A 57,671-nucleotide genomic window follows, 5' to 3' on the forward strand; every position below is an offset into this window, starting at 1 on the left:
CAGTGAGCTATGGAGTCACATCCAGAGGCGGAACGGCCAATACCCATCCTGCCAGCCAGTCCCAGACCAGCTACAAACAAGTCTCACAGTGAGCTGTGGTCGTTTAGAACCGTCTAAGCGACCACAGCTCACGGGTCAATTCTGTTTTACGCCTCAGTTTTACGCCGCGGCCGGGGCGAAATGGGCCTCGATCAGTGATTTCAGCTCTCCGTGGCAGCCGCCGCAGCCGGTTCCGGCACGCGTGGTGGCGGAAATCTCCGGAACAGTTGAACATCCGGCCGTCACCGCGGCCATGATCCTCTCTTCTGTGACACCGGCACAGCGGCACACCGTCCTGGCCGGGTCGGGCGCCGCGCTGACGTTGCTGTCTCGGTCCGAGCCATCCAAACGCAGCAGCGCCGAGCGGTCCGCCGGAAGTTCGGAACCGCGTTCAAACAACAGCGTCAGTTCCGCGCCAGCCCGTGGCATACCGACGCTCACGAATCCTGCCAGCACACCGCCACGGGTACTCATTTTCACGTATTTCCCGTGCTCGGGATCAGCCCACTGACTCACCGCCAAGCCGGGAACATCCTCGAATGGCCCAGCTGTAACATCTCCAGCCGCCGCCACATCAACACCGCGAGCCTTGAGCATGATGACCGGCGCCCGCTCCGCAGGCAGAGGAACACCAGGAACAGGAACAGCGGGTAGAGCAGCCGGCAGCTGAACGGCAGTTGCTGCGGAGCCGATCAAGAACGCGGCCAACCATTCTGCCTGCCGCCACCCTGGCCCTATCAATCCCAGCGGCCCTGAACTGTCAGCGCATTCAGCACATTGTGTATCCAAACAACGAACCTGGGCACAATCGCCCATCGCGAAAACATTATGATCGTGATGCGCCATCAGCTGGTGGTCCACCAAGATACCCCGGTCCGTGGCCAGTCCGGCGCCGACTGCTACCTCAATGCGAGGCCGCACACCACAGGAGAGCACCAGTAGTTCTCCCTCCACGGTGGCCCCCGCCTCCTGAAGTAAACCGGAAAAGGTGGGAACGCCGTCGGCCGATGGGCTCAATTCAACCCCGACGGCACGCGCATGCGAGACCACAGTGATGCCCCGCGCACGCAGTGCGGCGGCCACGGTATGACCCGCGCCGGCGTCGATGCTGCGGCCCATGGTGTGCGCACCGTGGTGGACCACCGTCACGTGCGCGCCCTCGTCGCGCGCGGCCAGGGCGGCTTCCAAACCGAGGATTCCGCCGCCCAGCACCACCACGCGCGCTTGACGTTCGACGGCGTTGCGCAGCACCGCGGCATCGGCCAGATCGCGCAGGGTGCTCACGCCACGGGGGAGCGGGACTTGCGCGGTGGGATCGGGATTGAGCCCATGCAAGGTGGGAATCACAGGGCGAGCACCCGTGGCGAAGATCAACTTGTCATAGTTGATCCGCCTGCCATCGGAGAGCAAAACTCCGCGGCGGGCACGGTCCACCCGCCGGACCAGTACAGCCATGTGAACGGACACCCCAGCAGCTATGAGTTCCGCTGGATCGGAGACGGAAATGGCGTCCTCGGTGGTCCTGCCCACGCCCAGATCGGCTACGAGCACGCGGTTGTAGGCGGGGGTGCTTTCCGCACCAATAATGCTCAGGGCCAGCTCGCCACGACGGACGCTGGGCAACAATTCCTCTGCCAGTCGGGCCGCCACGGGCCCGTAACCAACCACCACGATGTGCTGGGGCTGGTGCTGCTGCCGGGGTGTCAACGTCATGCGACTGCCTCCAATGCTGCTGCACCACTTGGTAGTTCTTCATCCACCGCGCACGCCGCCACCGTGACCGAGGTGGCTTTGAATTCCGGCATGCCGGAGATGGGATCCACGGCCGCACTGGTGAGCAAGTTCGCGTTCTCCGCCTCCGGAAAGTGGAAGGGGAGGAAGACCGTATCGCTTCGAATCGCCGTGCTGAACTTGGCCCTACACCGCACCGTTCCACGCCCGCTCGCGATGGTGAGCCGTGCGCCGTCGAGAATTCCTCGGGACTGCGCTGCTAGCGGATGGATGAGCAGCTCGGCCTGAGGGGCGGCATCAGCCAAGGCCTGCACACGCCGCGTCTGGGCGCCGGATTGGTAATGCTCCAACAACCGGCCGGTGACTAAGGCCAGCGTGGCGCCGGTGAATAGCGTGTCCCGAGTATTGGCGCTGTCCCTAGTATTGGCGCGGGCGCTGGCGCCTGGCCGAGAAGGCGACGGCGCTACCGGGGTCAGCACCGCCTTGCCATCGGGATGAGCGAAGCCTTCCAGGAAGAGCCTTGGCGTACCCTGGCTGCCAGCAGGAAAGGGCCAGTAAGCTTCGGCGCCGGCATCTAACATGGCGTAATCGATGCCGGAGTAATCGGCCAAGCCACCAGCGGAGGCGGCGCGCAATTCGGTGAACACGGTTTCCGGATCCGGGCTGAAAGTGGAGGGCGCATTCAGTCTGCGCGCCAGCTCTGAGATGATCCACAGTTCCGAACGTGCGCCCGCGGGAGGCGTAACGGCGGCCCGGCGACGCAGCACCCGACCCTCCAGATTTGTCATGGTGCCCTCCTCCTCGGCCCATTGCAGAACAGGCAACACCAGATGGGCCTCCCGCGCCGTCTCCGACATGAAGAAATCGGACACCACTAGGAAATCCAGCTGGCGTAGACCCGCAAGTACCTCACCGGCGTTGGGCGCGGACACCACCACGTTGGCGCCGTGAATGAAGAACGTGCGCACGCCGTCGGGCTTGCCCAGTGAGGCGAGAAGTTCGACGGCGGGTACCCCCGGACCGGGGATGTCCGCCGGTTCCACACCCCACACCTTGGCAACGTGGACGCGGGCGGCGGGGTCGGTGATCTTGCGGTAGCCGGGGAGCTGATCGGCCTTTTGCCCGTGTTCGCGCCCACCCTGCCCGTTGCCCTGGCCGGTGAGCGTCCCATAACCGCTGCTCGCAGAGCCGGGGAGTCCTAGCAAGAGCGCCAGGTTGATGGCGGCGGTGGCCGTGTCTGTGCCGTCCACATGCTGTTCCACACCGCGCCCAGTGAGGATATAACTGCCGCCGCGCTGGGCACCAACGGCCAGAAGCCGGGCGGTTTCGCGCAGTTGCGCAACGGGTACGCCCGTTACCGACTGCACGCGTTCGGGCCACCAGGAAGCCACGCTGCGGGCCAACTGCTCATAGCCCCTGGTGCGGTTGTTGAGGAAGTCCTTGTTGGCTAAGCCGTCGTGAATGACGATGTGGCACAGGCCCAGCAATAGCACCAGATCGGTGGCGGGCACGGGTGCCAGATGCAGGCCAGCACCGTCGGCGGTGAAGTCCGCCGTGGCAGTGCGCCGGGGATCCACCACGATGAACCCGCCGGCTGCCCGGGCACCTGCCAAATGCTGGACGAACGGCGGCATGGTCTCGGCAACGTTGGAGCCGAGCAGCAAAACTGTGTGAGCGGTATCAAGATCTGCGAGCGGGAAGGGCAAACCCCGGTCCAGGCCGAAGGCCCGGTTGCCGGCGGCTGCGGCCGAGGACATGCAAAAGCGGCCGTTGTAATCGATGCGGGAGGTGCCCAAGGCCAGGCGGGCGAACTTGCCCAACTGGTAGGCCTTTTCATTCGTCAGGCCTCCGCCGCCAAAAACGCCCACAGCATCGGCACCATACTGCTCGCGGGTGCGCACGACGTTTTCGGTGATCAGATCAAGAGCTTGCTCCCATTCGATGGGGCGGTGCTGACCGTCGGCTCCGCGGAGCAGGGGAGTGGTGACGCGGCTGGCGTGGCCCAATAGTGCTGCGGACGTCCAGCCCTTGCGGCACAGCCCGCCACGGTTGGTGGGGAAATCGCGGCCAGCAATGGTGGGTTCCGGCTGTGCTGCTGGCGCCGGCGCTGGGGGCGCTGGGGGCGCTGCTGGTGCTGCGGACGCTGGAGACGCTGCGGGGGCCGGAGCTGCTGCTGGAGCTGGCGCCGGAGCTGGGGACGCGGGTGCCGCAGCCGTCACGGTCATGGCGCATTGCAGAGCACAGTAGGGACAGTGCGTGTCCGTCCCGGACTCAGCCCCCGCGGTGGCTGCCGCGGGGGAGGGAAGGTGCGCGTCCGGCGTCGTACTGGTCATTTTGGCGGCGGGGATCATTACACGTTTCCCAGCGATGCGGCCGATGAGCGGCGCAGGTACACGGCCCAAGTCAGCGCCATGAGGGCCAGGTAGGCGGCGACGAATCCGATGAACGCGCCTTCGTAGCCGCCGGTGGACTGGCGGGAGGCGTTCAACACCTGCGGGACCACGAATCCGCCGTAGGCACCGATCGCGGAAATGATGCCCAGGGCCGCCGAACCCTTGCGAGTGGCGCTCATGTGGCCTGCACCGGTTGTCTCCTCGGAGTTCTTGGCGCGGAGGGCGAAGACCATGGGAATCATGCGGTACGTGGAGCCATTTCCGGCACCGGCTGCGGCGAAGAGCACCAGGAACAAGACAAGGAAGAGTGGGAAGCTGCCCAGTGGCAGGGTCAACAGCTGGACCATGGCGGTCAACGCCAGCACGCCGAAGCAGGCGACGGTGACGCGGGCGCCACCCCAGCGGTCGGCCAATTTGCCGCCGTAGGGCCGGGCGAGCGAACCGATCAGCGCGCCCAAGAATGCCAGCGAGATGATGGCCGGGCCCAGCTTCAATCCCACGCCGGGGCCGAAAGAATCCATGATCAGTTTGGGGAACACGGCGGAGAATCCGATGAATGAACCGAAGGTGCCGATGTACAGCAGTGCCAGAATCCACAGGTGCGGTTCGCGGAGGGAGGCGAGGGAGCCGGCGATGTCGGACTTGGCACTGGAGAGGTTGTCCATGTATTTCCAGGCGCCCCACGCAGCGATGAGGATCAGGGGTACCCACATGAGTCCGGCTAGGGGGAGCCCGAGAGTTCCGGCGGCCAGGACTGTCACCGCGACAGGCACCATGAACTGTGCGACGGCGGCACCTAGGTTTCCGCCGGCTGCGTTCAGTCCCAGCGCCCAACCCTTTTCACGGGCGGGGTAGAAGTAGGTGATGTTCGCCATCGAGGAGGCGAAGTTGCCGCCACCCAAACCGGCCAGAGCGGCCATCGCGAGCATGGTGGTGAACGGCGTTTCCGGGTTACCCAAGCACCACGCCATACCGAGGGTGGGGATCAGCAGCAGTAGGGCAGAGACGATGGTCCAGTTGCGCCCGCCGAATTTGGCCACCATGAAGGTATAGGGAATGCGCAGCGTGGCGCCCACAAGGGAGGGGATGGAAATGAGCCAAAACAGTTCGCCGGAGCTGAAGGTGAAGCCGGCCGCTGGCATGAAGACCACCACGATGGACCATAGCTGCCACACCACGAAGCCGAGGAATTCACAGGCGATGGACCAGGCGAGGTTTCGTTTGGCAATGGCACGCCCTGCGCTGTTCCATTGCTTTTCATCTTCGGCATTCCAGTGGTGCAGCCAACGGCCGCGAGTGCTGGTGATTGTTGCCCCGGCGCCTGTAGCTGTGCTTTTGCTGGTGGAGATGCTCATTTGTTCAGCAGTCATGACAAACCTCCCGGTCGCTGTGGTGACTGTGCATTCTTGTTGCGAATGCGGCGTCTGTGTTGTTCTCGTTTGTTCTGACAGCAACGATAGGGAAGCGGGGTTTCGGGGCAGGTCCCGGGGTGTGACATTGTTGTGACGTTTAGCTAACCGCCACCGGCAAGACACGGTGAGGTCATCACAGCAGTGGTCACGGCACCCCAAAAAATGCGATCTAGCTCTCACGTAGGTTAACGTGTCTTCATGACTACATCACCCGCAGGCCGGGGCGGAACAGCCGCCCCGGCCCGTCGAGAGACATTCTCCTCGCGAAAACTCTTCATCCTCTCAGCCATCGGTTCCGCCGTTGGTCTGGGCAATATTTGGCGCTTTCCGTACGTCGCCTATGAAAATGGTGGGGGCGCCTTTCTCATTCCGTATCTAGTTGCACTGCTGTGCGCTGGTATTCCTCTTTTGTTCCTCGATTATGCGATTGGCCACCGCTTCCGTGGCTCCGCACCCTTGGCTTACCGCCGCTTACACCGCGCGGCCGAGCCGATCGGCTGGTGGCAGGTGCTGATCTGCTTCGTCATCGCCGTCTACTACGCAGCGATCATCGCCTGGGCTGCCATGTACGCGTGGTTCTCGATCACGAAGGCCTGGGGCGATGACGCCGAAGGCTTCTTCTTCAACAACTACCTGCACAGCGCAGACCAGGCCGGGCTGTCGTTCGACTTCGTTTCCAGCGTCTTCTTCCCGATGCTCGCCGTATGGGTCGTAGCGATTGTGATCATGGTGGCTGGCGTGAACAAGGGTATTTCCCGGGCCAACGCCGTGTTCTTGCCGCTGTTGGTCATCATGTTCGTGATTCTCGTGGTGCAGGCGGTGTTCCTTGATGGTGCCATGGTTGGCCTGAACGCGTTCTTCACCCCGGACTGGGCATCACTGCAGAACCCGGGCGTGTGGGCCGCAGCGTTCGGCCACATCTTCTTCTCACTGTCCGTGGCCTTCGGCATCATGGTCACCTACTCCTCCTACCTCAAGCGCAAGACCGACCTGACCGGCTCCGGCATGGTGGTGGCCTTCGCCAACTCCGGCTTTGAGATCCTCGCCGGCATCGGCGTCTTCGCAGCCCTCGGCTTCATGTCAGTGGCATCCGGGCAGGCCGTGGACGAGGTTGCCTCCGGCGGCATCGGGCTGGCGTTCGTGGCCTTCCCGACCATCGTCTCCGAGGCGCCGTTTGGTGCGGTGCTCGGCGTGCTGTTCTTCGGCTCGCTGGTCTTTGCCGGCCTGACCTCGCTGATCTCCATCCTGGAAGTCATTGTGGCGGCCTTCCAGGACAAGCTGGGCTGGAACCGCAAGGCCGCCACCTTGGTGGTCACCATCCCGATTGCCTTGATCTCGCTGATCCTATTCCCCACCACCACAGGCATCCACCTGCTGGACACCTCGGATGCCTTCGTGAACCAATTCGGCATCCTGGCCTGTGCACTGGTCGCTGTCATTGTGGTCTCGGCCGGGCTCAGCTCCCTGCCGCGCCTGCAGAAGCACCTGAACCGGACCTCCACCGTCAAGATGGGCGCCGGCTGGCGCATCCTTGTGGGCGGCATTGTGCCGGTGGCCCTGGGCTACATGCTCATCAATGAGATCCAGACCAAGAGCACCGAGCAGTATTCGGGCTATCCGGCCTGGTTCAACGGGGTCTTTGGCTGGGGCATGGCCGGTGCGCTCATTGTGGGCGCCCTGCTGCTGACGCTGATCCCTTGGAGCGAGAAATCTAGACTCAAGGATCCCGAGTACGAAGAGTTCAACGCGGCCGCAGAACTCGAAGGTGACGTAGATAACAATCGTGAAGAGGTGAAGTCATGACCCCGGTGGCAATCATAATGATGATCATCGCCATGGTGACGGTTTGGGGCGGCCTGGGCCTGGCCCTGTGGAACCTCGCCCGCCACCCGGAAGACGAGGGGGAGCTTCCTACGCCGGAAGAAATGCCGCACGAGCTATAGCCGCACTGTTCATAGCAGTTCATAGCAGTTCATAACAATGGCGACTTGGACATGTTCCGGGTCGCCATTGCTATGCCCTCAAGCCAGGGGGAGCCATGCCCACGCTGCCCATACTGTGGATGGATTGTCCAACAGGTGGACACTAGGGGTACTCTTGGTAGTCGCAGAGTGAAATAAAAAGGTTTTGCCACCAAATTCGTTGACTTGTTTATTCGTGTGTGCATTGCACGAGATGAGCTACTCATTCGGTCGATGGCAAAGCCCCGAGAGAAAGCCGAGCCATGAGCTCTTCTAAGAAAACGGCGACGCTGGAGGGCCAGCCAGTCAACAGCCGGGGCAGGGTCATTGTGGCCAGCCTTATCGGAACCACTATCGAGTTCTACGACTTCTATGTCTATGCCACAGCAGCCGTTCTGGTCTTCCCGGCACTCTTCTTCCCAAATGCCGACGCTGCCACAGCGCTGCTGAGCTCCTTCGCGATCTTCGGTGTGGCCTTCATCGCCCGCCCGCTGGGCTCCATTGTGTTCGGCCACTTCGGTGACAAGGTGGGGCGCAAGGGAACGCTGGTGGCGTCGCTGCTCACCATGGGTATTGCCACCTTCCTGATCGGCTGCCTGCCGACGGCGCTCGTGCCCGGTTGGACGTTCTGGGCGCCGGCACTGCTGGTGGTCATGCGGTTCATGCAGGGCCTGGCTCTGGGAGGCGAGTGGAGCGGTGCTGCACTGCTGGCTACTGAAAACGCTCCGGAGGGCAAGCGCGCCATCTGGGGAACCTTCCCGCAGCTGGGTGCGCCCATCGGCTTTATCCTCGCCAACGGCATCTTCCTGTGGCTCAGCCTCGGCATGAGCACGGAGCAGTTCCAGGCGTGGGGCTGGCGCATTCCGTTCCTGCTCAGTGCCGTCATGGTCATCGTTGGCCTGTACGTCCGGCTGAAGCTGGTAGAAACACCCGCATTCCAGAAGGTTATCGACCAGGGTGAAGTCTCCAAGCTCCCCGTTGGCCGCGTGTTCAAGACCAGCTGGCGCCCGTTGATCCTGGGTACGTTCGTCATGCTGGCCACCTATGTGCTCTTCTACCTGATGACAACCTTCACACTGTCCTACGGCACTACCCCGGCCACGATCGAAGCAGCAAAGGCCGCGGCGGAGGCCAAGGGTAAGCCGATGAGTGCTGACGCCGTTGCCAACTGGGTCGCAGGTCTTGGCTACACGCGCAACGAATTCCTAGTCATGCTGATCATTGGTGTGGTCTTCTTCGGTATCTTCACGCTGGTCTCAGGACCTTTGGCGGAGAAGTACGGCCGTCGCAAGTCCTTGCTGTGGATCACCGGCGGCATCTTGGTCTTTGGATTCACTTTTGTACCGCTGTTCGGTGCGGGCACCGCAGGTGTCATGACGCTGCTCATTGTGGGCTTCTCGCTGATGGGTCTGACCTTCGGTCCTATGGGTGCGCTCTTGCCGGAATTGTTCCCCACTAACGTGCGGTACACCGGCTCCGCCATCAGCTACAACATGTCCAGCATCCTCGGTGCTGCCGTGGCTCCGTTCATTGCCGTGGCTCTCTGGCAGGCAGCCGACGGAAGCCCCGTCCTGGTGGGTGTCTACCTGTCCTCAATGGCTGTGCTGACACTGATCGCCCTGTTCATCATGAAGGAAACTCGCGACCTGGAATACACCTCCAACGTCAGCTGATCCTCACCCGCTCCACATCTAAGGGCCTCGACGAGCTTGACCACTGCTGTGGAAGAGCCCATCGAGGCCCTTTTGGATTCCCAACTCCATCGAGACAGAGTTTCCTCGGGAAAACTCATTATCCGCTCACCTACGACGACGGGAGGTGCCCTTGCGCTGGAAGGACACCTCCCGTCGTCGTACTTTTTTTTGGGTTATTCCACGGAGAGATACAGGGTTTGCAATTGCCCTGCAGTTTGATTTCCGCACGACTTGAGTGAGGCCATTTTTATGGTCGCTTCCGAATGGTCACGGCATTCTAGAAGGTGAATGAGATCGTTGGTCACAGTGCCAAGCCGCGCAGCGCCCACCATAAGTGCGGAGCTTCGCAGGCTCAGGGCTGAATCTAGCGCGTCTGCCTTGTTGCCGGAGGTGACAGCTGTATAAATGCGTTCAAAACGCCCGGGCCACATTTCTATATACCGGCGAACAAAGTTTCGGGTTAGATCCTTCTCGCCGCCCAAGGAGTCTTCCAATTCCAGAAGCGTCGTGATGCAGACGAGCGGCGGCTTAGTCATCACCATCTGCTCCCTTCTCCTCCGAAACTGATCAATTGTGCGGCAGTTTGTCCGCGGTTTACCCTCGGCTAGTCCTAACCCTAACGCGCGAGGGGCTTGCTGTGGTCAGTATTTTGCCGCAAGAGCGAGGACTTGCGTGAAGCTTAAGTTACCGGAGAGTTTGCGCCATTTAACGCTGTCCCTTTGGCTAGGAAATAGACGTTGTCAGCGCTGATCTTGAGGATTCCTTGAGCTTCAGGGTTCGTCGTTGGTTCTTGAGTTGTTCTTGCCGGAATCTTCCGGATTTTTGAGGCTATTTCTTGAGTTGGTGACGGCATTGTTGTTCTCATCGGCAGGATCACTTGCTGAGAAGAATATGAACAAGGGGTCTGGCAATGAACAAGATGACTAAAGGCGTAATCGCAACCGGTGTTGGCATCATCCTGCTGGTAGGCGGCGGCGGAACACTGGCTACCTGGAACCAGGCACAGAGTGCTTCCATGGGCAAGGTTGTTGCCGGTGATTTGAACTTGGTTCCCGCCAGCGCAGGTGTGTGGACCAACGCCTCAGGCACCGTGGTCAACGTTGCAAATTACAAAGTAGTTCCCGGTGATACCTTGACCTATTCACAGCCGCTGAACGTCACCCTTGTCGGTGATTTGATGGTTGCTCGTCTGGCCGTCACAGGCGCCTCCGCGGCAGACGGTTTTGGTAGCAACGCAACAGTGTCCGCAACCACGCTGACCAAGAGTGACAGCAAGGTTGTTGCTGCGACGGCCGATCTGCGCCCAGCAGATAGCGGAGTAGTGACTGCCTCCACCACTTTTACGTTCAACAAATCAACCACGGCCCGCGATGCTGTTGCAGCGTCTGTTGACCTCAGCGGCATTGGCTACTCGCTGGTACAGCAAGCGCCTGTAGATACCAACAACAAGTAACCTCAGTCCGAGGACCCCGGTGGTGTGCCGGTTACCAACGGCACACCGCTACCCCTGCCACTCCCGACGGAAGCAACCATGAAGAGCATGCACGCATTGAAAGCAGCCGGTCTGGTGCTGGTTGCAATACTGCTGGCCATGCTCACCGTCCAAGGAAGCTATGCGCTCTGGAACAAGGCAGTCAGTTCCAACGCCGGAACCGTCAAAGCCGCGGACTTCCGGATTAGCCTGACTGACACCGACACCAACCGGGTCACCGATATGACGTTGGCCAATGGGACTGCAGCGACGCTTTCACTGAGCACCGCTCCGGCGGGCCTCATCATCCCCGGACAAAGTACGTACTCCGGGGTACGCGTTGGCAATGTCACGGACGCCGGCGGCGTCTTCACTGTTAGGGCCAGTACCGGTGTCCCGATAGTCGAGAACAACACGGGAGCTTCTCTGGCCCCCTATTTGTTCATCAAGACTGTGGCTGCGACGTCACTGTCCCAGTGCAGTCAATCAGCGATCTATGCTGGCGCACCAACGTCAGGAACTGCAACGTCAGACATCGCCAAGAATGGGACCGGTGTGTTCTGTTTCCAGTTCACACTTGCCGCAACTATGCCGGCCAGCCTCAGCGGGCAGAGCGCCAAAATTGCCGTCCCGATCCTCGTCAACCAGCTCTAAGAGGGAACACCATGTCTGTCATCAACCAAGCAGATCTCTATATTGGGACTCGCCGCGATGAAGCTGCCGAAGCTGCTGTTGGCACCGAGGTTGCCGTGGCTGCCGTGGGGCATAGCGCTGGGGGAGCTCTGCGCTTCATTGCTCGAGCGTTGAACTATCTGCTGTTGCTCATTGTGACTCTGGGTGCCTTGGTTATGGTGGTTGTTCCTATGGTCACCGGCTCGCAAACGTTCACAGTGCTGACAAGTTCCATGGCACCGAAATACGCTCCAGGCTCTTTTTTGGTGGTTAAGCCAACACCTTTTGAAGAGCTGCGCGTTGGCGATATCATCACCTACCAGATCGAGTCCGGGAAACCGGCGGTCATCTCACACCGAATCACCTCCATTGGAGCCACCCAGTCAGGTGCGCGAGTCTTGACTACCAAGGGCGATAATAATTCCCTCGCGGATTCAACCCCGGTGCAAGAAGTGCAGGTCAAGGGGAAACTGTTCTACGCGGTCCCATATGTAGGGGTCATCGCCAATGCCGTAGGCCAAGACCGTGACGTTCTTCTCCCCGTCCTCGCCGTGGGATTCATCGGCTTTGGTGCACTGAGTATCATCAGGGGAGCGCTCGAAAAGAAGCGGTCAGGCCATAACGCGAGGCACAGTCTTTGACGGGCAAGAAAATAGCTCCCTCCGCCCTGCGTCCGCTAAGGATGGGCGCCGCAGCAGCTACCGGCGTGGCGATACTGACTTTGATTCTGTCCCCGCCCGCCGTGGCCGCAGATGGTTCCGAGCAAATATTGGAGCTCAGCAGTGACGGGATCCACTATGCTCCCGAAGGTCTGTCAACCGTGCTCTCCCAGGGCGGTGGACTTGTCCCGGGCGAATCGAGATCCGACACTGTTTGGGTGCGCAATGCCAGCACGCAGGTAGCCGATTTTTCTTTCGCTGTGGTGAACACGGCTGCTGTTTCTGGATCTGGTTTAGCAGACCACTTGCAGCTAGGGGCTTCCGCTCCGTTTTGGAGCGTCAGTGCCAGCGTTCCGCCCAGCTTTGGAGTCTGCACCACAATGATTGAAAACCGGACACTCTCTGCGGGAGAATCAGTGCCGATTGATCTAGCACTCAAGTTCAGCAGCGTGGCTCCTAATTCAACACGCAATCAGAAGTCCAGCTTTGACATGGTCTTCCTGCTGCAGGACAGCGACGGCGGGGTGCCGGTTTCCCCATGCGCGCCCCTAAGCGCTGCCCAGTCCCGTGATACATCCACGGGCCGGATCACCGTCAACAGCGGCACAGCCTCACACGTTACTACGGCAGCACTTCCCGCTGGACCAGTGGAACAAGTGGACCCGGCGGCTCCGTGGCCGGCAGATGCCCTGCCACAAAGTAATGTTGTTGCCACGGGCCGCAGTCCTTGGTCGTGGCTGGTACTGCTCAGCGCTGGCACGTTTGTGGGGATTTTGCTAAGACGCCGAAAAAGTCAACGAAGGACACCATGACCACCCATGAATCCCACGATCCCGGCCATAATGCGGGCCCTGAGGTGCCACGGCGCGGCTTACGCACGTGGCCGGGTTTTACAACAGCCGCTGTTGCCTTCGTGGTGACAGTCCTTCTCGGATCCGGGGGCATTGCCATTGCCAACTGGAACCAAAGCGCCACGGCAACCATTGATATCACGGCCGGGGCCGCACCAGCCCCCACTCCAACCGTGGTGCCAACTCCAACCCCCACCGTGCCCGCAGCTGGCACCGCGAACATCGTGGCAAATCCCGCTATAAAGCCATTACCTGCAAAGGTGGACGCGGCCACTATCACCTGCAGCAGTCCTGGAAGTTCTGGAAATTTCACCATCGCATGGGGTGGGAGCCAATCCTCAAGCATCAGCTACGTGGCCTCACTGAAGTCGCTGACCGCTACGACTGACTTCCAGAAGACACAGACCGTCAGCCAAAAAACCGTCGGCTTTTCTCTCGACAACAAGAGCACCGCCTACGGAAATTATCTTTTGCGGATCCAACCCGTGAATACCAGCACTGGCGTTGCTGGGGACCCGAGCTACCGCACACTGCGTCACTTCGGTAAGGACAACTCCGGCTGCGACTACGGGGCCACAGATGGTCAACCACCTTTGGGCGCTTTGGCGGTGACCACTGAACCCATGCCTGCACGCCCCAATGACAATTTGCTCAAGGTCAGCTGGGCCCAAGGCGCAGCCACCAGCTATGTGGTGACCATTGTGCTTGCTACTGCGGATCCAAAGTACGGAGCCGAGTTCTCTACCTCGACGCTGGGGACTACGTTGATCTTCCCACCACGGCCATGGAATCAGGCCGGGACCAACGTTGGTGATGCCGCCTTCTTTGGGCAGTACTCGCTACGGATTCTACCGATGAATGGAACGCAAGCAGGGGATCCGATCTATAAAACCGTCCAGTACGGGCCTTACGATCTCACTGTTTGGTAGCTTCGGAGGCTCAGAGTTCTGCGTTCAGCGTTCGGAGTTCCGAGTCCAGGACACAGGCCGGGATGACAATGCTCATGGTGGTGCCTAGGCCCAATTGACTTTCTACGGACAGGACACCGCCGTGAGTGTCAATGATGGCTTTGGAGATCATCAGACCCAGACCTATGCCAGGGATGCCGCGGCCAACAGCGGTGCCGGCCCGGAAGAACTTTTGGAACATACCAGCTTGCTCTGACTCACTCATGCCCAGCCCAGTGTCAGCGACCTGAGCGTGAAGGTCGGTGCCGTCAGCCCAAGCACGCACGCTCAACGGCCCACCATCAGGTGAGTACTTAATCGCGTTGGAGATGAGGTTGTCCAGCACCTGGCTGATCCGAACGCCGTCGACCATTGCTATAAGCGGTTCCTGGCACTGATAGTCCACCTTGACGTCATTGGCTGTGGCTGCCGGAGTCGCAGAGGCAATACTGTCCGAGATCAACTGGAAAACATCGCTGGGGGAGCGCTCTACCGTAATGGAGGAGGTGGTGAGCAGATCAGCCACGAGACCGCCAAGTCGATCCGCATTTCGCTCTGCGATGCTAAGGAAGCGCACAACGTCACTGGGGTCCAAATCTGGTTCTTCAAGAACCATGGATATATACCCTTGGATGGCTGTCAGAGGTGTGCGGAATTCGTGGGAAACATTCGCCACAAAGTCATCCTTGGCGCTGAGGGCATTGACCATGTCGGTGACGTCGTGGAAGGCGATGACAGCGCCATCATTGGCGTTCTTGCTATCGCGGATCATTCGGGCCGTCGTGGATAGGGCGCGGGCTTGCTCTCCTGTGCCGATCCAGATCTGGAAATTCGTGAACGTTTCACCGTTGATAGCCCTGCGAACGGGACGCGACTGGGCCGGGAGTGCAACATGGTCCGGGCTGAACAGCAGCAGTTCGCTCTCATTGGGATCAGCAATATTGTTCGGCCTGCCCAAATCATGAATGGCCCTTTGAGTGGTGTTCATGAGGCGGTCATTGCCTTGGGCGTCAACGACCACCACGCCAACGCCTACGGTGTCCACAACAGCATCCAAAAGCCGTTCTCGATGCTGGCTTTCGGCAAGAGCTGCGCGAAGCTGCTTGTCCTTGGCCTGCAGACTGGTGCGCTGCCCCTCCATGCTGGTGGTAATCACCACCACCGTGATGGCGAAGAACAACATCATGAACGGGAAAAGCAACGGTTTGGCTAGAGCTTCACCGCTCACCTGTCCGGAGCGGAACACTGAAATCCAAACAATCACTAAGCTTGCCAAGGTACTGGAGACAATGGCTGTTTTGGGGGCAATGCCGGATGCGCACAGCCAAAACACCGGAAACAATCCCAACAGTCCTACAGAAGAAAGCAGAGTCTGGCTACCTTCACGGAAGAACGCCACCACAATGAAATCTAGGTAGGGGATCACCAGAATCGAGGCAGGATGTAGTTTGTCCCAGGGGACTACCACGCAAGCCACAGCCAACACGGCGTTGATCACCAAGCCGGTCACTAGATGCTGGTTACCCATGAGTTTTGGATACAAAAGGGAGATCAGAACTGCCGCCAAAACCACCGTCATAAAGAAGGGGAGTTGCGCTAGGATCACGCGTACGCGCCGTGACCGCTGATAGAACAAGCGGCCTATGAGCTGATTTGTGGGTGTTTCAGACACAATCACTTCCACTAAAAACTTTTCTCTTCCCATGCCGTGGGGCTGGTAACCACGGTCATTGTCGCGGCTGAGACAAAGAAGTGATGACTGGAACCGGAAGAACCAAGGGCCGCAGCTTAAGATGATGCCATACTGGAGTTACAAATGGGCCTGGGGGCTCGCCAAGCGCCTTATATGGTGTGCTGTTTAGTGGTCTAGTGAATTTGGTGGGGAAAATGGACAATCCTCGTGTGGCTGTCATTGTTGAAGATGATCAGGATATTCGGGAACTGATCGGCGTAATTCTTAATCAGTCAGGTTTTGAGGTTTACGCCGCTAGTAACGGTTCTGACGGTGTGGCCCTGGTTCGAGAGAAGAAACCTGCAATCGTGACCTTGGATTTGGGGCTGCCGGACATTGATGGCTTCGAAGTAACCCGGCGAATCCGGCTCTTTAGCGATGCCTACATCATCATGCTGACGGGCCGCGCTGATGAAATGGACACCCTGATAGGTCTTGAAACCGGTGCTGATGATTACCTCACCAAACCTTTCCGGCCCCGCGAGCTGAGGGCCAGGATCGGTGCCATGCTGCGCCGCCCACGGTTTGCCGGCGAGGAATCGCTGCTTGCGCCCGTAGAAACTACTCCGGTGCTGGCAGCGGAACCCGAATACGGAAACGATCCTCAGCCGGTGATGGCAATGGCTCAAGGTGCAGCATCCGCGGAACCGGTCTCGGTCAACGGACTCTTGCTGAACAGTGGTGACCGGACAGCGGCAGTGGATGGAAACGAACTTGAGCTGACCCGAACCGAGTTCGATATTCTGCACGCCCTCGTGCACAGCGGCAAACAGGTTCGTACCAAGTCAGATTTGGTGCGTCGACTCCGCGGGGATGAATACGATGTGGGAACCTACATCAGCGACGCTGATGAGCGCACCATTGAGGTTCACGTAGCGAATCTGCGACGCAAACTGGGGGACAATCCGCGGGAGCCTCGCTGGATCAAAACTGTTCGAGGCGTGGGCTACCGACTGGTCCACTGACGCCCGCGCGCCGGACCGCACCAGAAAAGCTGGCGCTTTCTTAGCGCGGGTCTAGCAAGAGAATAGGGAGCGCCCCAAGTGGGACACTCCCTATTCTCTGTTCGGGCTTATCTTTTCAAACTCAACCGTCAGCCCGGTGCTTCAAGCGCTCTAGGACCCGCTCACTCAGGACCACCTCGTGGGGGATTGCCTGGAGTTCGGTTGAACGGGACTCGATGCCATACTCGGCTAAGATCCTGCGAATGTAGTCCCAGTACGCCGTGACGGCATCCGCCATGGTCTGCTCGCCATAGGGCTCATCCGGGCCCACGACGGTGCGCGCCGTCTCCCGGATTTGCTCCGGCCGGGCCTGATCCCACGGCTGATTCGAATTCCAACCACGGTCATCCAGCACCACGAGCGAGCGCCCATTAGCAAGCTCCGCTTCAAGGAGCACCGACACGGAAACACCTTGAGAGTTGGCGCCTTCAGTAAGCTCGACAACGCTGACAAAGCGGGTGACTACGGCCATGGTGGGCTCCAACTATCGAGGAAAACGGACCTGGGTGGTCCTAGAGTAAATGCGCTTAGTCTTCGATGGTTGCCAGTACGGCACCGGCGGAAACCGTGTCCCCGGCAGCTGCGCTCAGACCCGTGACGGTACCTGCGCGGTGTGCCGTGAGCGGTTGTTCCATCTTCATGGCCTCCAGAACCACGATCAGATCCCCTTCAGCGACCACATCACCATCAGCAACGGCGACCTTTACAATGGTGCCCTGCATTGGCGAAGTCAGCGCGTTACCATTGGCGGCAGCGGGGCCCGAGCTACGGTTGCGGCCAGCCTTCTTGGCCTTCTTCGTTCCGTTGCTGGCACCGTTACTGACAGCGAACGACGACGGCAGCGTCACCTCAAGCCGTTTGCCACCCACCTCGACGGTCACACTTTGACGCGCGCCGGCGTCGTCCGCGGCACCTGCAGCTGTTGCGAGGTCGAAGGCGGGGATGGTGTTGTTGAACTCGGTCTCGATCCAGCGGGTGTGGATGGTGAAGGGCAAGCCGCCGGTGGGTGCGAAGGCGGGGTCGGCAACCACTGCGCGGTGGAAGGGGAGCACGGTGGGCATGCCGCCGATTTCCATTTCGGCCAGGGCACGGTTGGCGCGCTGGATGGCCTGCTCGCGGGTGGCGCCGGTGACGATCAGCTTGGCCAGCATGGAATCGAAGTTGCCGCCGATGACCTCACCTGCCGTGATGCCGGAATCGACGCGGACGCCGGGGCCGGTGGGGAGGTTCATGGTGGTGACGGTGCCCGGTGCCGGCATGAAACCGCGGCCGGCGTCCTCACCGTTGATGCGGAATTCTAGTGAGTGGCCGCGGACTTCGGGATCGCCGTACCCGAGTTCTTCGCCGCGGGCGATCCGGAACTGTTCGCGGACCAAGTCAATGCCGGTGACTTCTTCGGAGACCGGGTGCTCAACCTGCAGACGGGTGTTGACCTCGAGGAAGGAAATGGTGCCATCGGTACCGACGAGGAATTCGCAGGTGCCGGCGCCTTGGTACTTCGCTTCGGTCAAGATGGCCTTGGAAGCTGCGTAGAGCTGCGCGTTTTGTGCGTCCGTCAGGAACGGTGCAGGTGCCTCTTCAACCAGCTTCTGGTTGCGGCGCTGGAGTGAGCAGTCCCTGGTTGAGACGACCACGACATTGCCGGCGGCATCGGCCAGGCACTGAGTTTCCACGTGGCGCGGGGCGTCGAGGAAGCGCTCCACGAAGCACTCGCCGCGACCAAAGGCGGCGACGGCTTCACGGACTGCGGACTCGTAGAGCTCCGGGATTTCTTCACGGGTGCGGACCACCTTGATGCCGCGTCCACCACCACCGTAAGCAGCCTTGATGGCCAGGGGCAGGCCGAATTCATCGGCGAAGTCGAGCACTTCTTGGGTGTTCTGCACTGGGTTCTTGGTGCCGGGCACCAGGGGTGCGCCTACCTTTTCGGCGATGTGGCGCGCCTGCACCTTGTCGCCCAAGGATGCGATCGCGGCGGGGGAAGGACCAATCCAGACCAGACCGGCGTCGATCACTTTCTGAGCGAACTCAGCGTTCTCGGACAGGAAGCCATAGCCGGGGTGAATGGCGTCGGCCCCGGATGCCTTGGCGGCGTCCAAGATCTTCTCCATGACCAGGTAGGAGTCCGCAGCCGTAGAGCCGCCCAGTGCGAACGCTTCATCAGCCATCCGCACATGCAGTGCCTCGCGGTCCGGCTCGGCATAGACAGCCACGGAGGCAATGCCTTCGTCGCGGGCTGCCCGGATGATCCTGACGGCAATTTCGCCGCGGTTGGCGATCAGTACTTTGCTCAGCTTTTGCGCCGGGGCAGATGGTGAAATACTCACAGACGGACTCCTTCTATTCTCAAGAGAGCCTAGCGTGAATATGTGGATTTTCCTCACACCTGATGCGCTTTATGCGTGTGTACTGCCGATCTTTTGTGGGGTTCCTACAAGAATGTGCTTGCTCAGCCTCCGGCGATGAGGCGCAGCGTGGCGATGTGGTGTTCCCAAGCCTGTTTGCCGTCTGGGCTCAGACTTAGCGAGGTGCGGGGGAACTTGCCCACGAAGCTCTTCTTAATGCTCACGAAGCCTGCCTTCTCCAAGTGCGACAGCTGCTTGCTGAGCACCGAATCACTCACCTGAATAGTGTTGCGCAGGTCCTTGAAATCCATGGTCTCGGTTTTTGATAGGGCTGCAGCGATGGAGAACCTGACGGGCTGATGCAGTACTTCGCTGAGTTCATGGCGAGGGTGTGCGGGTTCCGGGGTTGACTGGGGTTCCTGCGGGGCTGGATTCCCTTCCTGGGCTGGCTGTTTGCTCATGCGCGGAGCTCCCTGAATGCTGCGCCGACACCGGCGGCGGCAATGACGACTGCTGCACTGATGTAGTAGGCCAGGTTGCCTGCGGGGAACCCCAGAGCACCGATGGTGATGGCTGCACCGTAGAGCACAAAGTACGCGATGAGCGAGGTGGTGAATCTCCTAGAGAAGCCGGCCTTGCTGGTGCGCATCATAAACGTCCAGGTGAAGGCCGTGATCATGGCCCAGGCACCCACGCTCATGGCCATCAGCTGTGCGCCGTAGCCGGTGTGGGCAACAATGTGAAAGCCGATCATCATCATGGAGCCGATGATGGCCAGCGAGTTGAATACCATGGCGGTGGGCCAGCCGGCGGCGCTGGTGGCTGAGGTGCCGATGCCTTCGGCCCGAGCGAGGAGCTGGCGGGCTTCTTCTGCAGACGGGGAGGTGTTGTGCTGGCTCATGGAGGGCCTTTCGGTTGAGTCACGCTTCCTAATGGCTCAACTATACGAAACTACTTTCCATTACGTCAAGTACTTTCGTTGAATCCATAACGGTGGCGTAAAAGTGGACGCAAGTGGAGCGTATGTGTTCACGAATGGCGTGCAAATGCCCCGAACTGTGAACTCATACGCACGACTCGCCGCGAGTGGTGCGTATAGGTGTCCATACGCAAAAGTGGGCGCAAGTGGTGCGTATGTGTTCACGAATGGCTGGCAGTGTCAGGCCCAGAAGTCCGTGATTGCGACCCCGTGTTTGGCCAAAAGGCGGCGCAGCGTGGAGATGGACAGTCCCACCACCGTGTGCGGGTCGCCCTCGACGCCGGCGATGAAGGCCCCCGCGAGCCCGTCGATCGTAAACGCGCCAGCCACCTGCAGGGGTTCGCCCGTGGCAATATAGGCGTCAATTTCGGCATCCGAGACGCCCTCAAAGGTGACCACCGCACTGGTGACCTCCCCGTGCCCGACGGGAGCTCCGCCGTCGTGCGTGGAATGGGTGGTGGAAATGAGCCAATGGCCGGTGTGCAGCACGCCGGAGCGTCCGCGCATCAGCCGCCAGCGCTCGCGCGCAACGGCCGGCTCCCAGGGTTTGCCGTAGGGGACACCGTCCAGCTCGAATACGGAATCGCAGCCGATCACCAGGGCGCCGGATTCGCTGGCGGCCACGGATTCGGCTTTGGCCCGGGCCAGCAGCAGCGCGGTCTCGGCTGGGGTGAGCGGGCCGGCAGCGGCGGTGAGTGCGTCCTCGTCGGCGTCGGAGACCAGGACGCGGTGGGCGATGCCGGCGTCGGTGAGGAGCTTGGTACGGGCGGGGGAGGCTGAGGCGAGGATGAGCTGAGGAGTCATGAATCCAGCCTAGACGCCTGGCGCCAGGGCCGACGCCGGACCGTCTCGCCTATGCTTATGGCTGGCCTTCGGGCGTATTCAGAGAGAGGGAGCGAAATGGAAATCGCCATGGCAGGAGCAATTGTCGTCGCCGTAGTGGCCGTCATTGTGCAGAAGAGTAGGCAGGCGCGGAACCGGCGGAAATAGCTGCGCCCGGCTTGGGCATGGGCTCAAAGCGATACCGCTAAAACGTACATTTTAGCGGTATGATGATTGTTATGAACAAGGTATCTGCAACCATGGCCCGCCAGCGCTGGGCCGAAACGCTGGACGCCTCACGCCATGAGCCGGTGAGCATCACGAGCCATGGCCGAACCATCGCGGTTGTCATGGATCCGGACCTTGCCCAACGAGCGCTCGATGCCCTCGAGGAGCTGGAGGACATGGCCGACGCAGATGCTGCCCTGACAGACGTGGCAAATGGCGGCCGAACATATACGTTGGCGGAAGTCGCTGCAGAGCTCGGCATTTCACTAAATGTCTGAGAAATATCTGGTCGAGTTGACGTCTGCCGCGCGAAAACAACTGCAGAAGTTGGACGGGCGAACACAGGAACTGATTCTCGGTTCCCTTGAAATGCTGGCGGAAGTGCCACGGCCTCCTGGAGCAAAAAACCTCTCAGCCAGACCGGGGCAGTTCAGGGTGCGGGTCAGGGACTTCCGCATCATTTATTCTGTTGACGACGGCAGGCTGCTTGTCCTGGTGATCAAGATCGGACACCGGCGGCACGTGTACAAATAATCTGGCCGCCGGAGTGGCTAGTCGCGTCCAAAGCCCTCCACCAGGCGTGATCGGATCAAGAATCGTTTTCCTTCGGGTGCTTCCACGGAGAAGCCGCTGCCGCGCCCGTCTACTACGTCCACCGTCAAATGGGTGTGCGACCAGTAGTTGAACTGCTCCTTCGACATCCAAAACTCCAGCGGCCCGCAGTCAGGTAGTTCAAACAGTCCCAACAAGATGTCCGCCTCAGCCGTAATGAACTCGCCCGCGGGATAGCACATGGGGGAGGAGCCGTCGCAGCAGCCGCCCGACTGGTGGAACATCAGCGGCCCGTGCCGCTCCCACATTTTCTGGAGCAGTTCAACGGCCGTGCCGGATAGGGCAACACGTGATGCGGTCTCACCCTCGATGGTGATGGCGGCATCCAGAACCTTGGGAATGGCGTCCATGAAACTGCTCCTTGTATAGGGGGTGGATCCCGGATCCGGGCCGAAAGGGAGGACGGCCCGGATCCGGGGAGTATTTAGTACTTGATGACGACGCGGCCGTCGATCTTGCCGGCGCGCATTTCGTCGAGGACCTCATTGATTTCGCCCAGGCTGCGGGTGGCGACCGTGGGGTGGATCAGGCCGCGGGCGTAGAAGTCGATTGCCTCCTCCATGTCCTGGCGGGTGCCCACAATGGATCCGCGGATGGTCAGGCCCTTGAGCACTACCTCGAAGATCGGTGCGGGGAAGTCGCCCGGGGGCAGGCCGTTGAACACGATGGTGCCGCCGCGGCGGGTCATGCCGATGGCCTGGCCGAATGCTGCCGGGTGCACGGCGGTGACGAGCACCCCGTGGACGCCGCCGGTTTCGCGCTGAATGGCCTCCACCGGATCCTCGTCGCGAGCGTTGACGGTAATTTCCGCGCCATGCTTGCGGGCCAAGGCCAGCTTGTCGTCCGCAATGTCGACGGCGGCCACGCGCAGTCCCATGGCCACGGCGTACTGGACCGCGATGTGGCCCAGACCGCCGATACCGGAAATGACGACCCACTGGCCGGGGCGCGCCTCGGTCATCTTCAGGCCCTTGTAGACGGTGACACCGGCGCAAAGCACGGGTGCGATCTCCACCGGGTCGAGGCCGTCGGGGATGCGTGGGGCAAACTCGGCATCCACGAGCATGTACTCGCCAAAGGAGCCGTCCACACTGTAACCGCCGTTTTTCTGGGACTCGCACAACGTCTCCCAGCCGGTGCGGCAATATTCGCAATCACCGCACGCGGTCCACAGCCAGGCGTTACCCACCCGGTCTCCCACGGCGAGGGAGGTGACGCCTTCGCCGATGGCCACCACGTCGCCCACGCCTTCGTGGCCAGGCACGAACGGCGGGGAAGGCTGGACGGGCCAGTCGCCCTCGGCTGCGTGGAGGTCGGTGTGGCAGACGCCGCTGGAAATCAACTTGACCAGGGCCTGTCCCGGGCCGGGTGTGGGAATCGGGTATTCCTCAACGGTGAGGGCGGTGCCGAATTCCTTTACTACTGCTGCTTGCATCGTTGTCATGAAGTTCTCCTTTGAACTGATTGACTGCGTAGAGTGTGCCGGGCACCAAGTGAGGTGCCCGGCGTCGACCATTGAAGCTAGGGGGATAGCGATCCCCCGAATCACGCCATTGCTGCGCTAGCGTCGAGAGGTGGGGAGGGCTTAGAAGAAGCCGAGCTTGTCCTCGCTGTAGCTGACCAGCAGGTTCTTGGTCTGCTGGTAGTGATCGAGCATCATGGCGTGGTTTTCACGGCCGATGCCCGAGGACTTGTAGCCGCCAAACGCAGCACCGGCAGGGTAGGCGTGGTAGTTGTTGACCCACACGCGACCGGCCTGGATTTCGCGGCCGGCACGGTAGGCGACGTTGCCGTTGCGGGACCAGACGCCAGCGCCCAGACCGTAGAGGGTGTCGTTGGCAATGTGGAGGGCGTCGGCGTAGTCGTCGAACTTCGTCACCGCGAGGACGGGGCCGAAGATTTCCTCCTGGAAGATGCGCATGTCATTGGTGCCCTCGAAGATGGTTGGCTTGACGTAGTAACCGCCGGCCAGATCCCCGGGGAGGATGTTGCGCTCGCCGCCGGTGAGCAGCTTTGCGCCTTCCTGCTTGCCAATGTCCATGTAGGACAGGATTTTTTCCATCTGGTCATTTGAAGCCTGCGCCCCAATCTGGGTGTCGGTGTCGAGCGGATTGCCTTGGATGATGGCTTCGGTGCGGGCAATGGCGTCCGCCATGAAGGAGTCGTAAATCCCAGCTTGCACCACGGCGCGCGACGGGCACGTGCACACCTCGCCCTGGTTGAAGGCGTAGAGCGTGAAGCCCTCCAGTGCCTTGTCGTAGAAGGCATCGTCCTGATCGGCGACGTCATTGAAGAAGATATTCGGGCTCTTGCCGCCCAGCTCCAGCGTGACCGGAATCAGGTTCTGGCTGGCGTATTGGCTGATCAAACGGCCCGTGGTGGTCTCACCGGTGAATGCGATCTTGCGGATGCGCTTGGATGAGGCGAGTGGCTTGCCCGCCTCGATGCCGAAGCCGTTCACCACGTTGATGACACCGGCCGGCAGGATGTCGGCGAGCAGTTCCATGAGGACCAGAATGGAGGCCGGCGTCTGTTCCGCTGGTTTAAGCACGACGGCGTTTCCCGCAGCGAGTGCCGGTGCCAGTTTCCAGACGGCCATCAAAATGGGGAAGTTCCACGGAATGATCTGCCCCACCACGCCGAGCGGCTCGTGGTAGTGGTAGGCGGTGGTGTTCTCGTCGATCTGGGTCAGGCTGCCTTCCTGGGCGCGGACCACGGAGGCGAAGTAGCGGAAGTGATCTGCTGCGAGCGGGATATCAGCGTTGAGAGTTTCGCGGATGGCCTTGCCGTTGTCCCAGGTTTCGGCGACGGCGAGCAGCTCCACATTCTCATCGATGCGGTCTGCAATCTTGTTCAGCACGGCTGCGCGTTCCGTGGCCGAGGTTGCGCCCCAGCTCGGCGCTACCTTGTGTGCGGCATCTAGCGCTAGTTCAATATCCTCGGCCGTACCGCGGGCCACTTCGCAGAAAACCTTGCCGGTGACGGGAGTGATGTTCTCAAAATATTCGCCCTTGACGGGGGCAACCCATTCGCCGCCGATCCAGTTTTCGTAACGGTCCTTGAAGGTGACCTTGGATCCATCGGTACCGGGTTGTGCGTAAACAGCCATTGTTCAAACTCCATTGCGGTCGGGGCCAGTGGTGCGGGACATCTGCGTCCTTGTTCGCAACAGTACGGTTAGCAACGTTGCAAGCACGTTGCATGATGCAGATCACACTATTGGTGCTGCGTAGGGTCTTAGGATGCTGCGCCGTAGGGTTGAACCATGGGGGATGATATGTGGTTCTTTGGACTGTTCGTTCTGGTGGCGATTCTGACCGCCGGGATCCTGGTGATCGGCGTCCTGCTGCTGCGGGCTATGCCGGGTGTGCGCGGCTGGAATCTTTACCTGGCTGCGGTGGCGGTGACAGTCCTTGGACTGCTGTGGGCCGGCGTAGAGATGAACCTGCGCTGGGAGCTTGCTGGCATGCAATCAACGGACGGTATCCCGCTCAGCGATGAGGCAGAACTCCGAATCAGCCCCTACCTCATGGCCCCCTTCGTCTGCGCGTTGGGTGTGTTTGTCGGGGGCTTGCTGCTGTTTTTCCTAGGCCGGACCGCTGCAACGGACCGAGCCGCGCAAAGCGCCGCTGCACAAGACCGAGGCGCATAGGGGGGCGCATAGGCTGGTGGCGTGGAACTCATTGCTATAGCACTTCTGATCGTGGCCGCCATTTTGCTCATCTGGGGGCAGTTGCTCAAGTCCCGACGCCTTAATCGCCAGCGCCAATTCAACGGCTACCAGCCCGTGAAATCAACCTACGAGCCAACCTTCGAGGATCCCGCTGCAACTGCGGGACCGTCACAAGGCGCGACCGCAGCGCCTGGCTCCGCAGCGACTGAAACTGCAACGCCTGAAACCGCAACACCTGGCTCCGTGGAAGAGGAAGCCCGGGGAGCCGCCGAACGGATGGCGCGCGACTTGGCCGCACTCCTGCAGTCCAAGACTGCTGGCAGCGTCAGCTATGAAACCACCGTCACCACCACAACAAGCACCCCAGCCCAGTGGGCAACGACCACGAGCCACCCAGACTTCACGGCTCCGCCCCCGAGTGGCACCACCTACACGGAGCGGTCCATCTCCCTGACGGAGGAAACGGCCAGCCGCGTCAAAGCCCTGGCCCTAGCGGGAAAGCGGGGCGAGGCTCTGGAACTGCTCGGCGCCGAAACCGGTATGGACGGCAAGGGTGCGTTCATGATGCTGGAGATGATTGTGGAGCAGTATTAGTCGCCGTGCCCACTGTTTCCTGCCCACCGTTTCCTGCCCACCGCCGCTGACGCTAACCTTCCAGCGCCTCCAGGTGAGCCACAATCGCGGCGCGCTTTGGGGAGCGAGGCGGCAGCAGGCGCAGGGCTGTGAGCCAAGCTTCGACGTCGTCCGCGGCTTGGGGCAGCTGCAGGTAACCCAACAACGCCTCGGGACTGGCATCGGCAAGAATGGCCTCCCGCAATTGCACCGACACACGGTTGCGGATGGTCTCGATGGCCGGGGCCACCGAGCGGGGCATGACCTCGCCGCGGTAGATGTTCAGGGCCAGCCGGTGTGCGCCGCGGTCCAGATAATTGCGGACCTGTTCGGCGTCCACCACCAGCGGGCTGGGGAGCCGGTAGGGCCGTGATTCCGGGACCAGAGTAGGGGCAGCCCTCTGCAGCAGCTTGCGCAGGCGCACCATCTCGGCCCGAATACTGGTCAGCGAGGTGCCCTCAGGGTAAACCTTGTCGGTGAGCTCCTCAGCGCTGAGACCCTCGGGATGCAGTGCCAGCATGGCCAGGATTTCGGTGTGTCGTTCGCTCAGCGTCACAGCTTGCCCCGCCACGTGCAGCAGGCCCTGATCGCGACCCAGGATTTGCAGACTGTCGCGGTACAGTGGCTTTTTCGACGTGGGCTGGCTGTTGGTGGCGGTGTTGGTTGCCGGGGCTTTGGTGGTGGTTCTCGGCGTCATCCACCTGCGGCGCTCCTGCTCCGCTCGGCGCTCCAAGCGTTCGATCCGCAGCTGAGCCTCCGCCGCAGCCACCGATGCCATCACCAACGAGAGCGTGTTGGCGCCCACAGCTTCCGCACCACCGGTGATGTCCACGACCCCCAGGACGGCTCCGGAATCCGGATCGTGTAGCGGCACAGCTGTGCAACTCCACGAGTGGACAGCCGGATTGAAATGTTCATCGCCGGTAATTTGCACACTCTTGCCCAACACCAATGCGGTTCCGGGAGCGCTGGTGCCCGCCACCGGTTCAGACCAGTCGGCTCCCGTGGCGAAATTAATGTTCTCACCGTTGCGGCGGGCTGCCGATTCGCCCTCCACCCACAGCAGACGACCGTGCTCGTCGCCAACGGCAATCAACAATCCGGTGTCGTGGCTGGGCTCCACCAGCAGTTTCGTGATGACAGGCATAATGGCGGCCAAGGGATGCTCGCGGCGGAAATCTTGCAGTTCTCGGCTCTCCCAGACCACGGGCGGGGTAAGTCCGGCGGGCGTGGCCAAGGCGTCCAAAGACCGCTGCCACGATTCACGTACCAACGGTCGCATGGCCGGCAGGCTCTCAAGGAGTGGATGCTCAGGGGGCATGTTTTCTCCAAGAATCTACGGTTTTGATTGAGGCTGGGCGGGGTGGTCGCTAACAAGAGCTACATGTGCTGTGACTCACAAGCATAATGCACCCTCGGTGACGCAAGAACGGGCAGCCGCGGACGCAGAGTCTTGGTTGATTCTGCGTCCGTGACTGCCCGTTCTGCCCGTTCGGGATGTCCTTCCGGGAGGCCCATCCGGGATGCCGGTTCTTAGCGGGCCGACTCCGGCTGGTCTTCAAGTTCAGACTCGCCCTCAAGTTCAGACTCGCCGTCAAGTGAGGACGCATCGTCCGGGACCGTCATTTGGCTCAGCTTGGCGCCTTCCACGTCAACATCGGGCAGGAACTTATCCAGCCACGCCGGGAGCCACCAGGCCGACTTGCCCATCAGATGCATGGCCGCCGGAACAATGGTCATGCGCACCACAAAGGCATCGACCAGAACACCAAACGCCAGTGCGAAACCAAGGGGGCGCACCATGGTCAGGTGGCTGAAGATGAAGCCGGAGAACACGCTGATCATGATGATCGCGGCCGCCGTGACCACGGGAGCGGCATGCTTGAACCCGGTGCGCACAGCCTGCTTGGCATTCTGACCGTGGGCGTAGGCCTCACGCATCCCCGAGGCAATGAATACCTGGTAATCCATGGCGAGCCCGAACAGCACACCAATCAAAAGGATCGGCAGGAAGCTGAGCACCGCAGCAGGATTCTCCACACCAAAGATGCCGCCGAGCCAACCCCACTGGTACACGGCCACCACGCCACCAAACGCGGCAACCAGCGAGAGCAGGAATCCTGCAGTTGCCAGCAGCGGCACCAGAATAGAGCGGAACACCAGGATCAACAGGATCAAGGAAAGTCCGACGACGATGGCCAGGTAGGGCGGCAGCGCCGCTCCCAGCTTCTCTGAGACATCGACGTTGGCAGCCGTCTGGCCCGTCAATCCGATGGTGACATCGAGATCCGAGGCGATGACTGAGCCTTCGCTTCGTAGATCATGAATGACCTGGACCGTGCTTTCGCTGGCTGGTCCCTCGGTTGGAATGACCTGGTACACGGAGGTGCGCAAATCTTCGCTCAGCATGACCGGAACGGCCGCTTTCACATTGGTGACCTCGCGCAGCTGATCGGCCACATCCAGATTCAGTTCTGTGGCGCTGGCCTTATCCAGACCGGCAGGCAGCGAACCAACCACAATGATGGGTCCGTTCATGCCTTCACCGAAGTTCTTTCCAGTGAGGGAATACGCTTGGAAGGCGCTGGAATCGACAGGTTCGGAACCGCCGTCGGGCAATGCCAGACGCAGCCCGGTAGCCGGGATGGCGATGATAACCAGCGCAATGACCGCAGCAGCGAGTGCAACAACCGGGTGCTTGGTGACGAGCGCGCCCCAACCGCGGGCACTGCGAGCAACGTCAGCGGCGTCGTCGGCAGCGGCCTTTTCGGCATTGTTCAGGCCGGCAAGGGTGGCGTCATGAGCCGTGGTGGCTGCCGTGTTCTTGGCCCACGCACGCTTGGAGATGATCTTGGTGCCAATGAGAGACAGCAAGGCCGGGGTTAGCGTCAGGGCAACAAGGACTGCGAAAGCAACTGTTGCCGCAGCGGACAGACCCATGATGGCCAGGAAGGGAATCCCGCTCACGGTGAGTGCTGCCAGCGCAATAACAACCGTCAACCCTGCGAAGGTCACGGCATTACCGGAGGTGCCGATGGCCTTGGCGATGGATTCACGCAGCGACATACCGGCAAGCAATTGCTGGCGGTGCCGGTTGACGATGAACAGCGAGTAGTCAATACCGACTGCCAGGCCCAGCATCAAGGCGAGCATGGGGGAGACGGAGGACATTTCAATCACGCTGGTCAGCGCCATGGTTCCGCCCACGCCCACACCAACACCAACAAGAGCCATGAGCAGTGGCAGGCCTGCGGCCACAAAGGTGCCCAACATGATCAACAAGACAGCGGCGGCAACGGCGACGCCAATCACCTCAGCAGCGCCAAATACTTCAGAGATGTCTTCGACGATGTCCTTGCTGTAGGAAACCGTGACACCGCTGGACTCCAGGGTGTTCAGCTTGTCCTGAACCAACTGACGGTTGGCCGGAGTCACGGCGTTCATCGACTCGCTGAACTGAATCTGGCCAATGGCTGCCTTGTTGTTCTCCGAGACAAAGAGCAAACCAGCGGCTGCATCAGAGGTGCGCTGACCGGCTTCGAGTTCTGCCTTCTTGGCAGCCAAGGTGGCCTGACCGGCGTCGAACTTGGCCTTGCCGGCATCAAACTGGTCCTGGCCCGCTTGCCATGCGGCCTTTTGGGCATCAAGTTGCGCCTGCGCAGCCTCAAGGGGAGCCAGTGCGGCCTCGGGCGCGCCTGCCAACTGCGCCTTCTGGGCGTCAAGTTGGGCCTGGCCCGCATCCAACTGGGCCTTGGCGGCTGCCAGCTCCTTGGCGGAAGCCTCCAGTGCAGTCTTGCCGGCAGCGGCTTCAGCTTCTCCGGCCACCAGCGCCTTGGCGCCTTCGGCCAGCTGGGTGGCGCCGTCCTTTTGGGTCGCGGTGGTCACGAACGGATCAATGACGCCCCTGACGGTGGGAACGGTGGTCACTGTGGCAAGTGCAGCCGAGATGTCCTTAGTCTGGGCGGCCGTGAACGGTTCGCCATTGGTGCTGGTGAACACCACAGAGCCGGTCCCACCGGAAGCTTCGGGCAACTCGGCCGCAAGCTTGTCCGCCATCTGCTGAGTCTCAGTGCCCGGGATCTGGAAGCTGTTGGACATGGGGCCCATGAACAGTGCCGCGGCGCCACCCACCAAACCAATGAGGACAGCCCAGGATACGATCACCAGCCAGGCGCGGCGGGCGGCAAAGCGTCCCAGTTTATAGAGCCAAAGGGCCATGGTGAATCCATTCTGTGTATGAATCTGTGTGTGAATCTGTGTATAAGTCTGTGTGTGAATGCGCGGGCAGGGCGCAATCGGGTATGAAAACTAAAAACCGTTTCGGAGCAAGGAAATGGTGGCGTCCAGATGTTTGCGCAATTTCGCCAGAGACGGCTCCGAGGTATCGGCGCCGAATTCCTGGCACCAGATTTGCACAGCGGCCCGGCAACTGCCCATAATCGCACCCACTAACGCCAAGATGTAGAGCTCGGAGGTATCTGGGGGGAGCCGGTCGCGGGCGACGTCAGCAATTTTTGTGGTGCATTCATCCCACGCCTGTAATTGAAAACGCTCCAGGTGCGGATCCTGGGTGAGGGAGACCGTTTCGGCGAGTATCGCCAAGTCAGCTGTATTGCCGACGGCGGACAGCGCGGCTTGCGCTGCTTCTAGAATCGACTCCTGCGCAGGACGGGCCTTAAATTCTGTGATCACCGTGTCCAGATAGCGCTGCGTGTAGCTGGTGACGGCAGCTTCAACGGAGGAGAAGTAGTTGAAAAAGGTGCGCCGGGAAACGCCGGCGGCGGCAGCGACGTCGTCGACCGTGAATGAATTCATCTCCTGATTTCGCAGGAAATTCAGGGCTGCGGAGGCGATGGCCTCGTGGGTGGCAGCCTTGTTCAGCTCGCGTCGGGACAGCGGGTCTTGAGGTGCGTTGGGCTCTGGCGAAGGCAAGGAAATACTCACATGACTACACTAAGTGCAAGTTTGCACGATGTGCAAATTCTACTTCTGGGGTGCGGGGCGGACCGGGTGCCCGCTATGGGCAGGCGTAGGCCCGGTCCGCCAGGATGGGTCCTGGCCCGGCAGGATCCTCAGCTGGATTCCTAGCGCTGGGGGTTCTGCGCGAGGTAGATCGACTGGCCAGTGGCTCCGGGCTGGCCTTCGCCGAGGGGGATCGCGTAGACAGCGGTGCCGTACACGCACACCTCGGTCCAGGTCCCGCCCATTTCCGAGGTATCGAAGCGGGTGGCGATGATGGCGTTGGCGCCCTTTTGCTGAGCCTCGGTGACCATGCGGGCCACCACTTCCTGGCGGCTCTCATACAGGGCTTGGGTCATCTCCGGGAGCTCGCCACCGCCCAATGAGCGGAAACTAGCGGTGAACTGGGCGCCGACGTGGCGGGAGCGAACGGTGAGGCCCATGACCTCGCCGAATACCGCATCAATCTTGTAGCCGGGCAGATCGTTGGTGGTGACGATGATCATTTCTAGTCCTTAGTTCACTTCGGGAAACTCGTATCGTAAGGAATCTTACTGTGTCGGCTCCGCGGTTTTCGGGTAGATTCCTCGGCGGGTTCCGTGCTGGAGTCTGTGCTGGATTCCGGAAGAGAAGCCGGCACGCAACGCAAAAACCCGTCAGGGCAGTGGTCCGGTGACCATGCCCTGACGGGAATTTTGTGATTGCGCACCCAGCAGTGTTGGTGCGGTGGAGACTTAAGCGTTGGCCGGTTCCCGCTTCGGGTCAATTGCGCCGTCGCCTTCGCCGTCGGACGCATTCAGTTCTGCCAACAGATCAGCGGAGTCGTCAGCGAATGGGTTGCCGTTGCGGGGCGCGTTGTAGAGGTCCTCGTCCAGGATGCCCTGACGCTTGGAAACAATGGTGGGAACCAGTGCCTGACCGGCTACGTTCAAGGCGGTGCGGCCCATGTCCACGATCGGATCGACGGCCAGCAAGAGTCCCACGCCGGCAAGCGGCAGGCCAATGGTTGACAGTGTCAGGGTGAGCATCACGACGCCACCGGTTGTGCCGGCCGTGGCTGCAGAACCAAGAACTGAAACGAGGACGATGAGCAGGTACTGGCTCAGGTTTAATTCCATGCCGAAGAACTGAGCCACGAAAACGGCTGCAATGGCCGGGTAGATCGCGGCGCAACCGTCCATCTTGGTGGTGGCGCCCAGCGGCACAGCGAAGGAAGCGTAGGCGCGGGGAACTCCCAAGTTGCGCTCGGTCACGCGCTGCGTCAGCGGCAAGGTGCCGATCGAGGAGCGGGATACGAACGCCAACTGAACGGCAGGCCACACACCGGAGAAGTACTGCTTGATGGACAGCCCATGGCTCTTGATGAGGACGGGGTAGACCACAAACATGATGAGGGCCAAGCCAACGTAAATGGCCACGGTGAACTTACCCAGGGAACCAATGGTGGTCCAGCCGTAAGTTGCTACAGCGTTACCGATCAGGCCAACGGTACCGATCGGAGCCAAGCGGATGATCCACCACAGCACCTTCTGGATGACGGCAAGTGCTGAGCCGTTGAGCTTCAGGAACGGATCGGCCGCCTTGCCAACCTTCAGAGCAGCAATACCGATCACGATCGCAATAACCAGGATCTGCAGGACATTGAAGCTGACGCTGGTAGAGAGGGCGCCGGAATCAGAGGCCTTGGTGGAGGCGCTCAGGCCTAGGAAGTTGGAGGGGAACAAGCCGATCAAAAACGCCCACCAGTCGCCGGTCTTGCCGGTGTACTCCTCAGCTGAATCAACGGAGCCTGCTCCGGACTGGAACTGGAATAGGACGCCCAGAACAATGCCCACGGTTACCGCGATCAACGAGGTGATAGCGAACCAGAGCAACGTGTTCCATGCTAGACGCGCAGCGTTGGTCACTTCGCGCAGGTTGGCGATCGAGGACACCACAGCCGTGAAGATCAATGGCACCACCGCGGCCTTCAGAACCGAGATGTAGCTGGAGCCGATGGTGCCCAATGTGGTGACCAGACCGTTGGGGTCTGTTTTGGGGTCCCCGCCGAGCTGACGGGCAATCAGCCCCAGAACGAGGCCAATAATAAGGGCAGCTATGATCTGGACGCCGAAGGAGCTGGCCCATTTGGGCAACTGCGACACCTTTGGGGTGCTTACTGTGGAAGTCATGAACCAACGGTAAAGGCGGCACAATAGCATCAGGAAATTAGTGTTTCCCTTTATTACGCCAAGAAATTGCCATTGTTACGTGTGTCTCAGTCGTGGAATCGAATCGTGGCACCAAGAATGAGAGCCCAACGGTTAGCGGTTGGAGCGCCGCCATGATCCGGCGCCCGGCTTGGGCGGCAGATGCAGTTGCGCTCGCCTAGCCCACGGCCGTGCGGGGGTTGCGGCGCCTTCGTTCTCGTCCTGACCAGTTTGCAAGGCAAGCACGACGGCGGTCACCGCGGCTAGTTCTTCGGCGCTGGGGTTGCCCCGGGTTACCGTGAGCAACGGGGCGTTCTCGGGGCTGCCTGGGTCTTTGCTTGTCACAGCGGAATATTCCCATGCTTCTTGGCAGGCAAGCTGGCACGCTTATCGCGCAGGGCACGCAGACCCTTGATGAGCTGGATACGGGTATCGGACGGCGCAATCACGGCGTCCACATAGCCCAATTCAGCAGCCTGGTACGGGTTGAGAAGTTCATCTTCGTAGTCCCGGACAATCTCGGCACGGCGGGCCTCAACGTCGCCACCCTCGGCATCCACTGCCGCAAGATCGCGGCGGTACAGGATATTGACCGCGCCCTGGGCGCCCATGACGCCGATCTGGGCGGTGGGCCAGGCGAGGTTCAAATCCGCGCCGAGCTTCTTGGAGCCCATTACGATGTACGCTCCGCCGTAAGCCTTTCGGGTGATGACCGTCAGCTTCGGCACAGTTGCTTCAGCGTAGGCGTAGAGCAACTTGGCGCCGCGGCGGATGATGCCCTGGAATTCCTGATCCTTGCCCGGCAGGAAGCCGGGGACATCGACCAAAGTGATGATGGGGATGTTGAAGGCGTCGCAGTTGCGGACAAAACGGGCAGCCTTTTCGGATGCGTTGATGTCCAAGGTGCCAGCAAATTGCATGGGCTGATTGGCGACGATGCCCACCGTGTGGCCCTCAATGCGGCCGTAGCCGATCATGACGTTGGGGGCGTACAGGGCCTGCATCTCCAAGAAATGCTCGTCGTCGAGGATTTGCTCGATGACGGCACGCATGTTGTACGGGTGGTTGGCCGAGTCAGGGATCAGAGTGTCCAAGGCGAGGTCGGCGTCGTCGAGTTCCAACTCTTGCTCATGCTCGGTGACGGGCGCCTCGGCCAAGTTGTTGGAGGGCAGGAAGTCGAGCAGTTCGCGGACAAACTCAATGGCGTCTGCTTCATCTGTGGCCAAGTACGTGGAAGTTCCGGTGGTGGTGTTGTGTTGGCGGGCGCCACCCAGGGTTTCCATGTCCACGTCTTCACCCGTGACCGTCTTGATGACGTCCGGACCGGTGATGAACATGTGGCTGGTCTTGTCCACCATGACCACATAATCGGTCAGCGCGGGGGAGTAGGCGGCGCCGCCGGCGCACGGGCCCATGATGAGCGAGATCTGCGGAACTACCCCTGATGCGTGAACGTTGTTGCGGAAGATATCGGCAAACATGGCCAGGGAGGCCACGCCTTCCTGGATGCGGGCGCCGCCGCCGTCGTTGATTCCGACAACCGGGCAACCGTTGCGTAGTGCGAATTCCTGGACTTTGACAATCTTTTCGCCGTTTACCTGGCTCAGTGAGCCACCGTAAACGCTGAAATCTTGGCTGTAGACGGCGACCAAGCGGCCATCTACCGTGCCGTAACCGGAGACCACGCCGTCTCCCAGAGGCTTCTTCTTCTCCATACCAAATGCTGTGGAGCGGTGCACGGCCAGTGCATCAAACTCCACGAAAGAATCCGGATCCACCAGCAGGTCGATGCGTTCGCGGGCCGTATTGCGTCCCTTCGCATGCTGCTTCTCAACGGCAGCCTCGCCAGAAGGAATCGCAGCCTGAGCCATCCGGTCACGGAAATCGGCAATTTTGCCTGCTGTTGTCGATAGATCGTGGCTCATTGACACTCCGGATCAATAGTGTGGATACTTGCAGCTCTTCATAGGAACCGCACAAAAGGGAAAACTCTACTGACAGTCTAATAACGATATGGACCCCTGCATGTGTAGGAACCCTACAAAGTCGTCCGAAAAGTATCTGGCGTTTGGCCCAGTTCTTACCATTTGGCCTAGTTTGTCGTCACCGTGGTTTTTGGAGACCGTGATGGAAGTTGTTGCGGAGTTTTGTTTGATTCGGGTCGACAGCCCACGGCGGTGCAGCAGGGAAAGGGGAGCTGGTTCAACCGGCTTCCCCGCCGTTGTGTTCATATAAATATTCTAGTGGGGACCACTGACATCGAAGTTTCCTAGGACGGACTCTGGGTACAACAAACCACCTGCACCCCCTGTGGAGGAAACAACACAATTGGACTACGCAATTTCGGCGGCTCAAATCTCTGTTCAAACGCCGGCTCCTATCCCGCCCCCACTCCGTTTCAAACCATTGCTGATTTCAAACCATTGCTGAACTGAGGTCCCGACCACAGTTTTGGCTTCGGCCCAGACCGGGACTCGGTTCTCACCCCAGAGGCGGATTCATCCGTTGCTAGGCCCGATAGGATTGGAACCATGAACGGCGCCGCAACAACCCCTGAGCAGAATGGTCAGAGTCGACCCCAGAAGCTGTCAGCAGCTCCGATCGATCCCGTTAATTTAGACGCTGCCCTATTAAGGACTGCGTTGATGCAGCCGCAAGGGGTATTTGCTCGCGTAGACGTGGTGGACTCCGCAGGTTCAACCAACATCGATCTGGCTGCCGGTGCTGCCGATACTGGACAATTCTTTCCGGACTTGAGCGTTTTGATTGCCGATGCCCAGCCTGCTGGCAAAGGTCGGTTGGGTAGAGCGTGGGAGGTTCCCGCCGGCGCTGCCATGATCTCCAGTGTTCTTCTCTGGCCAGAAGAACAGTGCCTCACAAGCGGATCCGGCAAGGACTTTGCTCCCACGGGTTACGGGTGGCTTTCCATCCTTGCCGGAGTTGCTCTGTGCCAGTCGTTGCGCACACACACGGACGTCGATGCCACTTTGAAATGGCCCAACGACGTAGTGATCAAGGGCCGCAAACTGGCAGGAATCTTGGCCCAGGTGGTACCTGCAAGGTCAGCAACAGCCCCAGCCATCTCAACGATGGCGAGCTCGGGCACTGAGATGGGTCCCGGCGTCGTGGTTGGGGTCGGTGTCAATGTCAGCCTGCAAGAAACAGAGCTGCCCACGGACAGGGCTACCTCTTTATTGGTGGAGGGCGTGCCAGCGTCCGGGCTCGACAGAAACCAGTTGCTGCCCGAGTACTTAAACAACTTCGCCAAGCTGTATCAGGACTTTGCGGCGGCCGGTGGGGACGCGCACATGCCGCTGTCCGGCGGGGCGAGTGCTGTGGAGTTGGCCCGGGATCTCATGAGCACGTTGGGTCAGCAAGTGCGGGCTGAACTGCCCGGCGGGACCATGCTTTACGGCACAGCTGTGGATTTGAACAGTGACGGTAGTTTGCGGTTGCGTGATGCCCTCGGCCAGGAACATAATGTCAGCGCCGGTGATGTGCTGCACCTGCGCAGGACTGGCCCGGGCGGTGCTCTGGGCTATGCGTAAGTTTCTGCTGGAAAAGGAACAGGTGGAGATTCGCTGCCGGCCGCACTCCAGGATTCTGCTGTGGCCCATTTCGGTGGGACTGCTGGCCATCATGGTGGGCTCGGCTGCGCTGGCAAAACTACAACCCGACACATTTTATGAATGGGCTCCTGGCGCAAGTCAGTGGCGCGATGTCTTGGTGCTAGGCGTGGTGGCACTGGTGACCCTGGTGCTGTTGGCGTATCCAATCAGGCGAGTGTGGCGCTGGGCCGGGACCATCTACACCTTGACCAATCAGCGTCTGCTGGTGCGCAGGGGGTTAGTATCTAGACGTCTGCAAATTCTTGATCTGGCTCAGATTCATCAAATGCAGCCAGTGCAAAACTGGCGCCAACGCATGGTGGGCTCCGGGGATTTGCAACTGTTTTTTCACTCGGACATACACTCTGACAAAGTGGTGACGGTGAATGAAATACCGTACTGGAGTGAGTTCAACCAAGATGCCCAACAATTCTGGGCCAAGGAGTTTCGGGCGTACATGCAGCAAACACTCCGGGAATCGGACTACGCTGGGGTCGTTGGGATGAGCGAAAAGGAGCTGCGCAAGCTTGGAAGAGACCACTGATCCACCCGAGCCGTTGTTGACGCCTGCCTCGCACAACCAAACCAAGGCACTGGAAACGCAACTTCTTGGTGGCGAACGGACCATGAAGCGCCGTGATGTCGCCGCAGGAGTAGGCGTTTCATTGCTGTCTGCGCGCAAAATTTGGCGCGCCATGGGCTTTCCCAATCTGGGTGATGAAGACGTGGCCTTCACCGAACGGGACCAAGAAGCGCTGCAAATAGTCGTCACGATGGTCCGCGAAGGGCTTTTGACGGAGGAAACGGCAATTTCCGTTACCCGTTCCATCGGTCAGATGACGGATCGAATGGCCGTCTGGCAGATTGAGGCGTTGGTTGAAGACTTGGTGGTGGAGCATGGTGTCAGTGACGCCGAGGCCCGTCGCGCCGTTGTTTCCGAGCTCCCTAATCTGATCGCCCCTTTGGAAGAACTGCTGGTGTACTCTTACCGTCGCCAGCTTAACGCCGGCATCCAGCGCCTCGCCGTGCGTGCTGAGCAGGGCTTGGCCGCCAGTGAATTAGGGCGCGACGGCGATGAGGACGACGCACCGCTGCCCCTGGCCCGCGCCGTTGGCTTCGCTGATCTGGTCAGCTATACCTCCTTGTCACGCCGCATGAATGAGAAGACGCTAGCCCGCCTGGTGCAGCGCTTTGAAAACATCTGTGCCGAGATCATCAGCGTCGGCGGTGGCCGTCTGGTGAAGACCATTGGTGACGAAGTGCTGTTCAACTGCGAAACACCTGTGGCTGGCGCCCAGATTTCTCTGGCCCTTGCAGAAGCCATGGCCGCCGACGATTTCCTTCCGGAAGCCCGCGTCGCCATGGTGTGGGGCCGGGTGCTCTCCAGGCTGGGCGATATTTATGGTCCAACCGTAAATCTGGCCGCCCGCCTGACCTCGCTCGCAGAACCAGGAACTGTACTGATTGACTCGGTCACGGCCTCGGCATTGACCGGCGATGATCGCTTTGTACTCACCCAGCTGCCGGTGGAGAACGTTCGCGGCTTCGGCGAAATTGCGCCGGTACTCCTGAGCCGGGGAACGGGCAAGGGCTTAGTAGTCGACTAAAACTGACACGTACGACGCCGGGTCCCGGCTGCCGCAGCAATTCGCGGCTACCAGCGGTAGGACTCGGCTGTGTGCCCGGCCGCGTTATGCGCGTTATGGTGGTCAGCCAGTTGCAGCAATGATTCAAAATCTGGATCGGCGTGGCCCTCTAGCAGCGTCTTTCTGAAGGCGGCGTAGAGAGCATGCCAGCGGGTCCGTTCGCCGCCGTCCAAGCCTGGTTGGAGCACCCCTGACCCCGGCTTGCAAAGCCTGACCCCGGCTTGCAAAGCCTGGCCCCGAAACACTGGATGGATTCGTCCAAAACAGTAGATCCGGAAAATTAAGCCATCATATGGATCAACCGGGTATTATGGCAGAGGCCTCCGTGTGCTAGCGGCCGGTCTGTCTAGTTGGTACCCGAACTTTGCAAGTTGGGGATAAGCAAAGGTTTTTCATGGCTCTGAGCGATCTGTTTTCTAGAACCGCCAGTAAAAAAAGATTCTTCACGGCTTCCATGGCTGCAGCTGCGGCGGCGGCAGTGATCACGGGCGCCATTGTGTACCCCGGCTTCACCACCGCCGATGTTGACCTGAACGACGGTAGCGTCTGGGTGACCAACCGTGCTGAGGGCTTGGTGGGTCACCTCAATGACCAGTCCAAGGTTCTTGATGGCGGCTTCGCAGCAACCACCACCACCTTCGACGTCATCCAAAACGGCAGCAACGTTTTCATGAGCGGCGACGGCGGCAGCATCCTGAGTTCGGTGAACGTGCCCATGATGGCCATGGCCGCCGAGGCTGCTCTGGGCGGCGGCAAACAGACCTCACTAGGTACCCGGATCATTTCCTTGACCGACTCCGGCGCCGGCAAGGTCTGGGCCATGGGCAACCAGGAAGTGTCCGGCTTCAGCGAGAAGACAACCATCCCGATTCTGAAAGAGCTGCGCAGCGCCATCTCCGTGACGGCACCGAACGACACCATTTTCACCGTGGATTCCGAAGCCGGTGAACTCATCACCACAACCATGGACGACGCCGGCAAGGTCGCCACCCAGGAGCGGGCCACAGTTGAGGGGCTGGCTGGGACCAAGGATGCCCAGGTCACAGTTGCTGGCGGATCACCCGTGGTGTTCTCGGCAGCTTCCGGAAAACTCTACTTGCCCGGCGGCAAGAGTGTCACCGTCCCCGATGCGCAGGGTGCGTTGCTGGCTCAGCCCACGGCTGAAGGTAACTTTGTAGCGTTGGAAACCGGAACTGCGCTGTTCACCCAGCCGCTGGATGGTTCCAGCGCCAAGGTTCTGCAATTGGGAACCAGCGGCAAGGCAGTGGCTCCTGTTATTCAAAACGGCTGCGTTCACGCAGCCTGGTCTGGCGCCAACAAGTACGCACTCTCCTGCAACGGCGCAGGGGAACTGATCGAGATTCCCAAGGCCTCCGCCAAATCAGAATTCGTTTTCCGCAAGAACCGCGATGTGGTGGTCCTGAACGACATCAACTCCGGCAATGTGTGGCTGGTCAACCAGAACATGCTGCTGGTCAACAACTGGGACGATCTGAAAACGGATCTGAAAAAGGCTGACAACGCCGACAAGGATTCCGCCGATCCCAACGTGGTCAGCACCTTGCCGGACCGCACCAAGCCCAACCGTCCACCTGTTGCTACCCCGGACAGCTTTGGCGTCCGGGCAGGGAAGACCACGATTTTGCCGGTCCTGTTCAATGACTCCGATCCGGACGGCGACGTGCTCACGGTGGAACCTCCCGCCGTCGAACCTGGTCTGGGCACTGTGGACTCCATCTACGACGGGACCGGGCTGCAGATCAACGTGGCCGTAGATAAAACTGGTGCTGGACCGTTCCAATATGACGTGAAGGATGGCCGCGGCGGCACAGCCAAGGGCAGCGTTGATGTGCGGGTGGTGCCGGAGAGCGAAAATTCTCCGCCCACAACCATGCGCAGCACCACCTTGGTCGTGGAGCAGGGCCAGACCATGAAACAAAACGTGCTGGCGGACTGGATCGACCCCGACGGTGACGACATCTTCTTGACCGGTGCTGTCTCTGACGATGAAAGTGCCGTCATCAAGACCACCCCCAACGGTGAGATGAGCTACACCGACGACGGTGAAACGGCCGGGATGAAAACCATGACGGTTTCCGTCTCCGATGGCCGCGAAACGACCGAGAAGCAGCTCAAGGTCAACGTCAAGTCGCCCGGCGGCGTGCCACCCGTGGCCAACGCCGACTTTATCCGTGCCGTAGCCGGACAGCCGGTCGTGCTGGCCCCGTTGAAAAATGACCAGGACCCGGCCGGCGGCACGCTCCGTCTCGCCAGTGTTTCCCGACCCGCCAACACCACCGTCTCCGGCATTGCCGACAACGGCACCGTGACCTTCATGTCCGAAACCGTGGGAGTGGTGTACCTGGAATATCAGGTAACCAACGGGCCCATGAGCGCCACCGGTCTGATCCGCATCGATGTGGTGGAACCGGATTTGCAGGGCCTGCCCATCGCCGTCAAGGACCTGGTCATGCTGCCATCGGGTGGCTCCGCATTGGTGGATGTGCTGGGCAATGACTCAGATCCAGCCGGTGGAGTCCTGGTGATTCAGTCGTTGGAACTGCCGGCGGGATCGCCCGTTTCGGCAACCATTGTTGAGCGCAGCATTATCAAGATCACCGATCTGCGCGGACTCAAAGACAAGCTCAGCATCAAATACACCATCTCCAACGGAGTAGGTAGCGCCACAGGTGAAATTTCCCTGGTGCGGATCCCTGCCCCGGATAAGCTCATGCCACCACGGGTGGAACCGGATACCGCCATTGTGCGGGTGGGGGACGTGGTCAGCATCCCGGTGTTGGCTAACGACACCGACCCGAACGGTGAAGTGCTCAAGTCTCCGGCCGTGGTGGAGAGCCCGGATGCCGAATTCGGTAAGTTGTTTACCGACCAGAACCAGTTGCGCTTCATTGCCGGGCCCACACCCAAGACGGTGCAGGGGGTCTACAAGGTCGCCAACAGCACGGGTCAGTTTGATTCGGCGCAGGTGACCATCACGATTGTGGCGGCAGATCCCGAACACAATCTTCCGCCGGCACCGAAGAACCTGACCGGTCGCGTCATTGCCGGGGATCAGGTGCGCATCCCCGTGCCGCTGAACGCGATTGATCCCGAGGGCGATTCCGTGGAGCTAGTCGGCATCGACAAGGGCCCCGCCCTGGGTACCGCCGAAACCGGCAACGGCTACATCTTCTACACAGCTGGCGGCAGCTCGGCCGGCACCGACACCTTCAGCTACCGGGTGCGTGACCGGCTCGGAGCTGAGGCTGTGGCCCGCGTTGACGTGGGTGTAGCACCGGTGCAGGCCGTGAACCATCCACCGGTGACCGAGGACGATTACATCACGATGCGTCCGGGGCGCAAGGTTTCCCTGGACGTCATGCTCAACGACTCCGACCCCGACGGCGGCAAGCTGGGCCTGGTCGAGGCCGGCTTCAAGGGGCCGGAGGAAATGCAGCCCTCGGTGACCGATAAGGGTAAGGTCCTGGTGACCTCACCCGCCGAGACTGGCATCGCGACCATGATGTACACCGTGGCAGATAAATTTGGCTCCACGGCCACCGGCAACATTCGCATGACGGTCACCCCGGATGCGCCCTTGAAGGCCCCCGTTGCCCGCGATGACCGAGTCACCGTTGCCCAGATGCTGGGTAAGAACACCGTCGATGTGCCGGTTCTTGAGAACGACGCCGATCCCGACGGTGTCACCGAAGATTTGAAGCTGAGCATTGAATCGGTCAACGGCATCAGCACGGAGACCGCGTCAGTGACCAGCAACGGTGCCGTGCGGATCGACCTAGGCCCGCTGGATCAGATGGTTCCTTACACTGTCACGGATCAGGACGGCCAGAAATCCACGGCAGTCATCTGGGTTCCGGGACTGGACAAGCAATACCCGGTGCTCAAGAGCAAAGAGATTATCCGCCTCACCGCCGGTGAGAGCGCCGTCATGGAGCTCTCCGACTACGTTCAGGTACGGGAGGGTCGGACCCCGCGGCTCACCGAAGCGTCGAAGATTTCACTCGTGGGCGCCAGTAGCGAGAACGTCATTGTGGGCGAAGGTGCCGGCGTCAACTATGCCGCAGACATCAAGTTCTACGGTCCCGGTTCCGTCACCTTTGAGGTCACCGACGGTTCCGGCCCCGATGATCCCGAGGGCCTGAAGTCCACTTTGACGGTCATGACGTTGGTGGATCCGGCCGTGGCCGGGCCCAAGGAAGAGGAAAAGAAGAACACGCCGCCCACTTTCACAGGGTCTTCCTTGGATGTGCCGCAGCAAGAAACCGTCACCCTCGACGTCGGGCCCATGGCTTTTGATATCGATCCAGGGGACAAGGAGAAGTTCAGCTACGCACTGTCCGGGAACAAGCCTGGCAACTTTGACATTGACTTCTCCGGCACCGTGCTGACGGCAACGCAAAAGGACGGTACCCGAGTTGGCGAGCAGGCCACGGTGCAGCTCTCCGTCTCAGACGGAAGTAATGAACCGGTGACGGCAGCTGTGGTGCTGCGGGCGACGTCGTCGCCCTTGCCATTGCCCGTGGCGAACGAGGACACTGTCCTCGACGCCCACGCAGGGCGGGCTGAAGTCGTTGAGGTCCTGGGTAACGACGTCAACCCGTTCCCGGATACGCCGCTGCGCGTGGTGGAGACCATGGTGGAAAGTGGTAGCGCAGGTATTTCCGTCACGCACACCGACGGTGCCGTCACCGTCAACAGCGACGCCGACTACAAGGGCACCGTGCTGGTGCGCTACACCGTGGAAGACAAGACCAAGGACGCGGCACGCCATGCCACGGGCCGCATCAAGATCACCGTCAAGGGCAAGCCTGATGCTCCCAGCAAACCACAGGTGGTTGAGGAGCTCGACGGGGCCGTGCTGCTGAAATGGGATCCGCCAGCAGATAACGGTTCTCCCATCACCAAGTACACGGTGGCCTGGGCTGGCGGCAGCCAAGACTGTGACACCAACACCTGCACCATTACCGATCTGACAAACGCTCAGAAGTACAGGTTCACGGTGACGGCCACCAACGCCGTAGCCACCTCGGCGGCGTCGGTGCAGTCGGTCGAAGCAACGCCGGACCGCAAGCCTGATGCGCCAGCAGCACCCACCACCACCTTTGGTGACAAGGCTGTGACGGTGGACTGGGTGACACCGGTGGGACCGTTCTCCGCCGTGACCAAGTTCAATGTGGAGATCTCCCCGGCACCTGCTGGGCAGAACTCCCAGCAGAGCGGGGTCACCGGGAACACCTTGACGTGGCCCGGCCTGAACAACGGCACCGAATACCAATTCCGGGTACAGGCCATCAACAACGCGCCCAACCCCTCGGACTGGGGTACGTATTCGAAGTCAGTTGTGCCCGCGGGTGTGCCTGCTGCCCCGGCCGCTCCGACGGTGCAGGTGCTAGAGCGCGTTGGCTCGCAGAACCAGATCTCGGTGCAGTGGAATGAACCGTTCCTCAACGGCGCCGCCATCACCTCGTACACTCTGACCCAGTCCGGGGGCGGTGATGGGGTGAAGACGTACACGCCCACCACCAATAGCCGGACGGTCACCGTGGGCAACTCCACAGCGCCGTATACCTTCGCTGTGGTGGCCACGAACAAGGCCGGCAACAGTGCCTCCAGCGCTGCTTCCACACCGCAACGCGCGGTGGGCAAGGTGGCCAGGATGTCCGCGCCGAGCATTGCCATCGCCAACCAAAACGCTGCCGGTGGCCGCGTCACGGTGAGCTATGCGGCGCTCAACGCGGCACAACTCAATGGCTATGCAGCCAATGAGGTGACGTATTGCGTGGTGCTTTCCACTACCGGAGAGCAGTGTGGTGTGGCCTCGGGTGCGTCCCTGCCTTCACCCAACGGCGGCTCGGTCTTTGCCACCGTTTACGCCAAGGCGGCAGCTGGTTCCTTGTCCTCCAACGGTGAGGCCTCACCAGCTTCGGGATCCGTCACACCGTACGGCATCCCAGGCTCAGCGTCGGTGGGCGGTAGTAACGGCGCTCAAGGTTCACACAATGTGACGTATTCATGGGCGTTCCCTGGTGGGGCTGTGGATGCTGCCGCGGTTGAGGTCAAGGTTGGCGGCGGTGGTTGGTCTACGAAGACTGGCAATGGCAGTGACACCCACAACACCGGTGGTTACGACACACCGGTCAAGATTCAGGTTCGTGCCAAGAACTCTGTGGGAACTTACGGGCCGGTAGCTGAGCGGACCTTGACCAGCGGATCCAACCCGCCACCTACCAGCTGGACCGTTCAGGCATCACCTTGGCGGTCGTGTTTGGAAAAGACCACCGGCGGTGACCACTACACCAACAATGGCACGCCCGCCTGTTCCTCACAGTGGCTCAATGCCTATGTGCCGGTGCAGGTGAACTGCTGGAAGTACTGGGGCAATATGAATTCCGGTGACCCGTGGTACCACATCACCACCGGCGGCTACGGCGACTGGCCCTATGTACGGGTGAACACCACCGACCGGACGAGCACAGCAGGCATTCCGCGCTGCTAGCTTATTCCACCAGCAATGGGGAGTACTCCTGATAGGGGAGTGCTCCCCATTGCCGTGGTGGCTTCCATAGCGGATGCTGAAGATGCCCACCGAATACCCACTAAATGTTCACGGCGTGAGTTAGTCCATTCGGCGTATAATAGCTTGGTGTGTCATTTGTCCGGGTGCTGTCCGGGCGCCTGAGTCACCATTCATGCACCACAATTTGGCATCATTTGAAGTCCCAATAGCAGTTAATCTTTTGGAGTTTGGCACATGGCATTGCAGTCGATTACGGGCCGTTCACTACGTAAGAAGGATGTTCTGGGGATCTCCGGAACGCTTGTAGTGGCCGCGTCTCTAGTGACCGGTGCCATTGTCTACCCCGGCTTCACCACCGCCGATGTAGACCTCAACGACGGCAGCGTTTGGGTCACCAACCGTGCTGACGGTTTGGTGGGGCACCTCAACGATCAGTCCAAGGTCCTTGACGGCGGTTTCGCCGCCACCTCCACCACCTTTGAGGTAGTACAAAATGCTGGCAATGTCTTCATGAGTGGCGATGGCGGCAGCCTCCTGAACCCGGTCAACATCCCCATGATGGCCATGGCCTCGGAAACAAATATCGGTGGCGGAAAGCAGACCTCACAGGGCACCAACATTGTCTCGCTCACCGATGCCGGAACCGGCAAGGTCTGGGCCATGGGCAACCAGGAAGTACCCGGATTCAGCGATAAAACCACTGTCCCGATCCTTTCTGGTGTGCACAATGCGGTCTCTGTTACAGCACCCAATGACACCATTTTTACCGTGGATGCGCAGACAGGTGAACTCATCACCACAACCCTGAACACCCTGGGTAAGGTCGCCACCCAAGACCGTGTCAAAGTTGAGGGCTTGTCCGATACCACTGATGTCCAGCTCACCGTTGCTGGCGGGAAGCCTGTAGCGTTTTCCGCCGAGAAGGGCACCTTATTTCTGCCCGATGGCAAGAGCGTGAAGATCCCGGACGCCAAGGGTGCACAACTCGCACAGCCCACGGCTGAGGGTAAATTTGTGGCGTTGGAGACCGGCACGGCGCTGATCACCGCGCCGCTGGACGGATCAGACGCGAAGGTCCTGCAGCTGGGGACTACCGGCAAGGCCGTGGCCCCTGTGATTCAAAATGGTTGTGTTCACGCTGCCTGGTCAGGTGCCAATAAGTACGTGCTCGCCTGCAATGGTGCGGGAGATCTCGTTGACATTCCCAAGGCCGCGGCGAACTCCGAATTTGTGTTCCGCAAGAACCGCGATGTAGTGGTCCTGAACGATATCAACTCCGGCAACGTGTGGCTGGTCAACCAGAACATGCTGTTGGTGAACAACTGGGACGATCTGAAAACAGATCTGAAAAAGGCAGATAACGCCGAGAAGGAATCAGCTGATCCCAACGTGGTCAGCACCTTGCCGGACCGCACCAAGCCCAACCGCGACCCGGAGGCAGCCCCGGATACCTTTGGTGTCCGCGCCGGCAAGACCACTATTTTGCCGGTCCTGTTCAATGACTCTGATCCGGATGGTGACGTGCTCACGGTGGCTCCTCCCGCCGTCGACCCCGTCATGGGCGCCGTGCAATCCATCTACGGCGGCACCGGGCTGCAGATCAATGTGCCGACGGAAAAGGCCGGCGCAGGGCCCTTCACCTACACGGTCAATGACGGCCGCGGTGGCACGGCCAAGGGCAATGTGGATGTGCGGATTGTGCCGCCGAGCGAAAACTCCGCACCCAGGCCCATGCGTGAATCGCCCATGGTGGTGGAGTTAGGCCAGACCATGAGCCAGAACGTGCTCACGGATTGGATCGACCCCGACGGTGACGATATCTTCTTGACGGGCGCCGTCTCTGACGATGAAAGTGCCGTCATCAAGACCAGCCCCGACGGAGAGCTCAAGTACACAGACGACGGCGAAGAAGCCAGTACCAAGACCATGACCATCACGGTCTCTGACGGTGTTGACAGTACCGAGAAGAAGATCAAAGTCATCGTCAAGACGGCCGGTTCGGTGCCGCCGGTCGCCAACGCGGACTTCTTCCGCGCGGTAGTGGATCAACCCATCGTGCTGGCTCCGCTGCGCAATGACCAAGATCCTTCCGGTGGGAAACTGCGCCTGGCTAGTGTGTCGAAGGCGCCGAACGCCACGATCTCCCGAATTGCCGACAACGGCACTGTCACCTTTACCGCCAGCATACCCGGAGAGATGTACCTGGAATACCAGGTCACCAACGGGCCCATGAGCGCCACCGGCCTGATCCGCGTGGATGTAGTTCCGGAAAACACTACCGGGCTCCCTGTCGCCGTAAAGGACCTAGCCATGTTGCCCGCCGGCGGCTCGGTCCTGGTGGATGTTTTGGGCAATGACATGGACCCGGCCGGGGGAGTGCTGGTCATCCAATCCGTGGACGTGCCCGGCGGAGCACCGGTCTCGGCCACCATCATTGAACGCAACGTCATCAAACTCACCGATGTGCGTGGCCTGGTTGGGTCCATGAGTATCAAATACACCATCTCCAACGGTGAAGGCAGCGCCGTGGGCGAGATTGCCATCATTCGCATTCCGGCGGCAGATAAGATCCTGCCGCCGCGCGTAGAACCCGATACTGCTGTGGTGCGGGTGGGTGACATTGTCAGCATCCCCGTCTTGGCCAATGACACCGACCCCAACGGCGAGGTGCTGAAATCTCCGGTTGTTGTGGAGAGCCCGGCCGCTGAAGCAGGCAAGCTGTTCACCGACCAGAACCAGTTGCGTTTCATTGCCGGTCAGACCCCGGGAAAGTTCACCGGCGTGTATAAGGTGGCCAACAGCTCGGGCCAGTTCGATTCGGCTCAGGTCTCCATCACCGTTGTGGCCGCCGATCTTGAGCATAATTTGCCCCCGGCCCCGAAGAACCTCACCGGCCGGGTGATTGCCGGGGATGAGGTCAAGATTCCGGTGGCTCTCAACGGCATTGACCCTGACGGTGACTCCGTGGAACTGGTGGGCATTGACAAGGCCCCCATGCTCGGCACAGCCGAAACCGGCAACGGGTACATTTTCTATACAGCCGGCGGCAACTCCGCCGGGACCGACACCTTCAGCTACCGTGTACGCGACCGTCTCGGCGCCGAGGCTATTGCCCGTGTTGATGTGGGTGTGGCCCCGCCGCTGAACATGAACCACCCGCCGGTCACAGAGGACGATTACATTACGATGCGTCCCGGGCGCAAGGTCTCCTTGGACGTTATGCTCAACGATTCCGATCCCGACGGCGGCCTGTTGGGCCTGGTCAAGGACGGCTTCAAGGGACCAGAAGAAATGCTGCCCACCGTCACGGACAAGGGCAAGGTGCTGGTGACCTCGCCGCTGGAACCGGGCATCGCCACCATGATGTACACCGTGGCGGACAAGTTTGGTGCCAAGGCCACCGGCAACATCCGTATGACAGTCACCCCGGAAGCGCCTTTGAAGGCGCCGATCGCCCGCGATGACAGGGTCAGCGTCAAACAGATGCTGGGCAAGAACACCGTGGATGTCCCGGTGCTGGAGAATGATGCAGACCCCGACGGCGTGACCGAGGAACTCAAGGTTACACTCGAGGCCGCCCCAGGTGCCTCCGCAAGCGATAGCTCCATCACGTCCGAAGGTGCTGTGCGTGTGGTCCTGACGGCTGAGGATCAAATGATCCCTTACACCGTAACGGATCAGGACGGGCTCAGTGCCACGGCCGTGATCTGGGTTCCGGGACTGAATAAGCAGTACCCCGTGCTCAAGAGCCACGACGTCATCCGCCTCACTGCCGGTGAGAGCGCCGTCATGAAGCTCTCCGACTATGTCGAGGTGCGCGAAGGCCGCAAGCCGCGCTTGACCGAAGCCTCCAAAATATCTCTCCTAGGTGCCGCTAACGACGATGTCATTGTGGGCGATGGTGAAGCCATCAACTACGCCGCAGACATCACCTTCTACGGCCCCGGTTCCATCACCTTTGAGGTGACAGATGGCTCCGGCCCGGATGATCCCGAGGGCCTCAAATCGACCCTGACGGTCATGACCTTGGTGGATCCTGCCCCGGTCAAGGAGCCCGAGGCCAAGGACGAGCCCAAGAAGGACGAGCCGAAGAAGGAAGACCCCAAGGAAGAAGAGAAGAAGAACACTCCGCCTACCTTCACCGGTTCCATGCTCGATGTTCCGCAGCAAGAAACCGTCACGCTCGACGTCGGACCCCTCGCCTTCGACATTGATCCCGGCGATAAGGGCAAGTTCAAGTACGCCATGGTGGGCGGTGCTCCCGCCGGATTCAAGGTGAAAATGGACGGCACCGTGCTAACCGTGTCACTCGAGAGCAATACCAAGGTGGGCGCCACGGGCACCATCAAGGTGCAGGTGGAGGACGGCAGCAACGACCCCGTTCCGGCCGATGTTCTCCTGAAGGCCGTTTCTTCCTCGGAACCACTGGCCGTGGCCAATGAGGATATTGTCCTCGATGCCCATGCCGGCCGCGAGGAAGTCATCAAGGTTTTGAAAAACGATGTCAATCCTTTCCCGGATACGCCGCTGAAGGTCGTGGGAACCTCGGTGGAGACCAGCAGTGAGGGCATCACCGTCAGCCACCAGGATGATGCGGTAACCGTCAACACGAAGGACGATTACAAGGGCACGGTGGTGGTTCGCTACATCATCGAGGACAAGACCAAAAATGAGGACCGGCACGCCAACGGTCGCATTAAGATCACCGTCAAGGGCCGGCCGGATTCCCCGACGAAGCCGCAGGTGGTCGAGGAGAAGGACCGAGCCGTGGTGCTGACGTGGGATCCGCCAGCGGACAATGGCGAACCCATCACCAAATACACCGTGGAGTGGACCGGCGGTAGCCAGGACTGTGAGACCAACACCTGTACCATCAAGGATTTGACCAACACCAAGGAATACAAGTTCAAGGTCACTGCCACGAACGACGTCGGCACCTCGCCGCCGTCGCCGTCTTCCGTGGGTGCCACCCCGGACCGCATGCCGGACGCACCGTTGGCTCCGAGCACTGTGTTTGGTGACAAGTCGGTTCAGGTTCGCTGGGTGACCCCGGTGGGCGATTACTCCGCGGTGACTAAGTTCAATGTGGAGATCTCTCCGGCACCTGCCGGGCAGAACGGTCAGCGGGCCGGTGTCACGGGCAATTCCTTGACGTGGAGCGGGCTTAGCAATGGAACCGAATACCAGTTCCGGGTGCAGGCCATCAATAAGGCGCCGAACCCCTCCGAGTGGGGTAAGTACTCCGCATCGGTGGTGCCCGCTGGTGTTCCCAACGTTCCCGGTGCTCCCACTGTTCAGACGCAACGAGCCGTGGGTAGTAACAGCCAGGTCAGTGTTTCCTGGGCCCGACCGTTCATCAACGGTGACCCCATTTCCAAGTACGAGGTTGAACGCTCCGGTGGTGGGCAGCCTGCCACCGCCCAGACAGTCACAGGCTTGAGTGCCACCTTCTCGGTGAGCACCTCCACGGTGGGGTATCAGTACCGGGTGCGCGCCACCAACAAGGCGGGCACCACTGCTTGGGGTGCCTTGTCGGCGCCGCAACGGGCCTTGGGTAAGATCACTGGCGTGCCGGCAGCGCCAACCATTGCCCTTGTGGGGACCAACGGAGCCGGCGGGCAGGTCAAGGTCAGCTATGCTGCACTGGCTCAAGGCCAGCTCAATGGCTACGCCACCAGCGAGGTCCAGTACTGTGTGAAGCTGACGCCGGGCGGACTCAGCTGTGGTGTCCCTTCGGGCGTAGTTTTGAACTCCCCGAACGGTACCAATGTGTATGCCAATGTGTACGCGCAACCAACCTCAAATGCTGGGGACAGGAGCGATACCTCGGCGGCGTCCGCAACGGTTAGCCCTTACGGTGTTCCGGGCCAGCCCGGCGTGAGTGGATCCACTGCTCCGGCCCAGCAAAAGACCGTGAGCTGGAGCTGGAGCGCACCCGGGAACAACGGCAGTGGCATCGCCCGCTACGAGATCAGCCTTAATGGGGCAGCCTGGACCTCGAATGGAACAACTAGGAGCTACTCCACCGGAACGTCCGGCTTCAGCCAGTCCCACACCCTCAATGTCCGGGCCTGTAACGCCGGTGGTTGTGGCGCCGCGTCAGGTAACGTCACCTCCAAATCGGGAACGGCCCCGCCGCCCCCGCCGCCGCCCGTGACGGAATGGAGCATGACGCACAGCATCGGCTACCGGACCTGCATGGATGCCTTGGGAAGCACTAACTGGCAGGGTGGATCGTGCTCGGGTGGGCACTGGCTGAACCCGGGAAATACCATCGTGAGCAATTGTTATGTATGGCGCTCCGGTTCCATGCCCGGCAACTGGTTCCGTCAGCAAAGCGGACCCAACGGTGCCAACAACGGCCTGTTTGCCCGCTGGGACGCCTTCAGCGGCGACTCCGGCTGGAAGCCCAGCGCTTCGATGCCTGCATGCGCGCAGGGACCGGGTCAGTGGTAGGCCGCAGTTGCTACGACCACTGGAACCTGATCCCAAAGGGACCCAATTCAACGGGCGAATAGCCGCACAAGCTGCCACCGGCGTCGAAAGTTAGCGATTTTCTGCCCCTTATGGCTGGTAACACCAACTAGTGGATAAACTAATGCAGGTTTTGCTGCAAACGATGCACGAACATAAACAATCGAAAGAGGATGAACTATGTCCATGACGCCCGAACAGGCCACGTGGTTTGCAGGAACATTTGAGAAGTTGGTGGCCAACGTTGGACAGGCGATCTTGGGCAAGTCACAGGTGATCAGTCTGACCCTGGCAGCCATGCTTGCCGAGGGTCACGTGTTGTTTGAGGATGCTCCGGGCACGGGCAAGACCATGCTGGCCAGGGCGTTGTCGGCCACGGTGAAGGGCACCAATAGCCGTATCCAGTTCACCCCTGACCTACTGCCCTCGGACGTCACCGGTGTCATGATTTACGACCAGAAGACGCAAGCCTTTGAATTCCACAAGGGCCCCATCTTCGCCACCATTGTGCTGGCTGATGAAATCAACCGTGCATCCCCGAAGACGCAGTCCGCGTTGCTGGAGGTCATGGAAGAATCCCGCGTGACCATGGACGGCACCACCTATGAAACCGGCCGCCCCTTCATGGTGTTGGCTACCCAGAACCCCATTGAGCAGGCCGGAACGTACCGCCTCCCTGAGGCTCAGTTGGACCGCTTCTTGGTCAAGACCAGCATTGGGTACCCGGACCACGCCTCCACGGTGCAGTTGCTCGCCGGCTCCAGCCAACGCGACCGCACCAGCACACTGCAAGCCATCATCACCCCGCAGGCTGTTTCGGAGATGGCCGATCTGGCGGCCACAACACATGCCGACGCTGCCGTACTCGAGTACATTTCCCGCCTGTGTGAAGAAACCCGCAACGCCCCGGAAACCCGCTTGGGTGTTTCGGTACGTGGCGCCATCGCCATGGTTCGCATTGCCAAGGTTTGGGCCGCGGCAAAGGGCCGCAACTACGTACTGCCGGACGACATCAAGGAATTGGCTCCCTACGTGTGGACGCACCGCTTTGTCATGGACCCGGAAGCTGAATTCGCTGGCGCCACCGCAGAAGCCGTGCTGAGCCGCGTCATGGCCGAAGTTGCCGCACCGCAGCAGCGCAGTTCAGTCTAAGCCGCCGCCCGGCTGCCCCGCTGCCCGGCTGCGGCCCAGCGTCAGCTACAACAGCGTCAGCTACAACACCGTCACCCGAAGGTAAATCATGAGCATCAAATCCAGCGTAGGGAAGGTGAGGGACGTCCTCTCACGTCCCTTCCATCGCGGCGGAACCCCCACCCGTCTACACCCTGCCTCGCTCACCCGTGAGATAGGAAAGGTAGCCACCATCTACGTGGCTCCCGTGTGGTCCAAGGTGGCAAGCTGGACCAAGCGCTGGATCGCCCCGGCCCTGGCCACCATCAGCGCTTTGGGCTGGATGGTCCTGAGCGCTGCCGTGGTTTTCTGGATCCTCGGTGTCCGTTTTGGTTGGCAAGAGGCCAAGGTGGCAGCCTTGCTGGCTCTCTTGTTGATGCTGATTGCCATCGCGTTTGTGCTGGGCAAAGCCATGTATGCGGTCAAGCTGGATTTGGCACGCACCCGCGTTGCCGTGGGCGATAACGCCGTGGGCAGCATTGCCGTGGCTAACACCTCCCCGCGCAGTGTCCTGCCGGCCGCCCTAGAACTGCCCGTTGGGCAGGCCACGGCACTGTTCCACCTGCCCCGGATGAAGCCCAACGAGATCCACGAGGATCTTTTCACCATCCCTACCACGCGCCGAGCCGTCATTACGGTGGGTCCGGTCCGCTCGGTGAGTGCCGATCCGCTGCACCTGCTGCGCCGGCAAATGCTGTGGACAGACCCCACGGATCTGTATGTGCACCCACGTACCACCGCCCTGGACGGTCCGGCTGCCGGGTTCCTGCGCGACCTTGAGGGCCTGACCACCCGTGATTTGTCCAGCTCCGACATCGCTTTTCACGCCCTTCGTGACTATGTTCCGGGCGACGATCGTCGGCACATCCACTGGAAGACCACAGCCCGCACAGGCAAGCTCATGGTGCGTCAGTTCGAGGAAACCCGCCGTTCACATATGGCCGTGGCCCTCTCCATCAACTCCGATGAATACGAGTACGACGACGATTTCGAGTTGGCGATCTCCGCGACAGCATCGCTGGGCAGACAAGCCATCCAGGAAAGCCGTGAGCTGAGCATCATCACCCAGCGCGGACCCATCCGCTGTGAAACCGGCCGGAACATGCTTGATGAGATGACCAAATTGGAGTCTTACAACCGTCGGGGCAACTCGGTGGATCTAGCCCGGACCCTCTCAGATTTGGTACCCAACGCCTCCGTGGTGTTCTTTGTGGTGGGCTCCAAAGTGACTCCGGCACAATTACGTAGCGCAGCAGCCTCGGTGCCGCCGGGTGTGCGGGCCTTCGCTATCCGTTGCTTCACAGGGGCCCAGCCCGCCCGTGCAAACATTGCCGACCTGACCGTCCTGACGCTGGGTGAACTCAGTGATCTGGCAGCAGTTTTGAGAAAGGCCGTCGCGTGAACGCCCGCAGGAGTGCGGCAGCAACGCCGCAACAAGATCCCTCCGCTGAGCAGGACGGTACCCGTGCCGGGCGCCGCGCCCAGCGTCAGGCCCAGAGCCAACGGCAGGGTGCAGCTGCACGGCCGGCTCCACAGCACCAGTTGTCGGCGTTTGCCGGCGGTCGGCTGTGGTGGCATTTCCTGATCGACGGTGCCGTGCTGGCCATTGTTCTGGGAATATCCATCCTGGGTTTCGGCCCCACCTTTGGCCACGACCCGCAGTACCTGGTGGCAGGCTTCGGTGCCATTGCGCTGGGTCTGGGTGTTGCAGCGCTGGGTGCCCATTGGCGTCTGGGGCTGATCTCCATGGTGGGTGTGGCCTTCTTGGTCTACATGCTCTTTGGCAGCGCCTTGGCCGCACCTCAGGAGGCTTTCCTCGGGTTCCTGCCCAGTCTTGATTCATTGCGCGGTCTGCTGCTGGGCATCATGCTGTCCTGGAAGCAGCTGCTCACCTTGGCACCGCCGGTTGGTACCAGTGTTGACGTCATGGTGGTTCCCTACCTGTCCGCCTTTGTGGCGGCAGTGGTGGCCGGAACTTTGGCATGGCGGCTGCGTCAGGCGCACTGGGCTCTGCTACCAGTGGTGGTCCTGTTCGTCACCGCCATCCTCTTTGGCACCGCTGAGGTGTTCCTCCCCGTGCTGCGCGGCTCCCTGCTGACCATCGGTGGCATTGCCTGGTTGGCTTACCGTCACGAACTGCTGCGCCGGGAAATGGCCGGATCCATTTCCGCCAACCAGCAGGTGCAGGATCAGGCCGGTGCCCGCACAGCGTTGCTGCGCCGGATCGGCATGGCTGCCGGAGTCATCCTGGTGGCAAGCGCCGTCACGATGGCCGCAGCCCCGGCACTGACGCAATCCAATGATCGCGAAGTTCTGCGCGACACCGTCATTCCGCCGCCGGATCTGCATGCACTGCCATCGCCGCTGACCAAGTTCCGCGACTATGTTAAGAACCAGAAGGACACGGTCCTGTTCACCGTTGATGGTCTGCCCAAGAATGGCCGCGTTCGTATTGCGGCGATGGACAACTACGACGGCGTGGTGTTCAACGTCGACCCAAATAGCTCCGCATCCTTTGCCCCGATTGGTGACCCGAAGGCGCTGAGCCAAAACACCGATGGTGACGGAACCGCCGTCGAACTGGCCATTGATGGATACCAGGGCGTGTGGATTCCCAACGTGGCCGTGGCTGGCAGCCTCAATTACCAGAGTGCTCAGGGCGGCACCCCCACGCTGTACCTGAATAAGGAATCCGGCACTGCGCTGAAGCTAGATGGCGTGGGTCAGGGTGATTCGTACTCTATGGATGTTGCGTTCCCGCAGGTCGACGGCAATAAGCTGGCCGGCTCGGACTTTGGCCGATTGAAGCTGGCCAAACTCGAGAACGTGCCGCAGGTGGTGGGTACCAAGGCCAATGAGATAGTTGGCGAAGCGGACACCCCGCTGAAGAAGGTGCAGGCACTCGAAGGAGCCCTGCAACGTGAGGGAAAGTTCAGCAACGGCCTCGAAGGGCAGACGCCGTCGAACTCAGGTCACAGCGCCGCACGCATCACCAAGCTGCTCAGCGGCAAGGAGATGGTGGGCGACGACGAACAGTACGCCACGGCCATGGTGCTCATGGCACGTCACCTGGGCATCCCCGCCCGCGTGGTCATGGGCTTCTACCTTGATGAAAAGGACAGCAGTAACGGAGCCGAGCGCATCAAGGTCAAGGGCTCTGACGTCCACGCCTGGGTGGAGGTTAACTTCTCCGGGCTCGGTTGGGTCACTTTCAACCCGACCCCGGATAAGGACAATGTGCCCAACCCGCCGGAGCCGCAGAACGCTTCCAAGCCCAAGCCGCAGGTGCTCCAGCCCCCGCCCCCGCCGCAGGAGCCGGCCGATCTGCCTCCGGACAGTGCACCGGATGCGTTGGATACCGATCCTAAGAAGGACAACGACGCCGGAATTTGGGGCACCATCTTGCTGATCATCGGTGTGGCTGCCATCCCGATCCTTGTCATTGCCATGCCACTGATCCTGATTGTGGTGCTGAAATCACGGCGTCGGAAGAAGCGCCTGACCACCGGTCTACCCACGGACAGGGTCGGCGGTGGTTGGCAAGAGGTCATGAGCTTGGCCACTGATTTGGGTGCTGGAATCAATAGCAGCGGCACCCGCCGTGAAACAGCCGTCTCGCTCTACAGTGCCTTCCCAGCAACGCAGGGCACTACGGCGTTGTTGGCCGAACGGGCCGATGACGCCATCTTCGGGCCGGGCCAGCCCAGCGAGGAAGAAGTCGCCACATACTGGCAACATGTGGATCATTCCGTGCAAGGCATGAGTGGGTCGGTAGGATTCTGGAAGCGGCAACGGGCAAAGTTCTCTCCACGCTCATTGCTGGCCGATGCGAAGGCTCGGGCACAAAGCCGAGCATTTCGCAAGGGTCTGAGCAAAGCAGAAGCACAGAATAAGGAACAGGAACGCGGCCTCAGGGCCGCCGATTCCGACGCTGGTCAAGGCGGAGCAGGCATGCGCTCCAAGCTGACGAAGTTTATGAAGAAGTCCTAAGAAGGGTACTGAGGAAATGGCGCAAAAAATGGCGGATCCCTGCCAGAACTGTGGGGCGGCCCTTTCGCTAGGAGCGGCCTTTTGCACGACCTGCGGCGGTACGGTGTCCAACCGGGCCGCCTCTCCGGCGCCATCTTCGGTTCCCCTGGGCAATTCAGGCTTCTCCGGCGGGCACGGTATGAACGGGCCTGGCATGAACGGCCCCGGCGGCCACGGCGCGCAGCAGTATCAGGGACAGCAGCAGGCGCAGAGCGTGCCGGGCATCATCAATGTCGACTCCTCGCTGGGCGGGCCTTTGCTTCCGCCTGTGCAGGTGGGGGAAGACCCGCGCGGGGCTGCCGCAACGGCACTGTCCAACGCCGGTGCTGGCCGCCGTCTGGCCGCCAAGATAGTTGACGGCGTTCCGCCGGCAATCCTGATGGGCGCAGCAGGCGGTATCGGGGCGGCTTTGGTCTCCACCACGCCAGTGGAGGGTGGCACCCAGCTGAATCTCACATGGTTGCTGGTCCTGCTGGGTGTGGCATCGCTGCTGTCGCTGGCCTATGTGGTGTGGCAGTGGCTGTGGGAAGCCAAGGCGGGCAAGACCCTGGGCAACCTCATGCTGGGAATTCGCACCACCAACATGGAAGGACACCCGGCAGGGATTCTGGCCATATTCTTGCGTTCCTTGATGGTCAGCCTCAGCGGTGTGGTGCCCACGGTGGGGCCCATCTTGATGCTGGTATCGAACACGTGGGACAAGAATGACAAGCGGCAGGGTTGGCACGACAAGGTGGCCCATACCCTGGTCTTCAACGTCAAAAATGGTCGCAACCCGTTGGAAACCGGTGGCATTGCCGAACATGAAAAGTTCACCCCTGCCGAGGTAGCCACCATTTCGCCGGTGCATTCGCCGCTGGTCCGCACCATGGCCAAGCCTGCTGCTGCAGGACAAGGTGCAGACCACGATTCACAGCAGGGCTGGACACAACGCCCGCCCGTCGCCTTCACTGGATCGTTCCCGGGAGCAGAGGCTGCCTCCGCACCTGCCGCCCCCGCGCCGGCAGCTAAGGGTGGACGACGCAAGAAGAAGGGGGCCGCGCCCGATCCCTTTGCGCCTCCTGCCATTGCATTCCAGAACCAGCAGAATCAGCAAGCTCCTGCCATCCAATTCCAAGGCCAGCAGCAGTTTCAGAACCAGCAGGGTCAGCCGAATCAGCAGCAGAACCCGCAGCAGTTCCAGGGCCAGAATCAACAACAGAACCCGCAGTTCCAGAATCA

General features: G+C 60.7%; 43 protein-coding genes (1 of these 43 running past the window's edge). 22 read left to right on the forward strand and 21 right to left on the reverse strand.

Features of this window, described 5'->3' with window-relative positions:
- Nucleotides 1-159: 159 nt before the first annotated feature.
- From AB0O97_RS00005 to AB0O97_RS00015, 3 genes are all read right to left on the reverse strand, one after another.
- A complete protein-coding gene (locus AB0O97_RS00005) occupies nt 160-1,752 on the reverse strand; it encodes an FAD-dependent oxidoreductase (RefSeq protein WP_363878536.1) in 1,593 nt (530 codons plus the stop codon).
- Entirely contained in the window at nt 1,749-3,995 is a 2,247-nt protein-coding gene (locus AB0O97_RS00010) for a molybdopterin oxidoreductase family protein (protein WP_363879093.1), read from the reverse strand. The genes AB0O97_RS00005 and AB0O97_RS00010 overlap by 4 nt, the downstream gene beginning before the upstream one ends.
- 125 nt (nt 3,996-4,120) lie before the next feature.
- On the reverse strand, nt 4,121-5,533 hold the full coding sequence (locus AB0O97_RS00015) for an MFS transporter (protein ID WP_363878539.1): 1,413 nt from the start codon (nt 5,531-5,533) through the stop codon (nt 4,121-4,123).
- Nucleotides 5,534-5,773: 240 nt separating this feature from the next.
- Between AB0O97_RS00015 and AB0O97_RS00020 the strand changes: the two genes are divergently transcribed.
- The 3 genes from AB0O97_RS00020 to AB0O97_RS00030 all read left to right on the forward strand — a co-directional run bounded on the left by AB0O97_RS00020 (nt 5,774) and on the right by AB0O97_RS00030 (nt 9,209).
- Nucleotides 5,774-7,378, forward strand: a complete 1,605-nt coding sequence (locus AB0O97_RS00020; protein WP_363878542.1) for a sodium-dependent transporter — start codon at nt 5,774-5,776, stop codon at nt 7,376-7,378.
- Nucleotides 7,375-7,518: a methionine/alanine import family NSS transporter small subunit gene (locus tag AB0O97_RS00025; RefSeq protein WP_363878545.1), complete on the forward strand. Its 144-nt coding sequence runs from the start codon at nt 7,375-7,377 to the stop codon at nt 7,516-7,518. The genes AB0O97_RS00020 and AB0O97_RS00025 overlap by 4 nt, the downstream gene beginning before the upstream one ends.
- Before the next feature lie 281 nt (nt 7,519-7,799).
- On the forward strand, nt 7,800-9,209 hold the full coding sequence (locus tag AB0O97_RS00030; RefSeq protein ID WP_363836755.1) for an MFS transporter: 1,410 nt from the start codon (nt 7,800-7,802) through the stop codon (nt 9,207-9,209).
- A 194-nt stretch (nt 9,210-9,403) separates the two neighbouring features.
- Here AB0O97_RS00030 and AB0O97_RS00035 read toward each other — a convergent pair whose 3' ends face one another.
- Entirely contained in the window at nt 9,404-9,766 is a 363-nt protein-coding gene (locus AB0O97_RS00035) for a hypothetical protein (protein ID WP_363836753.1), read from the reverse strand.
- 374 nt (nt 9,767-10,140) lie between these two features.
- On the opposite strand from AB0O97_RS00035, the gene AB0O97_RS00040 reads away from it, so the two are divergent.
- The 5 genes from AB0O97_RS00040 to AB0O97_RS00060 all read left to right on the forward strand — a co-directional run bounded on the left by AB0O97_RS00040 (nt 10,141) and on the right by AB0O97_RS00060 (nt 13,812).
- Nucleotides 10,141-10,683: an alternate-type signal peptide domain-containing protein gene (locus AB0O97_RS00040; RefSeq protein ID WP_363836751.1), complete on the forward strand. Its 543-nt coding sequence runs from the start codon at nt 10,141-10,143 to the stop codon at nt 10,681-10,683.
- 78 nt (nt 10,684-10,761) lie between these two features.
- Nucleotides 10,762-11,355 carry a hypothetical protein gene (locus tag AB0O97_RS00045; protein WP_363878548.1) on the forward strand — a complete coding sequence of 198 codons (594 nt, stop codon included), beginning with the start codon at nt 10,762-10,764 and terminating at the stop codon, nt 11,353-11,355.
- 11 nt (nt 11,356-11,366) lie between these two features.
- Nucleotides 11,367-12,014 (forward strand): signal peptidase I, encoded by a 648-nt coding sequence (locus tag AB0O97_RS00050; RefSeq protein ID WP_363878551.1) that lies wholly within the window; start codon nt 11,367-11,369, stop codon nt 12,012-12,014.
- A complete protein-coding gene (locus AB0O97_RS00055) occupies nt 12,011-12,844 on the forward strand; it encodes a hypothetical protein (RefSeq protein WP_363836745.1) in 834 nt (277 codons plus the stop codon). The genes AB0O97_RS00050 and AB0O97_RS00055 overlap by 4 nt, the downstream gene beginning before the upstream one ends.
- Nucleotides 12,841-13,812 carry a hypothetical protein gene (locus AB0O97_RS00060; RefSeq protein WP_363836744.1) on the forward strand — a complete coding sequence of 324 codons (972 nt, stop codon included), beginning with the start codon at nt 12,841-12,843 and terminating at the stop codon, nt 13,810-13,812. The genes AB0O97_RS00055 and AB0O97_RS00060 overlap by 4 nt, the downstream gene beginning before the upstream one ends.
- A 10-nt stretch (nt 13,813-13,822) precedes the next feature.
- On the opposite strand, the gene AB0O97_RS00065 is transcribed toward AB0O97_RS00060, so the two are convergent.
- Entirely contained in the window at nt 13,823-15,502 is a 1,680-nt protein-coding gene (locus AB0O97_RS00065) for an ATP-binding protein (RefSeq protein WP_363878554.1), read from the reverse strand.
- A gap of 215 nt (nt 15,503-15,717) precedes the next feature.
- Here AB0O97_RS00065 and AB0O97_RS00070 point away from each other — a divergent pair, with 215 nt between their 5' ends.
- Nucleotides 15,718-16,527, forward strand: coding sequence for a response regulator transcription factor (locus tag AB0O97_RS00070; protein ID WP_363878557.1), 810 nt, complete (start codon nt 15,718-15,720; stop codon nt 16,525-16,527).
- A 121-nt stretch (nt 16,528-16,648) separates the two neighbouring features.
- On the opposite strand, the gene AB0O97_RS00075 is transcribed toward AB0O97_RS00070, so the two are convergent.
- The 5 genes from AB0O97_RS00075 to AB0O97_RS00095 form a co-directional block, all read right to left on the reverse strand.
- Nucleotides 16,649-17,038 (reverse strand): hypothetical protein, encoded by a 390-nt coding sequence (locus AB0O97_RS00075; protein WP_363836738.1) that lies wholly within the window; start codon nt 17,036-17,038, stop codon nt 16,649-16,651.
- Between the two features lie 55 nt (nt 17,039-17,093).
- Nucleotides 17,094-18,893, reverse strand: coding sequence for a biotin carboxylase N-terminal domain-containing protein (locus AB0O97_RS00080; protein ID WP_363878560.1), 1,800 nt, complete (start codon nt 18,891-18,893; stop codon nt 17,094-17,096).
- 122 nt (nt 18,894-19,015) lie between these two features.
- On the reverse strand, nt 19,016-19,372 hold the full coding sequence (locus tag AB0O97_RS00085; RefSeq protein WP_363878563.1) for a transcriptional regulator: 357 nt from the start codon (nt 19,370-19,372) through the stop codon (nt 19,016-19,018).
- Nucleotides 19,369-19,812, reverse strand: coding sequence for a hypothetical protein (locus AB0O97_RS00090; protein WP_363878566.1), 444 nt, complete (start codon nt 19,810-19,812; stop codon nt 19,369-19,371). Before AB0O97_RS00090 ends, AB0O97_RS00085 begins: the two co-directional genes overlap by 4 nt.
- Before the next feature lie 258 nt (nt 19,813-20,070).
- Complete coding sequence (locus AB0O97_RS00095; protein WP_363836731.1) at nt 20,071-20,694, reverse strand: nucleoside triphosphate pyrophosphatase; 624 nt, start codon at nt 20,692-20,694, stop codon at nt 20,071-20,073.
- Nucleotides 20,695-20,951: 257 nt separating this feature from the next.
- Between AB0O97_RS00095 and AB0O97_RS00100 the strand changes: the two genes are divergently transcribed.
- Nucleotides 20,952-21,218, forward strand: a complete 267-nt coding sequence (locus tag AB0O97_RS00100) for a type II toxin-antitoxin system Phd/YefM family antitoxin (RefSeq protein ID WP_363836729.1) — start codon at nt 20,952-20,954, stop codon at nt 21,216-21,218.
- A complete protein-coding gene (locus AB0O97_RS00105) occupies nt 21,211-21,474 on the forward strand; it encodes a type II toxin-antitoxin system RelE/ParE family toxin (RefSeq protein WP_363836727.1) in 264 nt (87 codons plus the stop codon). Before AB0O97_RS00100 ends, AB0O97_RS00105 begins: the two co-directional genes overlap by 8 nt.
- Nucleotides 21,475-21,491: 17 nt before the next feature.
- Here AB0O97_RS00105 and AB0O97_RS00110 read toward each other — a convergent pair whose 3' ends face one another.
- From AB0O97_RS00110 to AB0O97_RS00120, 3 genes are all read right to left on the reverse strand, one after another.
- Entirely contained in the window at nt 21,492-21,902 is a 411-nt protein-coding gene (locus AB0O97_RS00110) for a DUF779 domain-containing protein (RefSeq protein ID WP_363878568.1), read from the reverse strand.
- A gap of 74 nt (nt 21,903-21,976) precedes the next feature.
- Nucleotides 21,977-22,987, reverse strand: a complete 1,011-nt coding sequence (gene adhP / locus AB0O97_RS00115) for an alcohol dehydrogenase AdhP (protein WP_363838111.1) — start codon at nt 22,985-22,987, stop codon at nt 21,977-21,979.
- Between the two features lie 150 nt (nt 22,988-23,137).
- On the reverse strand, nt 23,138-24,661 hold the full coding sequence (locus AB0O97_RS00120; RefSeq protein ID WP_363878571.1) for an aldehyde dehydrogenase family protein: 1,524 nt from the start codon (nt 24,659-24,661) through the stop codon (nt 23,138-23,140).
- A gap of 156 nt (nt 24,662-24,817) precedes the next feature.
- Between AB0O97_RS00120 and AB0O97_RS00125 the strand changes: the two genes are divergently transcribed.
- On the forward strand, nt 24,818-25,204 hold the full coding sequence (locus AB0O97_RS00125) for a hypothetical protein (RefSeq protein ID WP_363878574.1): 387 nt from the start codon (nt 24,818-24,820) through the stop codon (nt 25,202-25,204).
- Between the two features lie 21 nt (nt 25,205-25,225).
- Nucleotides 25,226-25,819 carry a hypothetical protein gene (locus AB0O97_RS00130; RefSeq protein WP_363878577.1) on the forward strand — a complete coding sequence of 198 codons (594 nt, stop codon included), beginning with the start codon at nt 25,226-25,228 and terminating at the stop codon, nt 25,817-25,819.
- A gap of 52 nt (nt 25,820-25,871) precedes the next feature.
- On the opposite strand, the gene AB0O97_RS00135 is transcribed toward AB0O97_RS00130, so the two are convergent.
- The 7 genes from AB0O97_RS00135 to AB0O97_RS00165 all read right to left on the reverse strand — a co-directional run bounded on the left by AB0O97_RS00135 (nt 25,872) and on the right by AB0O97_RS00165 (nt 34,910).
- Nucleotides 25,872-27,158, reverse strand: a complete 1,287-nt coding sequence (locus AB0O97_RS00135; RefSeq protein ID WP_363878580.1) for a transcriptional regulator — start codon at nt 27,156-27,158, stop codon at nt 25,872-25,874.
- A 212-nt stretch (nt 27,159-27,370) separates the two neighbouring features.
- Nucleotides 27,371-30,055 (reverse strand): MMPL family transporter, encoded by a 2,685-nt coding sequence (locus AB0O97_RS00140; protein WP_363878583.1) that lies wholly within the window; start codon nt 30,053-30,055, stop codon nt 27,371-27,373.
- 90 nt (nt 30,056-30,145) lie between these two features.
- Nucleotides 30,146-30,781: a TetR/AcrR family transcriptional regulator gene (locus AB0O97_RS00145; protein ID WP_363878586.1), complete on the reverse strand. Its 636-nt coding sequence runs from the start codon at nt 30,779-30,781 to the stop codon at nt 30,146-30,148.
- Between the two features lie 140 nt (nt 30,782-30,921).
- On the reverse strand, nt 30,922-31,302 hold the full coding sequence (locus AB0O97_RS00150; protein ID WP_363878589.1) for a YbjQ family protein: 381 nt from the start codon (nt 31,300-31,302) through the stop codon (nt 30,922-30,924).
- Between the two features lie 228 nt (nt 31,303-31,530).
- A complete protein-coding gene (locus tag AB0O97_RS00155) occupies nt 31,531-32,967 on the reverse strand; it encodes a dicarboxylate/amino acid:cation symporter (protein ID WP_363878592.1) in 1,437 nt (478 codons plus the stop codon).
- Nucleotides 32,968-33,099: 132 nt separating this feature from the next.
- Nucleotides 33,100-33,330 carry an acyl-CoA carboxylase subunit epsilon gene (locus AB0O97_RS00160; RefSeq protein ID WP_363878594.1) on the reverse strand — a complete coding sequence of 77 codons (231 nt, stop codon included), beginning with the start codon at nt 33,328-33,330 and terminating at the stop codon, nt 33,100-33,102.
- Nucleotides 33,327-34,910 (reverse strand): acyl-CoA carboxylase subunit beta, encoded by a 1,584-nt coding sequence (locus AB0O97_RS00165; protein ID WP_363878596.1) that lies wholly within the window; start codon nt 34,908-34,910, stop codon nt 33,327-33,329. The genes AB0O97_RS00160 and AB0O97_RS00165 overlap by 4 nt, the downstream gene beginning before the upstream one ends.
- A gap of 720 nt (nt 34,911-35,630) precedes the next feature.
- Between AB0O97_RS00165 and AB0O97_RS00170 the strand changes: the two genes are divergently transcribed.
- The 3 genes from AB0O97_RS00170 (at nt 35,631) to AB0O97_RS00180 (ending at nt 38,200) form a co-directional block, all read left to right on the forward strand.
- Nucleotides 35,631-36,533, forward strand: coding sequence for a biotin--[acetyl-CoA-carboxylase] ligase (locus AB0O97_RS00170; RefSeq protein WP_363878599.1), 903 nt, complete (start codon nt 35,631-35,633; stop codon nt 36,531-36,533).
- 73 nt (nt 36,534-36,606) lie between these two features.
- Nucleotides 36,607-37,137, forward strand: a complete 531-nt coding sequence (locus tag AB0O97_RS00175) for a PH domain-containing protein (RefSeq protein ID WP_363878603.1) — start codon at nt 36,607-36,609, stop codon at nt 37,135-37,137.
- Complete coding sequence (locus AB0O97_RS00180; protein WP_363836701.1) at nt 37,121-38,200, forward strand: adenylate/guanylate cyclase domain-containing protein; 1,080 nt, start codon at nt 37,121-37,123, stop codon at nt 38,198-38,200. The genes AB0O97_RS00175 and AB0O97_RS00180 overlap by 17 nt, the downstream gene beginning before the upstream one ends.
- 47 nt (nt 38,201-38,247) lie before the next feature.
- Here AB0O97_RS00180 and AB0O97_RS00185 read toward each other — a convergent pair whose 3' ends face one another.
- The gene (locus AB0O97_RS00185) at nt 38,248-38,427 is read right to left on the reverse strand and encodes a hypothetical protein (RefSeq protein ID WP_363878606.1); all 180 of its coding nucleotides are present in this window, start codon (nt 38,425-38,427) and stop codon (nt 38,248-38,250) included.
- Nucleotides 38,428-38,633: 206 nt separating this feature from the next.
- Between AB0O97_RS00185 and AB0O97_RS00190 the strand changes: the two genes are divergently transcribed.
- The 6 genes from AB0O97_RS00190 to AB0O97_RS00215 form a co-directional block, all read left to right on the forward strand.
- Nucleotides 38,634-44,756 (forward strand): Ig-like domain-containing protein, encoded by a 6,123-nt coding sequence (locus tag AB0O97_RS00190; protein ID WP_363878609.1) that lies wholly within the window; start codon nt 38,634-38,636, stop codon nt 44,754-44,756.
- A gap of 255 nt (nt 44,757-45,011) precedes the next feature.
- Nucleotides 45,012-51,233 (forward strand): Ig-like domain-containing protein, encoded by a 6,222-nt coding sequence (locus AB0O97_RS00195; protein WP_363878612.1) that lies wholly within the window; start codon nt 45,012-45,014, stop codon nt 51,231-51,233.
- A 198-nt stretch (nt 51,234-51,431) separates the two neighbouring features.
- A complete protein-coding gene (locus AB0O97_RS00200; protein ID WP_363878615.1) occupies nt 51,432-52,403 on the forward strand; it encodes a MoxR family ATPase in 972 nt (323 codons plus the stop codon).
- Between the two features lie 88 nt (nt 52,404-52,491).
- Nucleotides 52,492-53,823: a DUF58 domain-containing protein gene (locus AB0O97_RS00205; protein WP_363878618.1), complete on the forward strand. Its 1,332-nt coding sequence runs from the start codon at nt 52,492-52,494 to the stop codon at nt 53,821-53,823.
- The gene (locus AB0O97_RS00210; protein ID WP_363878621.1) at nt 53,820-56,411 is read left to right on the forward strand and encodes a transglutaminaseTgpA domain-containing protein; all 2,592 of its coding nucleotides are present in this window, start codon (nt 53,820-53,822) and stop codon (nt 56,409-56,411) included. The genes AB0O97_RS00205 and AB0O97_RS00210 overlap by 4 nt, the downstream gene beginning before the upstream one ends.
- A 193-nt stretch (nt 56,412-56,604) precedes the next feature.
- Nucleotides 56,605-57,671: the 5' portion of an RDD family protein gene (locus AB0O97_RS00215; protein WP_363878625.1), read on the forward strand. It continues 631 nt past the right edge of the window; 1,067 of the gene's 1,698 nt are visible here — the first part of the coding sequence; it begins with the start codon at nt 56,605-56,607; the stop codon falls past the right edge of the window.

Source organism: Specibacter sp. NPDC078692 (genome assembly GCF_040686835.1).
Classification (GTDB): domain Bacteria; phylum Actinomycetota; class Actinomycetes; order Actinomycetales; family Micrococcaceae; genus Specibacter.

What these genes read in the sequence shown, in the direction of transcription:
- AB0O97_RS00060 (WP_363836744.1), top strand. Translation starts at nt 12,841, where the DNA reads ATGACCACCCATGAATCCCACGATCCCGGCCATAATGCGGGCCCTGAG.
- AB0O97_RS00030 (WP_363836755.1), top strand. Translation starts at nt 7,800, where the DNA reads ATGAGCTCTTCTAAGAAAACGGCGACGCTGGAGGGCCAGCCAGTCAAC.
- AB0O97_RS00100 (WP_363836729.1), top strand. Translation starts at nt 20,952, where the DNA reads ATGAACAAGGTATCTGCAACCATGGCCCGCCAGCGCTGGGCCGAAACG.
- AB0O97_RS00125 (WP_363878574.1), top strand. Translation starts at nt 24,818, where the DNA reads ATGGGGGATGATATGTGGTTCTTTGGACTGTTCGTTCTGGTGGCGATT.
- AB0O97_RS00105 (WP_363836727.1), top strand. Translation starts at nt 21,211, where the DNA reads ATGTCTGAGAAATATCTGGTCGAGTTGACGTCTGCCGCGCGAAAACAA.
- AB0O97_RS00070 (WP_363878557.1), top strand. Translation starts at nt 15,718, where the DNA reads ATGGACAATCCTCGTGTGGCTGTCATTGTTGAAGATGATCAGGATATT.
- AB0O97_RS00045 (WP_363878548.1), top strand. Translation starts at nt 10,762, where the DNA reads ATGAAGAGCATGCACGCATTGAAAGCAGCCGGTCTGGTGCTGGTTGCA.
- AB0O97_RS00150 (WP_363878589.1), bottom strand. Translation starts at nt 31,302, where the DNA reads ATGATCATCGTCACCACCAACGATCTGCCCGGCTACAAGATTGATGCG.
- AB0O97_RS00040 (WP_363836751.1), top strand. Translation starts at nt 10,141, where the DNA reads ATGAACAAGATGACTAAAGGCGTAATCGCAACCGGTGTTGGCATCATC.
- AB0O97_RS00195 (WP_363878612.1), top strand. Translation starts at nt 45,012, where the DNA reads ATGGCATTGCAGTCGATTACGGGCCGTTCACTACGTAAGAAGGATGTT.
- AB0O97_RS00095 (WP_363836731.1), bottom strand. Translation starts at nt 20,694, where the DNA reads ATGACTCCTCAGCTCATCCTCGCCTCAGCCTCCCCCGCCCGTACCAAG.
- AB0O97_RS00155 (WP_363878592.1), bottom strand. Translation starts at nt 32,967, where the DNA reads ATGACTTCCACAGTAAGCACCCCAAAGGTGTCGCAGTTGCCCAAATGG.
- AB0O97_RS00200 (WP_363878615.1), top strand. Translation starts at nt 51,432, where the DNA reads ATGTCCATGACGCCCGAACAGGCCACGTGGTTTGCAGGAACATTTGAG.
- AB0O97_RS00190 (WP_363878609.1), top strand. Translation starts at nt 38,634, where the DNA reads ATGGCTCTGAGCGATCTGTTTTCTAGAACCGCCAGTAAAAAAAGATTC.
- AB0O97_RS00015 (WP_363878539.1), bottom strand. Translation starts at nt 5,533, where the DNA reads ATGACTGCTGAACAAATGAGCATCTCCACCAGCAAAAGCACAGCTACA.
- AB0O97_RS00205 (WP_363878618.1), top strand. Translation starts at nt 52,492, where the DNA reads ATGAGCATCAAATCCAGCGTAGGGAAGGTGAGGGACGTCCTCTCACGT.
- AB0O97_RS00050 (WP_363878551.1), top strand. Translation starts at nt 11,367, where the DNA reads ATGTCTGTCATCAACCAAGCAGATCTCTATATTGGGACTCGCCGCGAT.
- AB0O97_RS00010 (WP_363879093.1), bottom strand. Translation starts at nt 3,995, where the DNA reads ATGACCGTGACGGCTGCGGCACCCGCGTCCCCAGCTCCGGCGCCAGCT.
- AB0O97_RS00075 (WP_363836738.1), bottom strand. Translation starts at nt 17,038, where the DNA reads ATGGCCGTAGTCACCCGCTTTGTCAGCGTTGTCGAGCTTACTGAAGGC.
- AB0O97_RS00085 (WP_363878563.1), bottom strand. Translation starts at nt 19,372, where the DNA reads ATGAGCAAACAGCCAGCCCAGGAAGGGAATCCAGCCCCGCAGGAACCC.
- AB0O97_RS00135 (WP_363878580.1), bottom strand. Translation starts at nt 27,158, where the DNA reads ATGCCCCCTGAGCATCCACTCCTTGAGAGCCTGCCGGCCATGCGACCG.
- AB0O97_RS00005 (WP_363878536.1), bottom strand. Translation starts at nt 1,752, where the DNA reads ATGACGTTGACACCCCGGCAGCAGCACCAGCCCCAGCACATCGTGGTG.
- AB0O97_RS00165 (WP_363878596.1), bottom strand. Translation starts at nt 34,910, where the DNA reads ATGAGCCACGATCTATCGACAACAGCAGGCAAAATTGCCGATTTCCGT.
- AB0O97_RS00140 (WP_363878583.1), bottom strand. Translation starts at nt 30,055, where the DNA reads ATGGCCCTTTGGCTCTATAAACTGGGACGCTTTGCCGCCCGCCGCGCC.
- AB0O97_RS00090 (WP_363878566.1), bottom strand. Translation starts at nt 19,812, where the DNA reads ATGAGCCAGCACAACACCTCCCCGTCTGCAGAAGAAGCCCGCCAGCTC.
- AB0O97_RS00110 (WP_363878568.1), bottom strand. Translation starts at nt 21,902, where the DNA reads ATGGACGCCATTCCCAAGGTTCTGGATGCCGCCATCACCATCGAGGGT.
- adhP (WP_363838111.1), bottom strand. Translation starts at nt 22,987, where the DNA reads ATGCAAGCAGCAGTAGTAAAGGAATTCGGCACCGCCCTCACCGTTGAG.
- AB0O97_RS00025 (WP_363878545.1), top strand. Translation starts at nt 7,375, where the DNA reads ATGACCCCGGTGGCAATCATAATGATGATCATCGCCATGGTGACGGTT.
- AB0O97_RS00035 (WP_363836753.1), bottom strand. Translation starts at nt 9,766, where the DNA reads ATGACTAAGCCGCCGCTCGTCTGCATCACGACGCTTCTGGAATTGGAA.
- AB0O97_RS00020 (WP_363878542.1), top strand. Translation starts at nt 5,774, where the DNA reads ATGACTACATCACCCGCAGGCCGGGGCGGAACAGCCGCCCCGGCCCGT.
- AB0O97_RS00120 (WP_363878571.1), bottom strand. Translation starts at nt 24,661, where the DNA reads ATGGCTGTTTACGCACAACCCGGTACCGATGGATCCAAGGTCACCTTC.
- AB0O97_RS00170 (WP_363878599.1), top strand. Translation starts at nt 35,631, where the DNA reads ATGCAGCCGCAAGGGGTATTTGCTCGCGTAGACGTGGTGGACTCCGCA.